The following is a 57,671-nucleotide window of genomic DNA, read 5'->3' as shown; positions in this document are numbered from 1 at the left end:
TTGTACGATGGGAGGAATTCAGCTATGAACATAAAGTTGATTACAGAAAAAGATACAGATCGGTCAGGATGACGACAGACAGAAAGCTAAGACGTATGATAATAAAAGGAACAGGCTTTGGGGATTAAGGAGAAATTTGGCTAAATCTGCTAAAATTTTATTGCTATTTTTATGCAAATTATAGATTTTTAAAAAATTGCCAAGAATTATTAATTAAACTCTTGAATTATTATATATATTGTGCTAATATTTTAATTAATATAGGTATATTAAGTGATATTTTATAATACTTAATATGATATATAAATAATTTTAATAGCTATATTGGATGGAGGTTCTATGAAAAGAAAACTTGTTTTAATTATGGCAGCTGTTATTTTAGCTTCGAATTCAACAGCCTGAAAAATTCTGAAAACACATTATCGACCGATAATGATAAAAGCCGAAGTACACAAAGCAGTATTTCCAAATCGGTATCGGAAAGTACGGAAAGCGATACTCAGAGCAAAACTGAGATTCAGTCGGAAATAAATGAGTACGACGGAACATTTAACGAGGATGTTTTTGATAAGATCGTCAGTAATGTTGTTATAGGCGATAAAACTTTTTCATTTCCATGCTCGCTGGATGATTTGGGTGATGGTTTTACTTTTAGAAAAGAAACCATGATATATGAAGAGGAAACAGAATTAAGAAGCTGTGGATTATTATATGACAAAAAATCTTTGGCTGCGGTAACAATGCATTGTGCGGTAGATGATAAAGATTATAGTGATAATAAGATAGGTTCAATAGGGTTTACATTTTTGAATGACGATTTACCAAAAGGAATAAGCTTGTCAGTTAGGCAGTATTGAAATCAATGACTGCTGGGAAGCCGATTGAAAAAGTCAATATGAATAATAAAAAGATAGAATATAAATATGAAATATCAGATACGAAACATCTGGAATTTGTAATTAATTCTGAAGGTCTGATAAAAAGAATTAGTTTTACATATTTTTAGGAGGAAAATAAAATGTCAATTAGTGTCTGTATTATTTGAATAAACCTTACATATAAAATATTAGTTAATTTATACAAATAAAATAGCAATCAGTTAGAAATATATACAAAAATGAAGAATATAGTAAAAACATATTGCATTTTGATTTATAGTAATATATAATTAACATTATATCACTAAATAATACTTTTTAGTGATATAAGATTCTAAATTGACGTTTAAGGAGGACATAATGAAGAAAATTTTTCAACGGGCGCTATCAGGCGTTCTGTCTGTGCTGTTTGTCGGACAAGTGCTTATTTACGGCGACGGCAGCTCACAGGGAATCGCTCATGCTGAAACGATTGCAGACATCAAGGAATCCCTTGAGCTTTCAGGAAACGCAGACGAACTAAAACAGGAGTATGAAAATGCGTCAGACGGATTAGGAGAAGTGGAATACTTTAACACTTCGGATGGAATTTCACTATACAGTGCAAATACAGGAAAACCGTCTGTTGCTGAATCATGCGGTTTGTCTATATCCGGATATGTAGGACAGTACGGTACATATTCAGACTTGACAAAAGTAAAAATCCTCATATTTGACGGCTGGGATTTGGTATATGAAACCACTGCAAATGAAAGCGGTTTCTTTACGGCTTATGCCGATGGTCTTGGTACTGAAACAAATGTAAAGATAGAGTGCGACGGCTATCTGCCGAGATTCTATAAAGGCATGGGCTGGGGCTCATACTGGATCGGTAGCCCTGATGAGCCTGAAATGCTGATACCGGGCGATACAACATGGAATGAAGAACAATCAAACCAGTGGAGCGATGAACAGATAAATTCTGCCGACGCAGCGTATGTGGAAGGCTGTATCGGGGCATATATCGGAGATGATAATTACAATTTATCATGCGATTGGGACGGCGACGGAACAATAACGCAGGCTGATCTGGATAATGCAAAAGCATATATAGAAGCAAATGATCAGCTCAATATTAGCGGATTAGCATGGCTTGACATTGACGGAAGTGGAATTATAGACGGCGGAGATATTGATCTTATGTACTCCTTTGCCGGATTATCAGCTGAAGGCGACTTATCTTCACTCGACTTTAATGGTGACGGATATATTGATTATGATGATGTTCAGTATTTTATTGATATTATAAGCGAAACTGATATTTCGCTGTATAACCTTGATCTTTATCCTGATAATATTCTTGATGAAAACGATATTTCATTGCTTTCTTCACAGCTCAATTTAAGAGGAAGAAGTGAGAACTATTTTGAGTATATGGACAAGGATGAAAACGGAACTATTGATCAAAGCGACTATAATTGGTTTGCTGATTATGGAAATCAGTATGCAGGCTCGAATCCGGAAAACAGCTACAAGAAAAATATCAAGCTTACGGGTTACTGCTACAATCCCGGCGTATTCAGCCTGCATGACGCTAATCTTGACCTGAACGGAAATGTTCTTGAAGTAGCGGACTGTATGTATTTTACAACAGATATTCCAGCTTTATGGTCAGGAAATAAAGGCGCTACCCTTGACTTAAACGGCGGAGAATTGTATGTGTATAACAATTTTGTATTCCGTACTGCATCGCCCGATGGATGGAGCGGTAATGCCGGAATGGATCTGCTTATGAACGGCGGATTGCTGTATATTGATCAATGCTTTGACTTTGGTCAGGCAAACTGCTATGACCGTATTATCATGAAAAATGCAATGGACGAACTGGCGGTATACGGCAACTGGCAGTACGTCACGCTTGCAGATATGGAAGGTCAGTGGACAGCCGGACACATTTATGTATGCGGACCTACATGGCAGGTAAATGAAGCCTCCGGAGATAAGGCAATATACTCAAGCGGAGAGCATGTCATTCATTTTTATTATGAAGGCGGCAAACAGACGATTCTTTGGGATAACCCCGAAACATATATAGATAACGAGGACGGTTCCTATAATACTGACAGACGTTTTAATTTTGATTATGTTGATGAAGAAACCGGAGAATGCCTTGGCGTTGATTTTCCATACGGTTATTCAGAAGATTTATACTGGTTCAGACCTTGGTGGCGTCCTTATGACGAGCCTGATTACACCCTCTACCGTAAGGGATGGGAAATGGGCGATGGAGTTCACATTGCAACAGGAAATTACACCAAAACCTTTACTGATTTAAGCGTGGAATCTCCCGGCGTGCAGTCTGATTTTGTCAGAACATACAACTCTACAAGCGATGAAGAAGGCAGCTTCGGTATCGGCTGGGACTTTAATATTGACGTAAGCAAAATGGTAATTCCTGCTGAGGGCTATTATCAGGTGGTACTTCCCGACGGCTCGAATACAACCTTCAAGGACAAAGAAGGCGGCGGTTATGAATGCCTTAACGCTCACAGTACAATGGTAAAGAACGGCAGCGAATATATTGTAACCAATTCGGCTCAGTCAAAATACTATTTTAATGCGGACGGAGAAATGTACAAGGTTGAGGACGCGGAGGGCAACAAGCTTACAATTTCCTCCATGTCCAATAATCAGAGAATTGTAACCGATTCCACAGGCAGAACCTACAAAATCACTTACAACGGTAATTCCGAGCATTCCCGTGTAACAAAAATTGAAGATACGGCTGCCGGAAGAACAGTTACCTATGAATACAATTCTGATTTTCAGCTGATTTCCGCAACAAATGTTGCTGGCGGCAAAGAAACCTATTCATACGATTCAAACGGTCATATGAATAAGATTACAAACTGCTATGGCGAAGCTACAGATCAGATTACTTATTATGACGACGGCAAGGTTGATTACCTTGTAAACGCTTCCGGTCTGAAACAGGTTTATACCTATGACAAGGCTAAGAAGCAGACAGGCACTAAGGAGTACGACGGCGACAATCTGGTAAAAACCTTTACTTACGATTACGATGAAAAGTACGCAGTAAATACAAATAAGGTGGAAACCGACGGTCAGACATACGAGGTTGACAAAATCACCTACAATATGATCGACGATGAAAACAAGTACGATGAAATTAAGGAAAGCGTTGACATCATGGGCAATACTACCAAGTATGAGCGTGATGATAACGGTAACGTTACAAAAACAACCAATCCCGACGGTACATATACTTTAGCAAATTACAACAGCAAAAACAACGTAACCGCAGAAGTTGACGAGATGGGCTATGCAGCCATCAAGGCTTACGATAAAGACGGAGTACGTTTAATTAAAGAAGCGCAGAGCCTGAATCCGCTGTCGCAGGCGGACATTGATACTGTTACCGCAAAGAACTTTGATCCGATTACATATCTTGCTTCCAACGAAAGCAGCTACGCAATTACAAGTCACGAATATTATGCCGACAGCTATGTCAGCGGAGTAATCGGACTTATAAAAAAGACAACCGATCCTGAAGGAAATATCACAGAATATGATTACTACAAATCAGGAAACGGAAAAGGTCTTGTAAGCGAAAAATGGGTTTACGGCAACGGTATTTCAAAGCCGGAGCATGGTACTCGTTATGAATACAACGCACAGCTTCAGGTTTCTAAGGAAACAAGTCCGGAGGGCTATGTTAAGGAATACGAATACGACAAATTCAATAACGTTACGGTTACAAGGGACTACGGAACAGGCTCGGAAGCGACTGTTACAATCACAGAGTATGACAAGCTGAGCCGCAAGACTGCTGAATATTCTCCAAATTACTCTGCCGATAAGAGTCACGGCGCTTTGATTTCTTATTATCCTGACGATAACAAGAAAACAGAAACAGACGCTGAGGGCAACGTTACTTCTTACAAATACGACGCATACGGAAATGTTACTGAAACAACAAATCCTGACGGTACGATAAATATTGTTGAGTATGACGGTTTACAGCGTGAAAAAGCAACGTATTTCAAGTGGAAAGCAGCCGCCGAAAAACAGATTCTGACTTCAACGGCTTATGAATTTGCAAAGAATCATGGCTTTAACGTTTATACAAGTCTTGATAATTCGTCATCTAAGTCATGCAGCGGTCTGAAAACTATTAAGACAACCTACATCACCGCTGATAAACAGGTAGTAAATGAAACGCTTGCCGACTGGAAAGAAAATACGGTTTATGAAAAGACCAACGGCGAAACCAAGCGTACAAGCGCTTACTATGCAAATGGGCAGCTCGCTCGTCAGACTGACGCGCTGAATAACACTACAAAATATGAGTACGGCTATCTGAACAAGCTTACGAAAACTTATACGCCGTTTACTTCTGAGAATGACTCCGTTACAGAAAATCAGTATGATAAAAACGGAAACGTAATCCTCACAAAACAGACAGTTCAGAAAGAAGATTCAAATACTCCGAAGTACAGCATTACGCAGAATGAATACAACGGTCTGGGACTGCTTTCAAAGGTCACATTAAGCGGAACAGGCTCAAATGAAAAGAATATCACGCAGTATTTCTATAACCATGACGGTATCGAAACAGAAATGCGCACAGGTCTGTCATCTGACAGCGATACTTCATACCTGAAAACAGAGTATGTGTATGATTCACGTAATCATCTGGTACGCACGACCGACAGCACAGGCTACAATTCCGGTACGATCACATATGACCTGAACGGCAACGTACTCACAAGCACAGACGCAAACGGCAATATTACAACAAATACCTATGATGCGCTGAACCGTGTGCTTACTTCAAATACTGTAAATTCCAATGATTCTTCCAAGAATGTCAGCAAGTCGTATACTTATGACAGCATGGGAAGAATTACAAAAACCGTAAGCAATGGACTTACAACAAATACCGTTTACGATGATCTGGGCAGAAAATATACGGAAACAGAGTCTGACGGTAATGGCTATGTATCATTCAGAGGTTATTTCTACGAGGGCGTTTCGCAGTATATGAGGCAGCAGATTGTAGGAATCAACAATCTTCTGATGTATTCGTATACAAGCTATGAATACGACGGTGAAATGCGCGTAGTCAAGGTTAAGGAATCTGGAAATGAAACTGTTTCCTATACCTATGACGCAAACGGCAACAAGAAGTCTGAAACCCTTGCAAACGGCGTAGTTTCCACCTACACCTACAACAAGAACAACAAGGTAACAGGCATTACCAACAAAAAGGGAAATTCCACAATTTCCGAATATGAATATTCCTATTATTTAGACGGTTCTGACGCTTGCAAAGTACGCAGCGAAAGTGGTATAATAGAAACAACATCATATGAGTATGACGGTCTGAAAAGACTGACGGAGGAAGCTGTTAAGGTTGGAAACAACACGACAGATACCTACACATACGAATATGACGATTACGGCAACCGTTCCAAGATGATGGCAGAAGGTACTGAGGATTATGTAACCGAGTACAGCTATGTTGATTCCAACGGCAAATACACTGCGCTGCTTCAGAAGGAAGTAAAGACTGTTGAAAATGAAGCTGATGAAAATCTGATTAACTTAAATCCGGCTTCAAACATAAAGCAGACGGTTTACACATATGACGCTAACGGAAATCAGATCACAAAGACTGCTGACGACAAAACTGAAACCAACACTTATGACGGTCTGAATCAGCTGATTGGATTTACGGATGGCGAAACTGTTGCAAGCTATGCTTACAATGTGGACGGTCTTAGATATGAGAAAACGGTTGACGGTCAGAGAATTAACCATGTCTGGGACGGTAACAAGCAGATTGTTGCAGACATTATTGACAACCAATTCTATGAGGCTGACTGCTACATCAGAGGAACAAATCTTGTTGCTAAGTATAACTACTGGAACGGCAATAAGTCTGAGTATACCTACTATACGCAGAATGCGCATGGGGACGTTGTAAATCTTACGGATTCAACTGGTGCGGTTGTAAAGTCTTATACCTATGACGCATTCGGTGTTGAGAAGAATATTGATGATTCTGATACTAATGCGTTCCGTTATTGCGGTGAGTATTACGACGCTGAAACGGGTACGGTTTATCTCAGAGCGAGATACTATGATCCTGAGATTGGAAGATTTATTTCGAGGGATAGCTTTGCCGGTAAAAATGAAGATCCGCTTAGCTTGAATCTTTATACTTATTGCGAAAATAATCCGATACTTTATTTAGATGAAAGCGGAAACTGGCCTAAATTAAGTCAGATACTAACAGCAGTGGCAGTTGTAGCAACAGTAGTAGCAGTAACAGCCGTAGTAGTTGCAACTGCAGGAGCAGCAGCACCTGCAGCAGCGCTTGTTGGCGGAAGTATGGTATCATCCGGTGCTTTTGTTACAGGTGCTACCACGGTTGCATTTGCATCAGCTAAAGTAGCGGCTGTTTCAGCAGGAGCGGCAGCAGTTTCTTATGGAGCAGAAACGGCTATTTCTTATGCAAAGGAAAGATCAAAGTATCCTATTGGAAGAAGAAAGCATTATACATCTAGAAAAGACGCTAAAGAAGCTGCAAAAAAAGCGGGAAATGGAAAACCTCCTGTTCATCATCCTGATGGTAATAAACCCCATTATCATCCAGACGTACCTAACTCTCAAAGGGATACTCCGCATAGACCTTCCTCACATGATCATTATTATTATCCGAAAGGAAAGTGATGTATATTGAGCAGTATTAAAGAATTATATAATTCTTTATTAAATAATGATTATAGCAATATAAAAGTAAATGAAAAATACAAAAGAGATAAAGATGGAAATACATTATTACACTATGCAGTTAAAGATGCAAATTTTGAAATGGTTCAAGACTTAATTAAATTAGGATGTTGTCCAATTATACCTAATTTTAATATGGAAACGCCCTTGATTCTATCTGCACTATCAGAGAACTTTAACATCTTTAAATTTTTAATAAAAGAATTTAATGATATATTGCTAAAAGAAGAAAAAAATGAAATCCTTGCTATTTCAGTCTCATCCGGAAATATTTATCATGTTCGTTTATTGCTAGAAATGAATTATGATCCTAATGTATTTTATAGGAATACTCCTATAATTTTATGGGGAGTGGAATCCGAAAGCACAGATATAATTAAAATATTATGTGATAAAAATACTAATCTTAACTTGGCAGACGAAGACGGAATGTCAGCATTATATGAGGCTTCTGCTAAAGGATTGGTTGATATTGTTTCATTGTTATTAAAACATGGAGCTAACAAAGATATAGCTTCTAATGATGGAACGACACCTTTAATTATAGCCAGTTGCTATAACCAATCTGATGTTGTTAATTTACTTTTACATCATAATGCTAATATAGAAGCTAAAACAAAAAAAGGAATGACAGCATTACTTTATGCCGTTTCCTATGGGAATATTGAAATAGTAAAAGCATTATTAGATGCAGGAGCAAATATAAAAGTAAAGGATTATAAAGAAAGGGGAATAGATTTTTATGCAATGAAAATTAAAAATAAAAAAATAAAATCAAATTTATTAAAGCTACTTAATATAAAAGATTTTTTATAAGATAAAGATGAAATGAACCTATAAGTTTTACAATAAACAACGCAGATGGGCTTCTACGTTGTTTATTGTTTTTTTATCATTGATGCTTAAAGGTAGTCGAATAAATAATATTAGATTTACAAGTGCAGTGAGGCCGAGAACTGGAGAAGTGGTGCCAGCCTGTAAAAATTGTACAAGTATATTTAAGGAAGCTTTTCGATAATATTAAATAAAATATTTAGTGGTAATTAAGTGAAAATTAATAAAGAAGATCTTCCATTTCTTGATTTAATATGGTTTGCAGTTGATAGATTCAATAAGGTTATTGAATTGACATCCGGCGGTAATGCAATACTTCCTGATTTTATTATTAAATCTGTTGAGGATGTTGAATTTCTTGAAAAGTATTTTTTTGATGAATTTAAGTCATTCACAAAAATACAGTATTACTATGATTATGGCGGAGGATCTCATAGAAAAAATCAAAAAATAGACAAATATGGCGAACCTCAGGAAATTCAACACATAAAAAAGAAACGATATGAACAGCTATTGAAAATACCGATTTTTAATGAAAGCGTTGATTTAACTTCAAAAGGAATATACTGTTTTGATACCTGTCCACGTGATCCGAATGGACCTCTTATAAATTCATATCGTATAGTTGCCGAACCTAAAGTACCACTAATTTTGTCTGATTTAAAAGATGATAATGTAAAAAGAATTTTGAGCAATCAAAGATTGAATGTTGATGTTACGACACAAAATATAATTTTTATATAAATTCATGTTAATTTGACATTTCTAACAGAACAAAACTCGCTTATAAAGCTTGCTTTGCTCCGCTTTTCTTTATCGATAAATCAAATTACAACATTTCAATAAGGCAACTAAAAAGATTCCACTTGCAACCCGCAGGTGGAATCTTTCCCTTATTTCAAAACCCTCAAATTTGTCATGGGGGCAAGACCTTTGCTGATAAGAATTTCATTGCATTTAGAATTGGAATAATAAAAGAAATGTAAGTAAAATATATCCTAATGGATATACCCCAGGTGGAGGGACAGGATTCCTACCAGGAGAGACTTTCCCAGGTAGTAGGCCAAGGAGGTGATTTTTTATAAGTGTTATATATGACCTTCCATTGAACGATGCTTTTATTAATAAAGTAGAAATAATGGAAGATTACATTATTATTTATATAGAGCTTTACAATGCAAAAGTCATCAAAATAAAATTTATTAATTATTATAAAATAATTGATAATTGTTCAATTGGTAAAGAAATTGGTGACTTTACAATCAAGAAATCATCTAATTTAGTGAAACAAACAATATATGAGGAAATTGAAAGTGGTGCTTCAAAAAAGTATATGGATGAAATAGAAATAAATCATTTTATTCTTTTTGAGGCATGGGAAAGAAAAAAAATAATGGAAATCGTATACGAAAAAATGGAAATAGAATATTTATAAAAATAATCTTAGATGTTCCATAGGACTTAAGGAATCTAGTATGTATTCCTTGAAGTTCTCTCTAAAATGAGCTTGCTTTGCTCCGCTTTTCTTTACCAATAAATCAAATTACAACATTTCAATAGGGCAACTAAAAAAGATTCCACTTGCAACCCGCAGGTGGAATCTTTCCCTTATTTCAAAGCCCTCAAATTTGTCATGGGTGCAAGACCTTTGCTGATAAGAATTTCATTGCATTTAGAAACCGTAATTTGCTTATTGAAAGCACAGGAATCCAGAAAAAGCTGATAGAGCCAATTCTCCTGCATACAGGGCGAAGATATGTTAGAGAATGGGATTATTTAAGTGGGAAAACAAGAGGCTGGCATGAAACCTTGGACCATTTTGGAAACGTAAGACAGGTTAGACCTGATACATCTATTACTGGTGGTCAAAAAGTCCATTATTGTTTTAATAAACAAGGAAAATACACTGGTAAATGGTGAACGGAAGGAGTCAATATGAATGAACCCGATTACAATTATGTGTACAATCAATTATGCAAAGTTAAAAATGATATATCATTTAGGGAAGAAGTCGCTGATTGGGCGCAACAATTTTTGGTTGATGATGATTTGATTTTCAAAAACGAACGATCATGGGATTTGATAATGATTTTATCTGGAATAGATATTAAAGTAAGTCCGAGTGAATATTTATATGGTAATGAGGATTTTGAAAAATGGTTAAAAGAATTCGGTTAAAACATTAAAGATTTTCATGTGTTTCTAAAGGAAGCATATACATTGTTATTGTAAAAATGGAAACAATTTTTAATAGAGTAAAACTTGTATTGATTTTTCAAGTTTTACTCCGCTTTTTCTTTACAAAAGCATTAGAATAATGCAAGAGTAAAACAAACCTTATTGTTTGTTTTACTCTTATTTTTTTGACACACCCCCCTTGTCACCATAACACGGGAAAGTTAATAAGAAAAAGGAATATATATAAATACAAAGAGAAGTGTATAGATTAATATTCAAAACGGAACGTGTAAAAGCGTTCCGCTTTTTTTGTCTGCAAATTTGTTAATTGTTTCATAAATATCAACTGCCAAACTACGCCATAGCGTAACTTCAGGCTGGCATATTAATGTTTAATAAATAATTTATACTATTTAAGCACACTTTTCGAAATTTATATAAAAACATAGATAATTTAGTGATATAATAAAAATTAGAAAAAGCAACCAATAAAACCAAAGAGTAAACAAGCTTTTAAGGCGTGTTTAGCTCAAACTCTGTTGTGCTTTAAAGGCAGAACGGAGTTTTTTTATGCTCATTTTTAAGTGGCAGATCTTTGTCGCCGGATATCCTTATACTTTCGTTTTTAAAACAGGGGTCTTAAAACACCCCTCCCACTCCCTTATAAGTAGAGGTGGAAAAAAGCCTCCTGGATGATAATGAACTTCTATTTAGCAAAATATGCCAGCGGCATATTTCGGGCGCCCCTTGACCGGGGAATCAAGCAATGAGGGCGGCTCTGTGAGAACCACAGAGGGATGAGATTTCCATGAGATCGATAAGCTGTCGATCGTTTCCGGTATTCCGAACAAAGTGAAACGAAAACACTACTGGTTTCGGTATATGCGTATGTACCCTTCTGCCAAAGAAACGAGAAACAGAAAAAAGCCTTTTTCCGCCTTTTTTTAAATTAATTTGCATAGAAATGTGAAATACAAAATTACTGAAATTTAATTTATAACCATATAATTTGTTATTTATTGACAAAAATAGAGCCTTTTATTGTTGGGAATGCTAATTGAATTATCACTGTTTATATGTTATAATTTTAATATAAATAATAAAGGAGCAAATTAAAAATGTTTTTAAAAAAGAAAAAAAGATTGTTAGAATGGCAAAACACATTATTAGATAAGCCATGCTCAAAATTAATTACCACTGAAATGGACCTAATAATTATAACCGAAGCAATAATCAAAAACTATTTTAAAATAACCGAAGATAGCTTAGATTTATTAACAACCACAATCAATCCGGATATATTTTTCAAAAGACTTGATTTATTTTATAAAGAGTTAGAATTTATTTCACGAATAGAACTTTATGTAAATTCACAAAAAATATCTCCCGATTTTTTAACTCTTGCATATAATAAAAAGCAGAGCTTGATTTTTAATTTTTTAAAAGGATACTTTTCTTCCGTTCTTGAAAAAATATCAATATTAAAAACAAATAAATCCAAAGCCTGTAGCCTGCAAAGCTTTTACTACTCATTAGAAAATTATAAATCCTGTATGAATGAAGAAAACATAAATTATTATACTAATTTGTATAATACAAGTATAAAAAATTATTTAGAAATTGCGGTCTATTGATATAATTACTGCATTAAAATAAAAACATCTTTACTTTTACGTTGTGGTGTGCTAAAATATAAACATGAATTAAAATAAAACGGAGGTTTATCTGTGAACAATAAATTAAAGGATAAAGCTATGGACGACCTGTTCGACGCCGTTCTATGTCTTGAAAGCCGCGAGGAATGCTACGATTTTTTTGAGGATCTGTGTACTGTTTTAGAACTCAAAGCATTGTCGCAGAGACTACAAGTTGCAAAAATGCTCAGCGAACATCATGTTTATAATGACATAGTATCAGCAACCGGAGCCAGTACGGCTACCATAAGCAGGGTAAACAGATCCTTAAACTATGGCTGCGACGGCTATGATATTGTTTTTAAGCGTATGAAGGAAAAGAAATCAGATGAGTAATGGATACGAGGTTTTTGCACAGTATTACGATACGCTTACACAAAACATAGACTACAGAAAAAGGGCGTTATACTTTGATTTCCTTTTACAGAAGTACGGCGTCAAGCCGAACGGTTTGGTTCTGGATTTAGCATGCGGAACAGGCAGTTTATCTGAGGAATTAGATTCATTAGGATATGACGTTATTGGCGTAGATAATTCCCCGGATATGCTAAGCATTGCGATGAATAAGAAATTTGAAAGCGGAAAAAATATACTTTATATATGTCAGGACATGAGGAGCCTTAATTTATATGGAAATGTAGACGCGGCAATATGCGCTCTTGACAGCATTAATCATCTTGAAAGCATTGACGATGTTAAAAAGGTTTTTAAAAGAGTTCATCTTTTCTGTGAACCAAAAGGACTTTTTATTTTTGATATCAATACAGAATTTAAGCATAAATCAATACTCGGCGAGCATACATTTATATATGACGCAGAGGATGTTTACTGTGTTTGGAAAAATAGCTGTGAAAACAGCCGTGTTTTGATAGAATTGGATTTTTTTGTTCCGGATAAAAACGGACGTTACAGCAGATATGAAGAAAGCTTTTACGAAAATTCTTATCCGCTTGAGCTGATTGAATCCGCACTTAAAGAAACAGGATTTGAAATATTGCTGATCCGCGACGGCGAAAAAGATTCCTCTGTAAGCGAAACTACGCAGAGAGCAGTTTTTGTTGCTCGCAGGATTTAAATCAATAAATAAACAGGAGTAAAAACTCATGGGAATATTAAAAAGAGCAATTTCAAAGGACGCGTCTGTTGTTTCAATGGCAATCGACGCTACCGATATCATAAACGAGGCTGAAAAAATACATAAGACCAGCGCAGTAGTAACAGCCGCATTAGGACGCCTGACTATCGCCGCTTCAATGATGGGATACGGTCTTAAGGGAAAAGATGATTCTGTAAGCATTAAAATGGACGGAAACGGTCCTGCGGGTATTCTGATAGCTGTTTCAGACGGCATGGGAAATGTAAAAAGCTACGTTCAGAATCCTGTTGTTGAAATTCCTCTGAATGATATCGGAAAGCTTGACGTTGCCGGAGCTGTGGGAAAAGAAGGAACTCTTACCGTTTCAAAAGACCTGGGACTTAAAGAACCCTATTACGGTATGGTACCGATAGTTTCAGGTGAAATAGGCGAGGATATTGCAAACTATTTTGTATCAAGCGAACAGGTTCCCACCGTCTGCGGATTAGGAGTTCTTGTAAATCCGGATTTATCAGTTAAATGTGCCGGCGGCTTTTTGGTTCAGCTTCTTCCCTTCGCCGACGAAAACTGCATAGATACAATTGAAAAAAATATTTCTGAAATCAGTTCTGTAACGGATTTGTTTGAAAAATATACTCCCGAAAAAATTGCTCTGAAGCTGCTTGAAGGTCTTGAGCCAAATATTCTTGATGAAGCTAATCCAATTTATAAATGCGGGTGTTCAAGACAACGCACTGAAAGATTACTTGCTTCGCTTGGTAATGAGGAGCTTGATAAGCTTGCTGAAGAGATGGAAAATATTGATGTCGACTGTCATTTCTGCGGTATAAAATATAGATTCAGTCCGGAAGAAATTAAAGGATTGAAAAAAACATGAAAAATTTTCAAAAAGGTATTGACAAATTAAAGCTGATGTAGTATAATAATTAAGTCGTTTGAAATGAATGAAAGCGATTTGATTATGTGGGAGCATAGCTCAGCTGGGAGAGCATCTGCCTTACAAGCAGAGGGTCATAGGTTCGAGCCCTATTGTTCCCACCATCATGGCCTGGTAGTTCAGTTGGTTAGAACGCTAGCCTGTCACGCTAGAGGTCGTGGGTTCGACTCCCATCCAGGTCGCCATTAGATATGCGGATTTAGCTCATCTGGTAGAGCGCCACCTTGCCAAGGTGGAGGTAGCGAGTTCGAGCCTCGTAATCCGCTCCAGTATGGCGCTATAGCCAAGTGGTAAGGCATGGGTCTGCAACACCCTGATCCCCAGTTCAAATCTGGGTGGCGCCTCCATACTGATGCTGATTTATCGTCAGCTAAAAGATCCGTTTTTAAACGGATCTTTTTTTATGCTCTGAATTATAATTATTGCAGCGGATCAAGATTTTTTAAATCTTGATCCGCTTAGTCTAAATTACACTTTTATACTACATATACAATTTCTGCGCTTTTAAATCTATTCTTAATTTCTTTTCTCAAAAAAGCTTCTGCCTCGTCCCTGTATTCTTGTCTGTAATAATATTTTCCACGGCCGCGGCCTGTCATTAACTCCCTATTATATAAGCGCAAAGCGCCGGGAAACGCCTGATTATTAATTGCATTCTGAACATAGCTGTATGTCATAAAAATCACTTCTAAAAACATTTCGTTTTTAACCTTATCAGAAAGTCTTTCAAAAAGCGTATTCAAAAGCTCAACATATAGTTCCTTCCAACTGTCAATTAATATTACAGGAGCAATAAGCAAGCCTACCCTATACCCTGCCTCGCACATTTTATTTACCGCTTCAATTCTTTTATTAAGAGATGAAGTTCCAATCTCAACTTTTTTTATTATCATCTCGGGATTAACGCTCATTCTGAATATAACTTTACCATTATGATTTAAATTAATAAGCTTATCCACCATATTAAATTTAGTAGGAAATGTAATAAATCCTCTGCCCTTGTTTCCAAATTCCTCAATAGTCCTTATAAGATTTCCTGTAATTTCATTTTCCAAAATCAAATCGCTGTTGCTTCCTATTTCAAAAGTACATATTTTTTCAGTTTTGCGGGACTTATTAATCAAATTATCAAGCATCTGGTCAATATTTACATAAATCCGCAGATAAGAGCATTTGTTATAATTACAAACGAGATAACAGTAAAGACACATAGCGCTGCAGCCGGAAGAGGAATAAGGTACAAGATAATCGGAAATCTTTTTGTTTTCATTATATTTATGGGTTTTTCGTATACCGACTATAAGATACTTTTTTAACTCAGTAAAATCATAATTACTTCTTGTTCGCAGCTCTTCAATATTATTATGGCTTTTTATAGGAATCCATTCCACATCGGTATACATATTTTTTAGCTTTTTTCCCAGCTCATATTCAAGAGCCTCAGGCTCATAATAAATTTTTTTAGGATACATATCGGCTCCTTGCTTTAACTTTTTTATTATACTCTGCATTTATAAGTATTATATTCATTTTAAAACATAAGCCTGATATTTTCAGTAATTTTTCTTTATAACATAATCGGCTCCTTTGATTCTTCAATATCGTCCTCGCTTTCAGGAATCCATGCTTTACTGAACTTTACGTCCTTAAACAAAGCGGCAAGACCTGTAATCTGCTTTAATCGTAAAATTTCATCCTTTTCCATTCCCAAATGCTTTGAAATCCACGAATCAGATCTTCCCAACTCATGCAGTTCTTTAACTATGTTACTCATAAGATCCACATCATGTGCTCCTCTTGCCCTGTTATGGCGTATCGTACTCGCCATTCTCTGATCAAGCGGTTTATTTATTACAGAAACAGGCAGTAATCCCTTTTCCCGCCTGTATATATCCTCATGCTCAAGCATAATGCGATACCTATGAAAACCGTCAACAATAACATATAAATCCTGCTTTTTGGAATAATAGCACACCACCGGCATTGTATATCCATCCTCCTTTATGCTATCATAAAGCAACTTCAGTTCCGGCGGTGCAACGGCATTTGGGTTATATGTATTCGGAATAATCTTGCTGATCGGTACAGCGATAACATTATAGACCGGACTTTTAAATTCCATTATAATAATTCCTCCAGACTTTTATACTTTCTCTTTATTCTGTCTATCCTTTCCCTTTGTTTTTTGGTTTCGCCAAAGCCCATTGTTTTACAATTATGGTCATTTTTAAGTATACATGCGCACATTCTCTTCCAGCTTGGGACAGATCTGGAAGTCATAATATCATCAGTATCGTCAGGTATATTTCCTATAAATACAATTCTCGATTTTTTATCAAGAGTATAATTTGAAATACCGTTTCTTTTTATATTATACCCATTCTCCAATAATTCTCTTATAGTCTCTTCAGACAGTCCGCCTCCTGTTTCATGCCAGAATTTAATTGAGGTTTTGAATTTTTCTTCATACCCCCTGCGTAAACGAGCAGGAAGCGTGTCCAGCAAAAACATTGTGTACGATTTCCAAGTATGCCCTTCCGGCAGCTTGATATTTCTATAACCCAAAGCCTTGGTTCTGCCGTAAATAGCAGTAAAATTCACTCCCTTGACTCGCCCCAGCAGTCTGCACCAAACTTCCGGCTCAAGTACTCTGTATAAATGCAGACTATCCTTTGCATAATCGTTGAACGGCGATGCAACCCGCATTTGATCCGGTTTTAATCCGGCTTTATAATACAAATCATAAAGCGGATTATAATCATAGCCGAATTTATAATTTGCAGCCCATACATCGTTTACAGACCAATCGTACATCGGAGATCCGCACCAGACATTACTGAACATTTTTGAAATAAAGCACATTCCGTAATAGCCGTACTTTTTATTTATAATTGAATTATATCGCTGAAGAGATTCCGAAGCTCTTATTCCTAACAGACATATAGTCTTTCCGCCGCCGTGAATCTCATGATACCATCTCCCGAATTGTTTTGCCAGTTTTTCCTGATGCATTTTATATTTATAATAATAAAACGGATTATTTTCAATATTTATAACATATGGCTTTTTAGGCATATCCCTTATCCAGATATCTTTTTTGGTGTCATCCCACGGATACCAGTACATCTCATAGCTGCTTAAAGCAGTTCTGGTTGCCATAGGAAGACATACCCAATAAGGCTCTATTTTATCAAGGTTTTTTTCAAAAGTATTTAATATATATTCTGTCGTAACTGAATATTGAGCCTCAAAGTCCTGATGGAATACTCCGATCTTTTTTTTAATATTGTTTTTTTTCGCATAATCAAGAACTAAATTAAGTAAAAGACCGCTATCCTTTCCTCCGCTGAAGGAAACATATATATTATCAAACTCCTGAAATATATACTCCATACGATTCTGAAAAGCCTCATATACATTAATATCCAAATTTTTTTTAATCATATTACCCACTCTTTAAAAATTAATGAAATAAGCTGATCCTGAAATATACAATGCACATTAAAATTTATAATATGATTATACACCTAATTTATACCAATTTCAACACTTTTTAATATATAATTTAAAAATAAAATGAATAATAACATTTATACAGGTGATTTTTTTGTATACAGGCAATTTGTTTATATGATAATAAAATATAAAACAGAAAAAAATAATACCGCCGAAAAGCTTTACCCGGCGGTATAAATTCTTATTATTCTATTTTTTATTTTTATATTTTTCACCGAAAATCTTTGGTTTGAGATATTTTATGTAAAGCTCAACGCATCCTGTAAGCGCATAATCATATATAAAGAAAACAAAGTTACAGAAAATCCAGAATATATAAATTCCATATTTTCCAAATGTCGCAAAATCATCAGCCATATCCGAAACTCCGAGTATATAAAGCGTTATCTGATAGTCTATTACAGCAATAATATTAAATAAAATAAATTTTATCAGAACTCTAATCAGCCTGAATCTGAGCTTCTCTATCGAATCCTTTATAATGGGATAATAGCCGAAAAGGAGAATAAATATTATAGCCGCTTCTTTATTCGGCGAAACAAAAATTGAAAGCAGACTAACTGCGGCATAAGTCAGAAAAGCCCATGATTTATTTACTTCAACTACAATTATCGTCATTAAAGCTCCGGCTATCATGGGAAGCGTCAGATAAAGAAAGGGCATAACGCCTGTCAAAAACATGGAAAAAATACAAAGGGAGGAAACAACGCCTCCCAATGCCACTCTATAGCTTACCTTATTCATATGCAATCGCACAGGCAATCTGCACAGATTAAAAACTGGCAGGCATTACACAGACAATTTGCCGTATTAGCGTTATTCTGTCCCGTATTATAAGGATTTCCATACATCTGACCGTTTCTTTTATTTTTCATCTGATTAAATGCAGCCTGATACTCCCTGTTAGAAGGCTCTATTCTTACCGCCTTTTCATAATAGCTATAAGCGTCGTTGAGCCAGCCTCTCGACAGGCAAACAGTGCCCTTCAAAAAGTTCCATTCAGCATTTGAGTCCTGACGGCTTCTTTCAAGCATATTATCAGCGTCAGTATAATTCCCTCTCTCAATCATGCTTCTGATCTCAATATAAGGATTTGCGTTTCCCGTATTGCTTCTTCTCTGATTCATTATCTCGTCATATGCGGCGTTTATATCCGCCATCTTTTCGTTAGCAATATCCTCCATAACACTGTTCCCAGACTGCATATCCGGATGATATTGCTGCGAAAGCTTTCTGTAAGCCTCTTTAACCTCCTCGTCGGAAGCGGAAGGCGAAATGCCTAAAACCTGATATGGATCTGTCATTTTTTAACTCCATTCTGCCGCTGTGCTAATATTTTTATAACCATGAAAATCTAAAAAACGGCAAATAAATATTTTCTGTCTTAATATAATTAACTTTTAACGTTCAAGTCCCGAACATCTTATCTCATCAGGATTATATGTGCAAGGAAGCAAATTGTTGTCATGAAGGCAATAGGCGCAATAAAATACAGGAATAACATATTTAACGCAGCAACCAACGCAACAACCGCAGGAAACAAGACCGCAGCACACACACCCTATATTCCTGATATGTTTTTTATCAAAGCAATGGTAACGCATTTTAAATATATCAACATAGGCCTTATGATAAACTCGGTTATTCGGTTCAAGCTTGTATGCTCTTTTATAATGTCCATACGCGTCGTTCATCCAGCCTTGTTCATGTCTAAACAACGCATATACATAATTCCATAACGCATAATCCTTCAGATTATAATTATCAAGAATTATCTGAACCTGATTAAACTCTTCTTTGTTTATCAAATCAATAATTTTCAAATATTCTTTATCAAATCTCTCTCTGTCCCCAATATTATTTTCATTAATCAAAATATTATACCCTACAAAACTATTTCACTGTTTTCTTGTTTTCTTAATCTTCGTTTTTTAGGCAAACTAAAGCTTTTTAAACCAAGATAAATAACGTTATCTATAATATCCTTGAATCTCTGTATTTTCATTTTACTATAATATTCTGCTATCATACACAGACTCATATTTATATTTTCATCAGCAAGCTTCTTAGCGTCGGAAACCCTGCTATGATACTTGAGAAGAACATTATAATTATTATGCTTTAAATCGTCTTCTGCGTCGTCATATGCGTCAGCAAGATAAACAAAACGTCCTAAATGATAACCTAATCCTTTAAGCTGTTCTGACTGTGTTGAATCTGACGATATTTGAGCGGCAAGCTCTGACATAATAACTGCCGTAGGCTCGCATGCCTGATCTATTGATTTACAGCTTTCGCTTTCAAGCTGAAGCTGTCTGTTCATTTCTATCTGAATTTTCTCAGCAGTTTCAGGATATTTCATAGCGGCCTTATTATATCCCTTAACCGATAATTTTCTGATAATTCTATATGGTATTGATTTTATAAACGAACAGTCTGATATGCTGTCACAGAGCTTCTGATATACAGAAATAACGGCAGCGGCCGCCGTAAAATCAAGCGCTTCCGTATTTTTTAGGCAAAGCCTTTTTTTTAAAGGATGAACTATACAGCGCTGAGGTTCAAAATACAGAGGATCAGTGTTATAAGAATTTGAAAGTATACCCAGAAAAGCGAAATCATAGCTTAGCATCATTCTGTATAGCTGGCCGTAATTCTCGCCGAGATTTTTACAAAGACCGCAGTAAAATCCTCCGTAGACCTGATACTCGCTGTATCTCATATACGGCTTGAAGGGACGGATATATCCAAACAAATTAATCATCCTTTAAGTTTTTATATAATTCATTTTAACAGAACTGCTGCGCATTGTCAATATAACCACAAAATTTTCATATTTTATTTATCTTATTTTCAGAATTTCTTCCGGAAGATTTATTATTATATATGAACATCAGTATTGCCGCCGTTATTATTACCGCATAACCGACAAAACTTAATTTATCCGGAATTTGACCGAATAAAACATATCCTATTGCCGCTGCAAATATTATCTGGGAATAATCATAAACGGATATTTCCTTTGCCGGAGCATAGCAATAAGCCGCCGTTATTGAAAACTGCCCTCCGGCGGCAGAAAGTCCTGCGCATAACAGATAAATCAACTGCCGAATCTCCATCTGCTGATAATTGAAAATAATATAGGGTAAGGTTACAAGACACGAAAATGCTGAAAAGAATAAAACAATAAACGGTCCTTTTTCTCCTTTACTTCCCAGATGCCTTACGGCTGTATATGCCGCGCCGGCTCCCATACCTCCGAGAAAACCAATAAAACCCGGTAGGAAGTCTATTCCCGTAAAGCTCGGCTTTATAATAAACAGGCTTCCGATAAATGCAGCGGCTACAGCTAAAGTCTGAAAAACCGATATTTTTTCCTTTAAAAATATAAACGAAAAAATAATAGCAAAAAAAGGCGACATTTTGTTAAGCATCGAAGCGTCGGAAAGTACAAGATGATCAATCGCATAAAAGTTACATAGTATACCGAGAGTTCCCGCTGCCGAACGTAATAAATGAAATTTAAGATTTCCCTTTCCCCATCTTATAGGAATATGATTTTTCTTTAAAACAATAATTGCAAAAATGACAGCGACAAAATTTCTGAAAAAGCTTTTCTGTATTGTAGGAAGATCTCCGGAAAGTCTTACAAACGTATTCATAAGCGCAAAACAGAACGCCGAAACAATTATATATAATACTCCTAAATGCTTTTTATTCATAATATCCCCTCCCCTGTAAAATGCACGTTCAATTTAAGAACAGGCATTTTTTCATCTGATTATGTATGAATCGTAATCCATACGTTTAAAAGCTTCCGCCGCTTCCCTTTTATCTGAAGAAGTCAATGATTTTCCGGTAAGCTCAGGAATGAAGGAAGTTTTATAAATATAAGTTTCCGCAATATCGCATACCTTTTCCGCCTTCTCTCCGGCGCTCATTGATGAAAAATCAATATTTTCATCTCCGCATTTTACAACCGATTTAAAATCCTCAACGTTTATTTCCAGAACTATTTTTTCAGTATCAAGTAAAATCGGCTGAAAAACCTCGCATGTCCCGTCAAACATTTCGGCAGCAGAAATCTCTATCCACATTTCACTGTTATTTGAATCGGCGGCAGCGGCGGTTTTATTCACAATATCTATTAAATCAAGATACCTGTTTTCATTTGTAACAGATTCCCCGATAGCGTCCAGACCAATTCGGCTGAACTGCGGAAATTCTACGTCTGCGGCAATTATGAATTCGAAGCCTGCCCCGGCAATTTCAGCGGTCAGAGATGAAAGATAATTACCTGAGGATGAAGCCGACGGCGAAAGCCACGGCTTTCCGCCCTTATTTTCATCCGCGTCATACCAAAGCTTACCGCTTTTTTTATCAATAAAGCCCGCCGACTTATCAGCTCTGGGATACATATTATCATTAAGCAGACTTAAAGAAGCGGCAGGCTTAAACCCGCGCGACTTTATTTTACTTACAATATCGTCCAGTTCAGGCTCAGATGTAACCTCCGCCATAATAGCGCCCTCGTTGGAGGAATTATAATTGAGCATTCCTCCTTTAATTTTTAGAGGAATAACTACCGTATTGTATGAATCGTCGATTCTGTCAAGCATACGCTCAAGCGTATCCATATCTTTAATTTCAGCCTCCGCCAGCCAGTAAGCTACGGTATCGTTATCGCCCGGAGCAGTATACGTTTCTGTCACCGGAACGGTTTCCGTTTCTGCTCCGGAAACGCTTTTTTCCTTTTCCGCTTCTCCGACCTTTGCAAACGGTTTTGCTACGCTGTAACCAATTAATGTAAAAAAGGATACGAGCGCCAGTGAAAACAAAATTGTAAACATATTATTTACAATATTAAAATTTCTTTTTGGCTTATAGACGTTTTGTTTTTTTCTCATTTTGTGCTCCAATAAACATACACCAATTTTTTACATTCTGTATATACTGTTATTATCGAACATGATTTTTATATTCAGTCTGTTTCAGACAGACGAATTTTTTACTGAAAAAGTGAAACGATAAATTAAAAAGGAGGAACGGGATTTAATGAAAATAGAAAAATTAAGCGATTGCTCCGTGAAAATTGTTTTATCCCAAATAGACCTTTACAATTACGACATACAATACGACGACTGGGACAGCGACAAAGCCACCGAATTCATACTATCCGTTGCTGATGAAATAACAGAAAAGCTTGGAGTCGATATAACTCGTGAAAAGCTATATGTCGAAATATTTTCAAGGATAAACGGATGTCTTATTTTTATATCGTTTCCGCCTAAAACTACGGCGTCAAAGCGCAGAAAATGCCGTCTTGTCTGTACATTTGATGATTTCGAAGCCCTTCAGGAATTTTGCCGTTTTATTAATGAAAAAATACCGGATATTATAAAATCCAGTATGCTTTTTTACAGCTCAAATTCATTAAGACTTATTATAGAAACATCCGAATCATATAAAAGTTTTATTTCAAATTCGATAAAGGGCCTTGGATCGGCTCAGGAAAGCGACGATTTCACAGATTCTGCCATGCAGGAATATTATGTTTGCGCAGAATGTAAGGACGCCGTTAAAAAAATAGCGTCCGTATAAATTATCGTATAGATTCAACCGCTTTTTTCATATTTTCCGATCTGAACAGATAATTTCCGGCCACAAGTATATCCGCTCCGGCTTCGGAAGCGGCTTTTGCGGTATTTTGATTAATACCGCCGTCAACCTGAATTTTTACATCCAGATTATTTGCTTTTATATATCTGTAAGCTTTTTTGATTTTATCAGTCATTTTATCAATATACGCCTGTCCTCCGAATCCCGGTTCCACAGTCATTATCAAAAGAAGATCTATATTGCTAATAAAAGGAATAACTTTTTCAAATTCTGTATTAGGTTTAATCGAGAGTCCCGCTCTGATTCCGCATTTTTTTATCGTCTCAATGGTTTTCTCCGTACTGCTTTCGCTTTCCAGATGGAATGTAATAATATCGGCCCCGGCTTTTGCAAACCTTTCTATATACTTAATAGGCTCAGAAATCATCAAATGAACGTCAAGACATATGTCGGTGCATTTTTTTACTGCCTCAAGCATAGGAAAGCCGAAGGAAATATTATTGACAAAAACGCCGTCCATAACGTCGAAATGCAGCATATCCGAACCGCTTTCCACCACTTTTCCGATTTCATTTTTCAAATCCAAAAGATCCGCGCTCAATATAGATGCAGACACCAAATTTTTCATTTTATACTCCATATACTGCTGAATATTCAGCTCCGCTCATTATGGCCGGCGGCTGACCTGACTTGAAATAATTTACTATCATACATTATATAATATTATTCATAAGCCGTCAACCTCTGCGGCGTCATTTAACCTATAAATTCGCGGATAAGCGAAGTTTCCGGTACATTTTTTTCGCTCATCGGCAATATGAATCTAAAAAATTCAACAATATTTTTATAGTAATCATTATTGATTAATCTGTCCCGAACCTGTGTCAGCTTATTTTCCAAACAATTTTTATATACCGGCACCTCATAAGGCATAAACGTATCTATCTGAAAATCAGCTCTGCTCTTAAAAGGCAGAATATACTTATTTTCACCCTCGGAAACGCTTTCAAAATAGCTGAAAACCGATTCAATATCCCGCCCTCTGAACAGGCAGTCTCGGCATAATCTTCTCATTAACCTTATCATTCTGGGATGCAGAGTTCTGTTATTATCTGATTTAAGCCTTGTGCGAACACTGATATACGCGCATACCGCAAAATCGCCGCAATCTCCTGTAACCAGCGGATTCAATGCGTGTATACCTTCCAATATAGCTATACTGCCCTTATTTCTTTTATATGGTATATAACCGCTTCTTTCCTGAGATTTGAAATCAAATACAGGCATCATAAATTCTCTTCCGTTTTTCAAAGCGTTAAGATGCTCCTTCAAAAGATCAAGATCGGTACAATATGGCGATTCAAGATCTACGTTGCCATATTTATCTTTAGGCATATCGGGCGAATTATTTGAACGAAAATAATTATCAAGAGATATAACGCTGCTTTCGCAATTGAATTCCCTGAATAATAAATTCGATATTTCATTGGCGGTAGAAGTTTTTCCGGAACCGGACGGTCCTGATATAAGCAATACCGGATGAGTATCCTTTTTTTTCGTTACATTACTGCAAAGATTCAAAATTTGATTCTGGTAATTTATCTCCGATTCACGGACTAGCCTTTCGGCGTCCTCATATATTATTTTATTAATAAAATTAATATTCAAACATTTCATAATTTAAGCGGCCTTTCTATATTAATGGTTTTATTATACAATAAATTTTCAGTTTTATCAACATAAATCTAAAAATTCATTTATCTTAAATTAAGTAATAATGTACAAATCAATACTTCAAAAATCTACAAAAAGTTACAAAATAACTTGTTAAAATCAGAAAACTATATACTTTTTTATAAAAGAATGATATAATTAGATGATAATCAATGCTTATGCATTTTTACATCAAACGGAAAGAGGAAAGTAAAACAATGTTTTTTCAAAAGGACATCGAAACAATGCCGCGAAAATCAATCGAAAAAATACAGCTTGAAAGATTAAAGTGGCTTGTCGATTATTGCAGCAGAAATGTGAAATTTTATCATGACAGACTTGAAAGAGCCGGCGTTACGGCGGATAAAATCAAGTCTCTTGAAGATATACAGTACATACCGTATACCACAAAGGAAGATATCCGCGACAACTACCCTTTCGGTCTTTTCGGACAGCCTGTTAATAAAATTATAAGAATTCACGCCTCAAGCGGCACTACCGGAAAACCGACCGTCGTAGGGTACACTAAAAACGATATTGAAAACTGGAGCGACTGCATGGCAAGACTCTGTATGGCGGCAGGAGCGTCTGAAGACGACATAATTCAGATAGCCTTCGGATACGGTCTTTTTACCGGAGCGCTTGGACTTCATTACGGTCTGGAAAAAATAGGCGCGACGGTTGTGCCGACCTCAAGCGGAAACACGGAAAAGCAAATAATGCTTATGCAGGATTTTAAGACATCGGGACTCGTATCCACTCCGTCCTATGCGCAGTACATAGGAGAAACCGCAAAGGAAATGGGAGTTATAGATAAAATAAATCTGCGTCTGGGCCTTTTCGGCTCTGAGGGCTGCACAGAAGAAATGAGAAGTCAGATCGAAAAAACGCTCGGTCTTTTTGCGACTGATAATTACGGCATGAGCGAGCTTATGGGTCCGGGTGTTTCGGGAGAATGCGAGCTAAGATGCGGAATGCATATCAACGAGGATCATTTCCTTGCCGAAGTTATTGATCCGCATACTCTTCAGGTTCTTCCCAAAGGAGCTCAGGGAGAGCTTGTTGTAACCACGCTCTCTAAGGAAGGTATTCCTATGCTCAGGTACAGGACAAAGGACATTACCAAAATAGACTATGAGCCTTGCAAATGCGGCAGAACCTTTGCAAGAATGGCTAAAATTATGGGAAGAACGGACGATATGCTTAAAATCAGAGGCGTTAACGTATTTCCGTCTCAGATTGAAAGCGTTCTTATGGGCTTTGAGCAGATTGCTCCGCACTATCAGCTTGTTATAACAAGATCGAATTTTTCTGATCATTTAGAGGTAAAGGTCGAGCTTGCCGATAGCTCTCTGCTTGAAAACTATGCCGCTCTTGAATCGCTGAGATGTTCGATTCATCATAATCTAAAAACAGTTCTGGGCATCGAAACAAAGGTATCTCTTGTTGAGCATAAATCCCTTGAAAGATTTCAGGGTAAAGCCAAAAGAATACTTGATTTGAGAAGCCAATGACCAAGACTCTATTTGTTTCTGATCTTGACGGTACGCTTCTCAACGAAAAAGCAGATATCAGCGATAAAGCCGCGGACATACTCAACGATTTAATTGAAAATGGACTCAATTTCACTTTTGCTACGGCAAGAACCGCAGCTTCCGCTTTGAAAATAACCGAAAAGCTGAATTTAAAGCTTCCCTGTATTCTGATGAACGGAGTAAGCATATACGATACCGTTACCGGCAGATATATGAAAAATGCATACATAAAACCAGAAAATGCGCTGGCTGTGTCAGAAATATTCAAAAGGCATAATCTGCATCCCTTTATGTATAAAATTGAAAGAGATATGCTGTATGCCGTATATTCTGATTTTTCAAACAGGGCTATGAAAGATTTTTATGCTGTCAGAAGGGATAAATATGACAAACCTTTTATCAAATGCAGCGATCTTTCTGAAGCGGCAGACTCCGGTACCGTATATTTCACCATTTTAGACAGCTACGAAAAACTGCTTCCGGTTAAATGTGAAATAGAAAAAAACAAAGGCGTAAAGCTCGCCTTTTACAGAGACGTTTATCATAAGGAATACTGGTTTCTGGAGGTATTCGGCTCCGCAGCCTCAAAATATAATGCCGTGGTTTTCCTGAAAAATTACGGGGCATACGAAAGTATAACGGGCTTTGGAGATAACTTAAACGACATTCCTCTGTTTAATGCCTGCGACAGAAAAATTGCCGTAGGAAACGCAAAAAATGAACTGAAAGATATTGCCGACTATGTAATCGGAGATAATAATTCCGATTCGGTCGCTTTATGGATAAAAGATAATTATCTGAAAGAAAGGATTTGAATTAATGAAAAGATTAATGCTTGGCAATGAAGCCTTTGCAAGAGGTTTATATGAAAGCGGATGCCGGCTTATTTCAAGCTATCCGGGCACTCCATCCACAGAAATTACAGAATACGGCGCCAAATACGAGGAAATGTATGCAGAGTGGGCGCCTAATGAAAAGGTGGCTATGGAAACCGCTATAGGAGCGTCAATTGCGGGAGCAAGAAGCTTTTGCGGAATGAAGCACGTCGGTCTAAACGTTGCCGCCGATCCGCTTTATACCGCCGCATACACGGGAGTTACCGGCGGACTGGTTATTGCCGTTGCAGATGATCCGGGTATGCACTCTTCGCAGAATGAACAGGACAGCCGTCACCATGCGATAGCTTCTAAGGTACTTATGCTGGAACCCTCCGATTCTTCAGAATGCAAGGACTTTGTAAAGGCCGGCTTCGAGCTTTCTGAACAGTTTGATACTCCCGTTATTGTCAGACTTTCAACCAGAGTATCACATTCACAGAGCATAGTAGAGCTTTGCGAAAGAAAAAATGTTCCGGTCAAGCCCTATGTTAAAAATCCTCAGAAATATGTAATGATGCCCGCGTTTGCAAAGGGACGTCATGCGGTCGTTGAAGAGAGAACAAAAAAGTTGATTGAATACGCTGAAACCTCTCCTCTTAACAGCACGGAAATTAACGATGGCGGCATAGGCGTTATAACAAGCGGCGTCGCTTATCAATATGCAAAGGAGGCTCTAGGCGACAGTGCGTCTTACCTGAAATTAGGTATAGTAAATCCCCTGCCTGCCGATTTAATAAAGAATTTTGCGAAAAAATTTAAAACAATATACGTTATAGAAGAGCTCGACGATATTATAGAAACGCATTGTAAAAAGCTTGGAATAAATGTTATCGGAAAAGAGCTTTTCGGATTTATAGGGGAGCTTTCCCAGTCCATTATCAAAGAAAAGCTTTTAGGCATAAAAAACGAATTTACAGAATTTTCAGCGAACGTTCCGGTAAGACCTCCGGTTATGTGCGCAGGATGTCCGCACAGAGGCTTATTCTATTCTTTGGCTAAGAATAATATCACAGTTTCAGGAGATATAGGCTGTTATACGCTCGGAGCCGCGGCTCCCCTTAATTCTATGGATTCAACAATTTGTATGGGCGCTTCCATTTCCGCTCTCCACGGCATGAATAAAATAATGGGTAAAGACGGAGAAAACAAAAACGTTGCAGTTATAGGCGATTCTACCTTTATCCACAGCGGCATTACAGGACTTATCAATATTGCGTATAATGCGACAAATTCAACAGTTATAATACTTGACAACTCCATTACCGGAATGACCGGTCATCAGCAGAACCCGACAACAGGCTATAACCTTAAGGGCGATCCGGCTTCAAAGGTATCGCTTGAAGCGTTATGTAAAGCTGTCGGAATCGAAAGAGTAAGAGTTGTTGATCCGTATAATATGAAGGAAACTGAAGCCGCGGTGCTTGAAGAGCTTGAAATTGAAGAACCTTCCGTTATTATATCAAGACGTCCCTGCGCGCTTCTTAAATATGTTAAGCATAAGCCGGCTCTTAACGTAAACAAGGATAAATGCAGAACATGTAAACTATGTCTGAAAATCGGATGTCCGGCTATTTCAATCAAGGACGGCAAGGCTGATATAGACAAAACCTTGTGCGTAGGCTGCGGAATCTGTACTGAAATGTGCAGGTTTGACGCTATTACTGAATAAGACGGAGGTTTTAAAGAATATGGAAACTAAATCAATTATGATAGTCGGCGTCGGCGGTCAGGGCAGTCTGCTGGCATCCAGAATAATCGGAAACGTTCTGCTTTCTCAGGGCTATGACGTAAAAGTAAGCGAGGTTCACGGTATGTCTCAGAGAGGCGGCTCCGTTGTAACTTATGTAAAATACGGCGACAAGGTTTATTCTCCCGTAATCGAAAAGGGTGAAGCAGATATCATCGTTTCATTCGAGTTGCTCGAAGCCGCAAGGTGGGTTTCTTATCTGAAAAAAAACGGTCATCTTATAACATCAACACAGACGCTTGATCCTATGCCTGTAATTACCGGTAATGCCGAATATCCGGCTGATATAGCGGAAAAAATCGAAGCGCTTGGTATAGATATAATAGCTGCCGACGCTCTTTCACTCGCTGAGAAAGCAGGTAACGCAAAGGCTTCAAACGTTGTTTTAATGGGCGTTATAGCTTCAAAAATGAGCTTTGATGAAAACGTCTGGAAAGACGCTATAAGAACCTGCGTACCTGAAAAATTCCTTGAGCTTAATCTTAAAGCCTTTGATCTGGGAAAAAATTTCAAATAAGGGAGCGGCGGATTTATGAAAAATTATTGGAATAAAAGTATGGAGTGCGCAACTCATGATGAAATGCGCGCTCTTCAGAGCTTCAGGCTTTCTCAGACAGTAAGACGCGTATATGAAAATGTTCCTTATTACCGCGAAAGAATGGAACAGGCCGGTGTTTCTCCAAAAGATATACATGGAATAGACGATTTGAAAAAGCTGCCGTTTACCATGAAACAGGATCTCAGGGATACATATCCGTACGGATTGTTTGCCGTTCCTATGGAAGACGTCGTAAGGCTTCATGCCTCCAGCGGTACGACGGGAAAGCAAATTGTCGTCGGCTATACGGAAAACGATCTCGACATATGGGCGGAATGCTGCGCCAGAGCTCTTACTGCCGCCGGAGCTACAAATAAAGACTTTATGCATGTATCATACGGATACGGTTTGTTTACCGGCGGTTTAGGACTGCACGGCGGAGCTGAAAAGGTGGGTATGACGGTTATTCCGGTATCAACAGGAAATACTAAACGTCAGATTAATATAATCAAGGATTTCGGCTCTACTTTTATCTGCTGTACGCCGTCTTATGCCCTGTTTCTCGCAGAAACTATGGAAGAAATGGGTATATCAAAGGATCAGATAAAGCTTAAAGCAGGACTGTTCGGAGCCGAACCTTGGACAGAGGAAATGCGTACGGAAATTGAACGGAAGCTCGGATTAAAGGCTCATGATATTTACGGTCTTACAGAAATAATAGGTCCCGGAGTAGCTTTTGAATGCAGCGAACAAACCGGTATGCATATTAATGAGGATCATTTTATCGCTGAAACCATTGATCCCGATACAGGAGAAACGCTTCCTGAGGGAGAACAGGGAGAAATAGTGTTCACCTGTATTACAAAGGAGGCCTTTCCCCTGCTGAGATACAGAACAAGAGACATCGGAATACTCAAACGCGAAAAATGCTCGTGCGGCAGAACCTTGATCAAAATGATGAAGCCAGCCGGCCGTTCAGACGATATGCTTATAATCAGAGGTGTTAACGTATTTCCGTCTCAGGTCGAAAGCGTATTGCTTCAGCTTGGAAATACTGCTCCTTATTATCAGCTTATCGTGGACAGAATCGACAATACCGACACTCTTGAAATACAGGTTGAAATATCCCCGGAAATGTTCTCGGATACTGTAAAAAGCCTTGAGGATCAGGAAAAAATAATCAAAAACGCAATAGATTCTACGCTTGGCATTTCTGCAAAAATACGTCTTGTAGAGCCCAAAACCATTCAGAGAACTGAAGGTAAAGCGGTAAGAGTAATCGACAGACGCAAATAAAGGAGGATATCTTATGATTAAACAAATTTCTATTTTCGTTGAAAATAAACCCGGTAGGCTTAAGGCTATGACTAATATACTCAAAGACAACAAGATTGATATCCGCGCTCTTTCAATTGCGGATACCAAGGACTTCGGAATTTTGAGACTTATTGTAAACGATCCTGAAAAAGCATGCGGCGCTCTAAAGGACGCCGACTGTACCGTTACTATTACCGATGTGCTTGCAGTCGGCGTTGAAGACAATCCAGGCGGACTTGCCAAAGTTATGGATACGCTTTATGCAAATAAAATAAGCGTGGAATATATGTATGCGTTTGTAAGCAAATCCGAAAATATCGCCTATGTTATATTAAGAGTCGCCGATAACGAAGCGGCTGCCGAGGTTTTAAGCAGCGCAGGTATTAAGCTTTTAACAAGTCAGGAAATTTATGATATGTAATATTAAGGGAGGACTTTATGGGAATTTTTAATAAGATCGGCGACGCTGTTAGCGACGCCAGCCGAAATATGAATGAAAAAACAAAAAACCTGTCAGATACAGGAAATCTGAAAAGAAAAATTATTTACGAGGAAGAAAGAATCCTTGAAATATTTTCAGACATCGGAAGAACTTATTATAAAACGCCTGAAAATATTGATGAATTGAAGGCTTACTGTGAAGATATTGATACGCGTAAACGCAGAATCAAAAAAATGAAATTTGAGCTGCAAAGCCTTAAAGGCGTTAAGGTCTGCCCGAAATGCCAGTCGGAGGTAATGGACAAATTCCAGTTCTGCGGCGTTTGCGGCGCAAAGCTTCCCGTATCCGAAGAGGATTTCGATTAATATTCAATAAAAATATCCCTTTTGCCAAAAAAGCTGATTTATAAATAAACAGCGACAGCAAAAAGGGATATTTTTATTTATTCAAAGGAGAAAGAACTGTTTTTCCGCGAGTCAGCGATTCCTTTACAAGTATAATTCTCTGATTCTCAGAGCCTCTGAATTTAAGGCATAAATTTCTTTGAGCAAGAATAAATTCACCGTCAACCAAAACGTCAATCATAGAAATAAACTCGTCCGTAACCTCGCAGTGCGCCTTTCCTTTTTTATTCAATATATCGGTTTCAAAAGTATAACCACTATAGCACCATATATTTTTTTCAGGATAAAGTCCTTTTATTTTTCTTAAAAGATCTATAAGACATCTCTGATTACAAACCTCAAGAGGCTCGCCTCCTATTAAAGTCAATCCGGAAATATAAACCGGTTCGACTGCTTTTATTATTTCACTGCATGTATCCTCTGTAAAAGGTAAACCATAATTAAAATCCCATGTTTTCTCATTAAAGCAGCCCCTGCAACGATGTGTGCAGCCGGAAACGAATAAAGATACTCTGACTCCCGTTCCGTTAGCAATATCTGTTTTTTTAATTTCGGCGTAATTCATAATTAATTCTCCGTAAATAAAAGACTGCCGCCTATTAAGCGGCAGAGCTTTTCTTATAAATGCATTACTCTTTCTTTTATTTCCTGAGTACGTCCCTGATTCCAGAACTGAGTACCTATATAACCGCAGGTTCTTCTGGCAACATTCATTCTGTCCTGATCTGTATTGCCGCAGTTTGGGCATTGCCACACAAGCTTTCCATGTATATCAGTTATTATCTGTATTTCACCGTCGAATCCGCATTCGCGGCAATAATCGCTTTTCGTATTAAGCTCGGCATACATTATATTATCATAAATATGCTGCATTACCGCCAGAACGGCTTCTATATTATTCTGCATATTAGGAACCTCAACATAACTCACCGCTCCACCCGGCGACAGTTTCTGAAACTGAGCCTCAAAGGTAAGCTTACTGAAAGCGTCAATATCCTCGGTCACATGAATATGATAGCTGTTAGTTATATAATTCCTGTCTGTAACTCCGGGTATTATTCCGAAACGTTTCTGAAGACATTTTGAAAATTTATATGTGGTAGATTCCAAAGGCGTTCCGTAAAGACTGAAGGCGATATTAGTTTCCTCAGCCCACCGGCTGCAAGCCTCGTTTAAATGCTTCATAACAGAAAGCGCAAAAGGAGTAGCCTCCGGATCCGTATGTGATTTTCCCGTCATATATCTTGTACATTCGCAAAGTCCGGCATATCCCAAGGAAATAGTCGAATAGCCATTATAAAGAAGCTTATCAATAGTTTCACCCTTTTTAAGACGCGCAAGAGCTCCATACTGCCACAAAATGGGAGCAACATCCGAAGGTGTTCCAAGCAGCCTTTCATGTCTGCACATCAGAGCCTCCCTGCAAAGCTCAAGACGTTCATCAAATATTTTCCAGAATCTTTCTTCGTCTCCGTTCGACGAGCACGCTATATCCACAAGGTTAAGAGTAACGACTCCCTGATTAAATCTTCCGTAATATTTAGGAGCGGCGTTTTCATCAACATAAGGAGTCAGAAAGCTCCGACAGCCCATACATGGATAGCAATTACCGTTGCCGTTTGCGTCTATCTTAAGCTCCAGCATCTTTTTCTCTGATATATAATCCGGAACCATTCTCTTTGCCGTGCATTCAGCAGCCAATTTAGTAATATCCCAGTATTTTGTTCCTTCGCGTATATTGTCCTCTTCCAGAACATAAATCAGTTTAGGAAAAGCAGGAGTTATATAAACGCCGCTTTCATTTTTTACGCCCAGTATACGCTGACGCAGCATTTCCTCTATCACAAGCGCAAGATCATCTCTGAGCCTACCCTCTTCTACCTCGTTCAGATACATAAAAACAGTTACAAAAGGCGCTTGTCCGTTGGTAGTCATCAAAGTAATAACCTGATATTGAATCATCTGTACTCCGCGTTTAATTTCTTCCTTTACACGCATTTCGGCTATTTCATTTATTTTATCTTCATTGAGAGGTATTCCGGCTTCTTTAAATTCATTATATACTATTTTTCTCAGCTTTTGTCTGCTTACGTCGACAAACGGAGCAAGATGCGATAAGGTAATGCTCTGTCCTCCGTACTGCGAGCTGGCTATCTGAGCGATACTCTGGGTTGCGATATTACATGCAGTCGAAAAGCTCTTAGGTCTTTCTATCATTACTTCGCTTATAACAGTGCCGTTCTGAAGCATATCGTCAAGGTTTACCAAACAGCAGTTGTGCATATGCTGAGCAAAATAATCGGCGTCATGAAAATGTATAATTCCCTCTTCATGCGCCTTCACAATCTCCTCCGGCAAAAGAAAACGCCTTGTTATATCCTTACTGACCTCTCCCGCCATATAATCGCGCTGCACGCTGTTAATAACCGGATTTTTATTGGAATTTTCCTGCTTTACTTCCTCATTATTGCATTCTATCAGACTAAGTATCTGCTCGTCTGTTGAATTAGATTTTCTTACCAGACTTCTTTTATATCTATATGTAATATATTTTCTGGCAACCTCGAAGGCCTGATATTCCATGATCTTATTTTCCACAAGATCCTGAATTTCTTCAACGTTTAAAGTTCTTCCGATATTCTCACATAAATTCTTAATATATTTTGAAATATCTTTTATTTGTTCAACGGTCAGCCTTGCATTTTCGGCCGCTTCCCTGTTTGCCTTAGATACGGCGGAATCAATTTTTGAGGCGTCAAAATCCACCTCAATACCGCTCCTCTTTATAATTTTCATATAAACCTCCCTCAAGCCAAAACACAATATGTAGTGTTTTAAGTTTCTGTAAAACACTACATATTGTATTATACCATATAAACGTTAAAAGTCAAGGCTAATTGGAAAGAAAATATGCACATATAATATATATAAATTTCTTACACTTTCCATAATGGCTCACAGCAAATATAACGACCGTTATTATATTTATTAATTCAGAATCTTATTTGGGTCAGCTTCCTGCCGTTTCCGCATCTTTGACCAATTCACAAAACCGTAAATATCGTTTACAAAAAACATAATAAAACATATAACAACAGATAAATAAGATATATCGGTAAGCGCCGCCAATATCCATAAAATTATCAACACTATATCGTTGGCCGCATAGGCGGCCGCATAAAACGCGCTTCTTCTGAAGGTCAGATAAACCGCAAGAAAACTGGTAGTCACGGATACAGCGCTTGGTACTAAATTGGCCGTATGAAAAAATAACAGAATATAATAAAATATAAAAGTAACAGCCGCTGCCAGAATTATCATAAAAGCAATTTCCTTTGGTTTTAACCTATTTACCTTGACTTCCTTCTTGTTTCCGTTATAAGGATTTTTTAACCATGAGATAAGTGCAAAAACCGCCATCGGCGCAGTCATTCCCAGATAAGTTATCATTTCTCCGTAATAAGCGAAGGTAAAGGATATAAAACCGTATAGGGCGCTGAAAATAATCATCAAAAATTGACCGACCGGATTCCCCTTTGCATTGTAAATCAATGATGTAACTCCTATCAGCGAAGCTATGAGGATCAATATGTTTTCCCTGTCAAATGCAAGGAAAGAAACTACAATAAGTACGGAAGATGTAAACCAAAGCATGAGTTCCTTTTTGGTAAAATAAAAAAGATGCGATTTAAATTTTTCAAATATCATATATTTAACCTCCAAACCAAAATAAGCGCCCGTTACACATCTTCCAAGACCTAACGATGTGTAACGGACGCTTCCGCTTTTCTACCCGGTGGCAGAAAATATTTTTTTATATTATATCAAATTGAAAGGTTAAAGTCAATAGTTGTTTTAAAAAATTTCTTCCGTTTTTAAATATCCAATTCCGATATAACCTTTTTAAGGGTTTTAACAGAATTTATAAGTCTTTCGTTTTCCTCTTCGTTCAACGGTATGTCCAAAACCTTTTCAATTCCATTGCTTCCGACAATAGACGGAACTCCTATACATAGATCAGAAAGTCCGTAATGTCCGTCAACATAGCCCGAAACAGGAAGAACTGAATGCTCGTCTCTTATTATCGCAAGCACTATTTTTGTCACAGCCATTGCTATACCATAGTAGGTGGCGCCCTTTCTTTCAATTACCTCGTAGGCGCTGTCCCTGACATTTTCATAGGTCTGATTAAACGATACCTCACGACAGCTTGAGCATAATCCATGAAAGTCCTCCAGATCTATACCGGAAACATTTGCACTGCTCCAGACAGCAAGCTCGCTGTCCCCATGCTCGCCTATAATAAATGCGTGTATGCTTCGGCTGTCAACGCAAAGCTGCTGTCCAAGATGATATTTCAGACGCGCCGTATCTAAAACGGTGCCGGAACCCAAAACTCTTCCCGCAGGAAATCCGGAAAGCTTTATTGTACAGTAGGTCAGAATATCGACCGGATTTGAAACAACAAGTAATATTGCGCTGTTATTATACTTTGTGATATTAGGAATTATACTCTTGAAAATCTCCACATTTTTGTGCACCATGTCAAGACGAGTTTCATTGGGCCTCTGGGCTGTTCCGGCCGTTATAATTATAAGGTAGCAATCCGCAATATCCTTATAATCGCCCGCATAAACTTTCATTGGATGTGCAAAAGGAAGACCATGACTAAGATCCATAGCTTCACCCTCTGCCTTAGCATGATTTGAATCAATCAATACAAGCTCTGAAAAAAGACTTTTCTGAGTCAGCGCAAACGCTATAGTCGCGCCAACGAAACCGCAACCGATTATTGCGCATTTTTGTTTATTCATATCATATTCTCCTTAATATTCATTTAATGCCCAATTAATATTTCAATATAATATATTATTATCATCTTTTTACATTCAATTCACGCAAATTTTGAAAAAAAGACTTGATTAAGAAAGGAAAATGTTATATAATAAGTACATATGCTGTATTAAGACTGTTTGAGGTCTTAAACGAAAGGAGTAATTATATGATTTATTCTCATGAAGTAGAAAACATGTGCACTGTTAGACAGGGCGTTGCTCACGGCGCTGCTCCAATTCCGGAGGAAGCAAAATGGGTAAAGGCAACTCAGATAACCGATATATCAGGACTTACTCACGGCGTAGGCTGGTGTGCTCCGCAGCAGGGCGCCTGCAAGCTGACGCTTAATGTAAAGGAAGGTATAATTCAGGAGGCGCTGGTTGAAACAATCGGTTGTTCCGGTATGACGCATTCCGCAGCTATGGCTGCTGAAATTCTTCCCGGCAGAACTCTGCTTGAAGCTCTTAACACCGACTTGGTCTGTGACGCTATCAACACTGCTATGAGAGAACTTTTTCTCCAGATCGTTTACGGCAGAACACAAAGCGCATTCTCAGAGGACGGTCTTCCTATCGGCGCCGGTCTTGAGGATCTTGGCAAGGGACTTCGTTCACAGGTAGGAACAATGTACGGTACGCTTAAAAAGGGTGTTCGTTACCTCGAAATGGCTGAAGGCTACGTAACCGGCATTGCGCTTGACGATGAAGATCATGTTATAGGATATCAGTTTGTAAGCCTCGGAAAATTCACAGACTTTATTAAAAAAGGCGACGATCCTAATACTGCCTGGGAAAAGGCAAAGGGTCAGTACGGCCGTGTTGAAGACGCTGTTAAGATCATCGATCCCAGAGCAGAATAAGGAGGTAAATTATAATGGCTTTATTTGAATCATATGAAAGAAGAATTGATAAAATCAATTCCGTTTTAAACAGCTATGGAATTTCATCTATTGAAGAGGCTGAGAAAATTACTAAGGATAAAGGTCTTGATATATACGAACAGGTAAAGAAAATTCAGCCTATATGCTTTGAAAACGCTTGCTGGGCTTATATCGTAGGCGTAGCAATCGCAATAAAGAAGGGCTGCACAAGAGCGGCAGACGCTGCCGCTGCAATCGGAGAAGGTCTTCAGGCTTTCTGTATACCAGGCTCTGTAGCCGATCAGCGTAAGGTAGGTCTTGGTCATGGTAATCTAGGCAAAATGCTTCTTGAAGAAGAAACGGAGTGCTTCTGTTTCCTTGCAGGTCATGAATCCTTTGCCGCCGCAGAAGGCGCTATCGGTATTGCCGAAAAAGCAAACAAGGTAAGAAAAAAGCCCCTGAGAGTTATCCTTAACGGACTTGGTAAGGACGCTGCTCAGGTAATCTCAAGAATTAACGGATTTACTTTTGTTGAAACCGAAATGGATTATTCAACCGGCGAGGTCAAGGAAGTTTTCAGAAAATCCTATTCTGACGGTCTGAGAGCCAAGGTTAATTGCTACGGCGCTAACGATGTTACGGAAGGCGTTGCTATAATGTGGAAGGAAGGCGTTGATGTTTCTATCACAGGAAATTCAACTAACCCCACAAGATTCCAGCACCCTGTTGCAGGTACATATAAAAAGGAATGTATCGAAAAAGGTAAGAAATATTTCTCTGTTGCATCAGGCGGCGGTACCGGACGTACTCTTCACCCTGATAATATGGCGGCAGGACCAGCTTCTTACGGCATGACCGACACTCTCGGCAGAATGCATTCTGACGCACAGTTCGCAGGTTCATCGTCTGTTCCGGCTCATGTTGAAATGATGGGACTTATCGGCATGGGCAACAACCCTATGGTTGGAGCTACAGTTGCCTGCGCAGTTGCTGTTGAGGAATCGTGGAAACGCTAATCACGAAGGACTTGCATTTACCGAAGGCTCGTTTAATTTATCGTTAACTGATGTATTCCGGCAAAAAGGATTGAAGTTATTATATTATAATTGTACAATCTTAATTGGATAATACACTCCCCCAGGCAACGATGACGAACTCGGAATATCATATCCACGTTTACAAAACGGTTCAACCTATAATATAATGGTACAAGCAGAAACTATCAATATTATATAGGGATTTTATTAACCGAAATAATTTAAAGCCTGTAAAGATTTAAGAGTCTTTACAGGCTTTTTGTTTACGTTCTGGATGTTAACAGCAATTAACGCAATGCGTCAACGCTGGAAGTTTCAGCAAATTTTGCAGTAGATGTCCGGCTGTTTGCGGTAATAATTAACTGCTCCTAATCCACATTATCATCTTCCTTTATATCAAGGTTTAAACTGTCGATCCACTTTGTCACATCTAACTTCGATGCATTTCCCGAAAAGCGCATACCGTCAAGCCATGTCGTACCGCCCGAAGCGAGTGAATGCAGATTTGACGCGCTTGAACCTATAGGACTGCTTCCCGACGTGCAGAACGGAACAATAATTTTATCCGAAAAATCATAGCTTTCAATAAATGTATAAATTATTTTCGGCGCTTGTCCGTGCCATATAGGATAACCGATAAATACAATTTCATAATCATCCATATTTTTCACACTGCCTGAAATTTCAGGGCGTGCTGTCGGGTCGTTCTGTTCTCTGTCCGCACGGCAATCGGTGTAATATTTTAAATCGTCTTCAGTGTATGGAATTTCGGGAACTATCTCATAGATGTCTGCATTCAGATAAGAGGCGGTATATTCCGCAATTTTTTCCGTATTGCCCGTACATGAAAAATACGTCACAAGAATATCCATATCGTTTGCAGTCATATTTTTCATAACCTCACGCTTTAATAAACACAGGTCAAAAACATTCCATACTCCGTCCTTGCATAAATCAAAATCCTTGCCGTTACCTACAGTTCGTCTGCCGAGGAGAAAATCCTGTAAAACACGGACATCTTCAATTGCGTAGGTTTCATCAGCCAGTCCGGAAATCTGTGAAGCATTAATCTGAACAGCAGCTTTTGAATTTACAAAAGCTTTTGCACCGGAGCAGCCACATAGAATCACTATCAAAACTGTGAAAACAGATAATATTTGTTTCATATTGTACCTCCGATTTCTTTGATTATTCTTGCCGGATTGCCTGCAACAACCGTCATTGGCGGAACATCTTTCGTGACAACCGATCCTGCGCCAACGACTGCATTTTCGCCTATTGTAATTCCCGGCAAAACGGTAGAATTTGAACCTATCCAAACATTTTTACCTATATGTACAGGTTTTGCAAACATATTTCTCCGCTTTTCGGGAATAAAATTATGATTTAGTGTAGCAATTACCACGTTATGTCCTATCTGCGCGCCGTCATCAATGGTAATTCCTCCGTGATCCTGAAAACGGCAGCCCGAATTGATAAACACGTTCTTTCCTACAATAATATTTTTGCCGAAATCCGTTGTAAATGGTGGAAACAAGCTGAATGTTTCGTCCACGTCCTTTCCGATCAGCTTGGAAAAAAGCTGCCGTATTTCTTCAGGGGTGTGATAGCTGTTATTCAGGCAGCAGGTAATCTTCATATCTTCACTGCTCATAATCCCCATGAATTTATGAATGTCGGAATCTACTGTTATCTCCTGACCGCTGCGGATAAATTCGAGAAATTTTTCAATTGTCATTCCAATTACCTCATCATCAATTTAAAGCGTAGTTAAAACGGGATTGTTCAGATAATTATACAAACGATCAATTTCACTTGGTTCTGAGCAATCAAGCATAGACGGACAATTTTTATCAAGTGCGTTGATTTTCCGCATATCTTCATCAGACAGTTCAAAATCCCATATTGAGATATTTTCCTCCATGCGGTTTTTGTGAACCGATTTCGGAATAATAATAACACCTTGCTGTATCTCCCAACGAAGTATTACCTGTGCAGGCGTTTTGCCGTATTGACCAGCAATTTCAGCCAAAACAGGCTCCTGAAACATTCCTTTCATACCCTCGGCAAACGGCGCCCACCCCTCTGGCTGAACTCCAAGTTTTCTCATTAGTCCCAATTCATCATGCCGTTGGTAATGAGGATGACGTTCAATCTGATTTACCATTGGCTTTATTGTTGCATTGTAACACAAATCCATAAGCCTTGCAGAGTCAAAATTGCATACGCCTATACTTCTTATCCTGCCTTGTTCATATAGTTCTTCCATAGCTCTCCACGCTCCGTAGTAATCCCCGAGCGGCATATGAATAAGATACAAATCAAGATATTCGAGACCAAGATTTTTCAGGGAACGCTCAAAGGCCCATTTGAGATTATCATATCCCATTTCCTGAATATAAGCCTTTGTAGTAATAAAAAGCTCATCGCGGCTTACGATACACTCATCAATCGCCTGCTTTACAGCATCGCCGACAGCCTGTTCGTTTTTGTATGAACTTGCGGTATCTATCAGACGATAACCGATGTGTATCGCGTCAAGAACTATATTTTTACATTCCGTTTCGGATATTTGAAATACGCCGAATCCCTCCGTCGGCATTTCAACACCATTGAAAAGTTTTATAGCGGGAATATTAATCATGAGAGCATTGCCTCCTTTATTTAAGGTTATTCCTGAAAAATGTTTCTATCTTATCAAACGGAATTTTGGTTATATTGTCATAAAGGTCAACATGATTGCAGTTAGGAATAACAAGCAGTTCCTTAGGATCATTTGCATTGTCATATGCCGTATCGCTGAAAAAACGACTTTCAGCCTGTTCACCGACTATAAAAAGTATCGGACGAGGAGAAATTTCATCAATGTGCGCAAGCAACGGATAATTTATAAACGCAAGGTCGCTTGTCGTGGTAAATCCGCCGCGAGCATTGCGATGATGACCGCGATTTGTTGCATAAAACTCAAAAAACTCTCTCCATATGCCCTGCATTTCGTCAGGAATTTCCATTACTGCTTCTTCGGGAAAAGTCGGGATATATTCAGGATAGTTGTTTTCTGCATCTTTCCAACGCTGTAAGGAAAGCTTTTTCTTTGTTTCCGATATCTGTTCGGGAGACTGTCCTGCACGGGCGGCAAAACTCATATCGTACATACTTGCAGTAACAACAGCCTTGATGCGCATATCAACGGCAGCCGCAGAAAGAGCAAATCCACCGCTTCCACAGATGCCCAAAGCGCCTATCATTTCACGGTCAACATAGCTTTGAAGTCCGAGAAAATCCACACCTGCACTGATATTCTCACTGAACATATCGGGCGATGATACATGACGAGGTTCCCCTCCTGATTCACCCATATAGCATGGGTCGAATGTAAGAACTACAAATCCACGATTGGCAAGTTCATTTGCATACACACTCGGTCCTTGCTCCTTTACCCCGCCATATGGAGCGCCGACCACAATTGCAGGATATTTTTTTGATTTATCCATGTCTTTTGCAGCATAAAGATCGCCTGCAAGCGCAAGCCCATAACGATTGTTGTAGCGGACATGGGTTCTTTCAACATTTTCATTAAGTTCACAAATATAATTATTCATAAATCATTCTCCTTTTTATTTGGTTTTGCAGATAAAGCAACCGCAGGCATTCATTTTTTCAGCATCTGCAAGGCTGATATAATTTTGCAAGGTTGATATAATAATGTTCTCTGCCGTTCTTGAAACCCGCAGTCTGCAAGAAAATATTCAATTTTTTTATAATATTATTCCTTTGACTTTATTGTATATCATATTTCTGAAAATTGCAAATAGTTATTAGCAATGGTTTATCATCGTTAACAGGAATGATAAAACCGTGCATATTATTATCAATGGGACGGTCATTATGATTGAAATAAGCCTTTTACACTTTTTTCTTTTCATTGTAACGTTAACAATTGAGTAACTGAATAGTATCCCTCTGATACTTTCCGAGCAGACATTTTCGCCTTCGGTAAAGGTATTTTATGGGATAATTTGCAAAAACAGCGTTATAAATATTGATTATAATTTATAATTAAATAAAAAAACCGCGCTCATAAAGAGTACGGATTTTTATATATATATCTTATTTTATAATTAATAATTACAAAAATTATACTGTCATTTATTCTGCAATTTTAAAAACAGCTCTTACAAAATTATACATATGAGGCCGAATCGTATAACCGCCGTGATCGCCTCCTGAAACATAGTGCCATATATGATTTGTATCATTCTTAAGCATTGCTTCGTGGTATTCTACAGGTGTCGACCAAACAATCTGGTCATTCGATCCCGCGCTTACCATAAGTAGATAAGGCTTTATTTCGTCGAATTTTAGTTCGGAATCTGAAAGTAAATCTGTTGTAAGACCGGGTGCAGGGCACATAGCGCCTACATAGCCAAACAAATCGGGACGAGAAAATCCGATGTAAAGCGATTCTCTTCCACCCATTGAAAATCCTGTTATTGCAGTGTTTTCCCTGCCGACTTTAACGGAATAATTCTGTTCCATATACGGCATGATTTCTTTGATAAGAAGATTTATAAAGTTATCGTATGCAGCGTTGTTTTTTGCATCAAGCCCATCGCATTTATCCTGTGTTTCGCTTGCATAAATGTCGGGAAAAACTACTATCATATCCTCAGCTTCACCGTCTGAGATAGCATTTCCGATAATCTGTCTAAGCCTAAGCGACACGTCTCCTGCATCAAGCAACGAGTCCTCATTTCCCCAGTACCCGTGAAGAACATACATAACGGGATACTTTTTTGACGAAGTGTAGCTTGCCGGAAGCAGAACATTAAAGCTTTTGTTACGTTTACATACATTGGAATAAATAGTTTTCTTTTCGTATGTGCCGTATTCTGTCCCTGATTTTTCAATAATTGCTTCACTTGGTTCGTTTTCTAAAATATTTTCTCTTATTTGATTCATATAATTATCAGGTGTTATTGTTATCTCTGATAACGTAAATTCTTTTCTTTTACCGAGAATAAAATCCTGAAGCTGTTTCAAATCGTCCTCGTCAACTTGGCCGTTTAAGTTAACGTCGGCTGCATCAACTGACAAATCATTTTCGAATCCACTAATAAGACCTCTTCTTACAGCAACTATGTCAAAGCTGTTAATTACTCCGTCAAAATTCACATCGCCTTTTATTATGTTCTGCTGATTTATGGCTAACACCACGTAGTTTACAGAGTTACCGTTTCCGCCGTTAGTACCGAGAGTAACAATCTCTCCAGCGCCGACATTTTTCTTAAAAAGCTCCAGAGTGAGGTCATTTGATGTTTTCATGGTAAAGTTAGTTTTTGTCCAGCTATTCAGCCACAAAGGCAAAATTTCTGTGACTCGAGAGTCCATAGCAACGTAAACAGTAATATTATCGCCTGCTGTAAATGAACCTAAATCAGTTGTCACAAGCTTAGAATCGCAGGCTGTCTTAATAACCTCTGCACTAATTAAATTTGACGGTAAAGCCGTTACCGTAAAATCACGATCGCCAAATAATGTTGAACCTATATTAAAATCCCCGTTATCATTAATTGACCAATTACCAGCATTCAATGTATCAGTGACAGTAAGATTTTTTATAAGCGTCCCATTCAGTATTTGTGGTTCTGTATCTCCAAAATCTCCGTTTAATGTAAAGCAATCAATATAAAGCGTACTTGGAAGAGCAGCATTAGCTTTTAGTTCAATTTTATTATCGCCTTTATTAAGAGTAATCTGCTGAGATATTGTTTTCCAATCGCTGAGTGACGAACCCTTTGACAATGAAAGAGTATTTACCTTAGAACCGTTAACATACAAGTCAACATTATTGGTATCAGATGTCACTGAATATCTAAGAGTCATATTAAATGTTCCTGATTTTTCGGTAGAAACAGTATCTTTTACAGCAGCATTCGAATTAACGCCAAACTTCATAAAGCCCTGTCCCCAAAAATTATCTGTACCGCTTCCGCAGCCGTTTGTCACATTGCCCTCAATATTTTTATAATCGAAGAATTCGCCTTCGTACTGACGTTCCCCTTCATAAAAATCGGGAAATAAGGGTTCAACAAGCTTTGCTGTCTGATAGAAGGTTTGTCTGCCGATTTCATTTCCGCAACAGCTTACGGACAAATCTACAGGACCGTTATGTTTGACTGTAATTGTATAGGTATCGTTTGAGTAAGAAGATGATATATCGCTTAACGTCTGATTGAAGCCTCTATCCTTATGAATTTTTATATTCGGCTCAGACGAACAGCCTGAAATTTTAATCGTAGTAGTTTTCAGTGTAGTTTTTGCGTCCTCGTCATAATTATTAAGGTAGAAGTCGATGTGATCCGAGTATTCATTCATAATACCGGAACCGTATGCTGTAAATGACATGTCTACCTCTTTACAGGTGTTGTATTTCAGCAACATAACGCCTCCTGCCGCAGTTCCGTCCTTGTAAGGATTATAAGCAATCCATGTGTTTTCATTTCTTCCAACATAGCAGTTGCCCCAGTATTCGGAAGCGTAAAGCTTATTGAATTCGTCCTGTTTTGCGGCAATAGTACTCCATCTTGACGCAATTTCCGACTGCTTAACCTGAACGGGAATTGACTTTGCAAGGTCGTCCTTTAGCGCATAAACAGTAGGAATTGTTTGATAACGTCCGGTACTCTTATAAAGGTTATGGTTATCTTTTAAATTTCCATCTCCGGGCATACGATAAAGCCCTTCAAAAAGTGACGGATATGTACTGTATTTATCATCATTGCTTCCCGAATTGACATCTTGAATTATAACAACCTTTGTACGTTCAATAACCTCTTTACGATCAGGAATACGAATTGTACCATCCTGAACTTTACGGAACATATCAATTACCGTATTTTGATATTGGTCATACATATCCCACTTACGAGTTGTATAGCCCTCGCTATCAGCAGACGGCCATAATTCCTTAAAATCATCTGCCCATACAAGCTCGGGACCGTCTATAACAGTAGCGCCATTTAGAGCCATACGCTCAAGATGAATAGGCAGTCCGGTAGAAAGACGATACTGATCTTTAGAAGAAACGCCTGTACCCGACCACGTTGAATCAGTCCAGCCCGTTTCGTCATAACGAATTCCAAAGTTTCCGCAGTAACCTGAAATATATGCGCCGTATACAGTACTTTCTACATCGGCAATATAGCTCGCCTGTGTATATTTTTCTTCAAGAATAAGGTTATCGGAATAAAGACGGCAAGATTCTTCCCATGAAGGAACACGCTTCAGCATTGCAATCGGATTTATATTAGGGCTCCACTGGTTTGCACACCAGCTTATATCAAGATAACCGCCATACTTATTACAAAGCTTTAAAAGTTGTGCAAAATGTTCATAGCGCTGAACTGGTGTAATCGGGAAATCCCCCTGCTGTTCAAAACCCCAGAACTGTTCGCAATAATTATAACCGATAAAATTGGGGTAATCACGGAAAAATTCACCGTAAATAGTATTATCGAGGTCTCCGCCGCTACTGGAAACAAATTGATCCTTATTTATAAAATCAACAATGTTTCCCGACTTATCATAATCAGGAAAATGGCTTTGACCACCACTTGAAGGCTGAATCATTGTCCAGACGCCCCTGTCGGCGCAGGTTTTCAACCACGATTTAGCGCACTCATAACCGTTCTGAATCATCAGCCATTTATTTGTTTCATGATTCCAGTTAATAGAAAGTGATATGTTAAATACAACATACGGCAGTACATCATCAGGAATTAAGTCGATAATTTTTTCTGGATCAGCGTAATTCCACGAATCAATATGAACAATCCACATGGGCGATTCTGCCGAACATGGCCGGCGCATAGTACCGGCCGCATTTACCGAATAAGGCGTTACCTCAAACAGCCCGCTCAAGGCTGAAAGCGGATTTTCCGAGGTTGCTTTTGACGCTGGCAGGGAAATTATCATACCTAACATCATCACAACCGTCGTTAATACTGAAACAAATTTTTTTAACTTCAATATAAACTCCTCCTTAAAATTATTGCTTTATTCATTTTGATTCAAACTAAGCCCTATAATTAATATTAAATGTTTTATGTAACATTTTTGAAATAATTTTATAATCCTATACTATCATATTATCACTAAAACTACAACTCACATAATGTACTAATAGTGGATATTATGTATAAACTCGTTGACTTTTTTCTACTATTATGATACAATATCATAAAATACGCAGGTGATGGTATGAAATATAAAAATAATAAAAGACCAATATTTGGGGTTATTGCCGCACAAGCCGCCGATATGGAACAGCATCAGATTTTAAATGGAATTATCGAACAAGCACAGAATTTTAACATTGATATTGCTGTATTCACAAATATCTATAATCCTAATGAGCCTAATCCCTCTTTATACAGTGAAAATGAGATTTACGATCTAATTCTTTCGCCGGAACTCGATGGAATTATTTTGATTTCAGAAGCAATCATTAATACTGACCTCCAAAAACGAATTAAGCATAATCTCGAATCAAGGAATCCTATTCCGGTAATATTAATCGGCACACCGCTTAATAGCTTTGATTTATCTGATTTGACAGTAGTTAATACAGATGATGAAAATGATATAGAAGATATAACAAACCATCTAATTGAAGCTCATGGATTCACTGATATTCATATCCTTACAGGACATAATTTTCTTGAAGCCTCGAATTTAAGAGTCAACGGATATAAAAAATCTTTAGAAAAGCATGGAATTCCATTCGATTCAAACAAGGTTTTTTACGGAGACTTCTGGATGAACTCCGGAACTGCGCTTGCTTGCAGATATATAAATGGAGAACTAAAGTTTCCGGAAGCTATTTTATGTACGAACGATTATATGGCTTACGGTCTTTTGGACAAGTTTATGGAATGCGGTATAGACATTCCTGATAAAGTTACTGTAATCGGATACGAATATGTCCGTGAACGGTTATACCATTATCCGATTCTTACCACTTACCAAAGAAACAGAAAAGCATTAGGAATAAAAGCAATTAATATACTTTTAAAAAAAATAAATATGTCCGCTGATACTGATATTTTATTAAAAGGTGAAATTATATATGGAAAAAGCTGTTCCTGCGGCATTAAACAAGATCAATTTTTTAAAGAACTTCAATCAGCGCGCACAAAAAAAACTTATGATTTTCTAAACCTGTTCAGCCAGATGGATCATCGTCTTACAGAATGTAAATCAATATCGGATTTTGTAAACGTACTTCATGACTTTATTTTTCTTATCCGAGACGTAAATGAAGTTTATCTTTGTCTTTCAAAAAATTGGTACGACGACAATCCCGGCAGCAGTGTTATGGAATGTTATAAAATAATATCGAATAAAGATAAAGAAACGCTATCAAAGATTGATAAATATAGTTTTACAGATATTTTCTCACGCGTTCCCTATTCTGCGGCATATTTTTTTAATCCTCTTTTCTTCGCAGATAAAATGATGGGATATGTGATTCTGAGATATGATTATCCTGACACCTATGATCATATTTTCAGAAACTGGCTCAAATCCGTATCTAACGCACTCGAATTTCTACGAATGAAAAATGATATTCGCTACCTATTGCAATGTCAGAATATCTCCGAGCATTATGATTCTTCAACGGGACTTTATAATCTGACCGGATTTGAAAATGCAGTTAATTTCGCTGCCTTAGCTGCACCAAAGAAATCGCTTTTTTTATTGATTTTAAAAACTGAAATTTTCTCCTCAGAAATTCGGTTCGAAAAGCAAGATATTATAGTTTCAATAACTAATGAAATTGCCGACGCATTAAAATCTCTTTCAATAAATAAAAATGACTTATTTGGAAGAATTAACCGCAACACTTATGCCTGCGCTTTAATAGGTTATTTCGCCGACGATTATGCAGACTTAATTACTGATAAACTGAAAACGCTTATTTTGCACAAAACACACTATACAAATGAATTTGGAATGGATTCGTTTATATGTTGCTGTAGAATTTTTAATAAGATGCAATATTTTAGTTTAAAAGATGCGCTCTCTGAAACAAATAATATAATAAATGAAAATATATTAGAACGTTCTAAAAAACATTCAATGTTTCAATATAAAGAGTTCCAAGAGCTCAGAGACAGTATTTATCTTAATCCTGCCGAAAAAGTTAATCCTGAAGTTTTATGCCGAGAGCTTAATATCGGAATCGCTCATTTCAGACATGTTTATAAGAATTTCTTTGGAATAAGCTTTAATCAGGACTGTATTGCAAGTAGAATGTCGCTTGCTAAATTTCTGCTGTTTACTACGTCGTTTGATGTAAATACTATCGCCGCAAAATGCGGTTACAGCGATGAAAAATATTTTATGCGGTTATTTCAGAAAAATACTTCATTTACACCAAGTCAGTATCGTAAACTCTTTTACTTAAATGTATAAACGTTATCTTACTCGACTTAAAACACACTAATTTAAGTTGACGGCTTTATAATAAAATATTTTCAGCCCACATTAAAAAAGCCGTTTAATGCAGTAAATATAAGAATAAAAAAATAAGACCGGATTTTATCCGCCCTTATTTTTTATTAATTTCCTCGCATTTTGTAAACCTTATTTGAATTTCGCTACCGAAGCCGTATGCCTGCAATTATCATCTGATGGTATAACGGCTTTAAATAAATTATGACAAGCGACCTTTAAAATCCTCGTATCCGAACTGTCTTATGATTTCAATTCCTCCGTCTGTTCTCAAAACTGCAATAGACGGTAAAGGCATTCCGTTAAAAGTATTGTTTTTAACCATACTGTATATTGCCATATCCTCAAAAACAAGAATATCACCCGCTGAAAGAGGAGAATCAAACGAATATTCTCCAATCATATCCCCTGCAAGGCAGGTCTGCGATCCAAGACGATAGGTGTAGCTTTTTTCTCCGGGAATTCCTGAACCGTAAAGAGGAGGACGATAGGGCATTTCAAGAACATCCGGCATATGACATGCAGCAGAAGAATCTATAATTGCCGTCGGCATATCGCATTCAGTAATATCCAAAACCTTTGTTGCAAGATATCCTGCGTTTAAAGCTACCGCTTCGCCCGGCTCAAGGTAAACTTCGACTCCGTATTTCTGACGTATTCTTTTAATACAGCGTATTAGTCTCGGTATATCGTAATCGGAGCGCGTAATATGATGACCTCCGCCGAAATTCAGCCATTCCATATCGCCGATATACTGTCCGAATTTCTCTTCAACAGCATTCAGCGTTGCTTCAAGAGCGTCTGAATTCTGCTCGCACAGCGTATGAAAATGAAGTCCTGAAACGCCCTTTAGATTATTCGGCTGAAAGCTTTTAATCCTTATTCCGAGACGTGATTTCGGCGAGCATGGATCGTAAATTTCATGTCCTTTCTGCGTAGACAGTTCAGGATTTATACGCAGTCCTATTTTTTTCCCCGCTTTCAATACTTTTTCACGGTAAAGTTCCAACTGGGAAAACGAATTAAAAATAATATGTCCGCAATAAGAAATAATTTCATCAATTTCTTCAGCTCGATATGCCGCAGAAAAAACATGATTTTCTTTACCCATGCATTCATAGCCAAGGCGCGCCTCGTAAAGACCACTGCATGCAGTTCCGCTTATATACTTACCGATAAGCGGATAAAGTGAAAAAGCTGAAAAGGCCTTTTGTGCAAGCAGTATTTTACAGCCGGAGGCGTTTTGAACATATTTAAGTATTTCAAGATTTGATATAAGCCGTTTCTCATCAATTATATAACACGGCGTTTCAATATTTTTTATATCAAGCATTTCAATTCACAAATCTAACCGCAGTACCGTAAGCCATAACCTCCGCGGCGCCCTGCATAACCTCTGCCGAAGCATAACGGATATTGACAATTGCGTCTGCGCCGAGGGCTTCCGCCTCCTGCGCCATTCTTTTTGTAGCAAGCTCGCGGGCTTCCATCATCATAATGTTATAATCCTTAAGCTCTCCTCCTACAATGGTCTTTAGGCTCTGCATAATATCCTTTCCTATATGCTTTGACTGTATTGTCGAACCCTTTACAAGTCCGAGCATTTCAAAATCTTTGCCGGAAATATAATCTGTGTTTACTAAAATCATCTTTTCATCTCACCTTTATTAGTTTTCAGTCTACCAAAACCGGATCAAAGTTTTCTTTCCAAGGAAGCCCCCATTTATTCAAAGCCTCCATAAAAGGATCCGGATCAAATTCTTCGACATTGTAAACTCCGGCTTTTTTCCATTTTCCAGTAAGCACCATCATCGCGCCGATCATAGCCGGAACGCCTGTTGTGTATGAAACAGCCTGTGATCCGACCTCTTTATAGCATTCCTGATGATCGCATACATTGTAAACATAGTATTTAACAGGCTTGCCGTCCTTTTGCCCCTGATAAATACATCCTATATTTGTTTTTCCCACAGTTCTCGGACCAAGTGAAGCCGGATCAGGCAGAACCGCCTTTAAAAACTGAAGCGGTACAATCTCTCTGCCTTCGTACATGATAGGCTCTATTGAAGTCATTCCAACATTTTCAAGGCACTTCAGATGCGTAAGATAGCTCTGACCGAAAGTCATAAAAAATCTGATTCTTTTTATTCCCTTTATATTTAAAGCAAGAGATTCAAGCTCTTCGTGGTGAAGCAGATACATATCCTTTTCGCCTACCTGATCGAAGTTATATACCCTTTTTATTTCCATAGGCTCCGTTTCAATCCACTTTCCGTCCTCAATATAGCTTCCCTTTGCGGAAACCTCTCTTATATTTATTTCAGGATTGAAATTTGTTGCAAAAGGATAGCCGTGATCTCCCCCGTTACAGTCAAGAATATCAATATAATTTATTTCGTCAAAGTAGTGCTTCTGAGCATAGGCTGAGAAAACTCCCGTAACTCCCGGATCAAAGCCGCAGCCAAGAACGGCGGTAATACCCGCCTTTTCAAAGCGTTCCTTATAAGCCCACTGCCATTTGTATTCAAACTTAGCAGTATCCTCCGGCTCATAGTTTGCAGTGTCAAGATAGTCTGTTTTGGTTTCAAGGCAGGCGTCCATAATAGTAAGATCCTGATAAGGAAGCGCAACATTGATTACTATATCCGGCTTTTCTCTATTAATCAGTGCGACAAGCTCGCTTACACTGTCCGCATCGACCTGTGCAGTAGATATTTTTGTCTCCGTTTTTTCTTCAAGCTCTTCCTTGAATTTATCGCACTTTGATTTAGTCCTGCTTGCAATGCATATTTCAGAAAAAACCTCGCTGTTCTGACAGCATTTATGAATAACCACACCAGCTACTCCCCCGGCGCCTATAATTAAAGCTTTAGACATTTTTATCAAACCCTTTCAAAATAATATTTATCAATAGCAATCCCAGTTATACATAACTTCGCTGAAATCGAGACTTTTAAGCTTTTCTCTGTTTATAAAGAAATTGCAGATTCCCGCGTCTCCCCACATAATTTTATCTTCGCCTTCTCCAAATTCGCTGTCAAGCTGAAGCAAAAGAAAATCACAGGGGGAGTATTCGTCTCTGGGATCTTCCTGAGTAAATCCCGGATACCCTCCGATTTTATGACCGAATGCAGTTTCTCCGAGCTTTTCAAAGCTTTCCAGCTCACCAATATCAGTATTAAGGTCGTATGGCGATTCTATTGTTTTAGGCGGATTAAATGAATTATATGCATCGCAGAATTTAAGTCTGAATCTACAATCGTTATCGCTCAAGGATTCCTTTGAGTATTCAAACTGCAATCCGTACTCGCCGTTTACAGGCATATAATTTTCTCCGCTGTCAGCTTCATATTCATTGGGAATAATTTTAGATTTTATTTCTTCCTCGGTAACGCTTTTATCCGTATCGGGATAGTAAATTACACGGTGACAGTCATGAACGGTACTGTTTTCAAATTCAAGTCCCCAAGCATCGTCGTCTGAAATCCAGAACTGCAAAAGTCCCCGCTTTGGAAATTCCTCAAGCTTTACTTGCGAACAGTCAAGCTGTGCTAAAAGTCTCAGTTGATTACCCTTGCTGTCAGCAGGAAAATTGCCGTCATGGGGAATATATCCCAAACCGCCGACCTTACTTTCAAAAACAGTCGGCTTTGTTTTAGTCAGGGTAAGGCGAACGCATGGGGTTTCCGTATCTGAAGCAATGATTTTGAGAGCTTTTTCAGCCAAGTCTTTTTCAACTTCATCGGATTTTAGGGTTTTATGATTTACCAGCTCTTCTGATAGCTCGTCGCTTTTTTTCTTTTTAAAGATATCAAAAAATCCCATTTTAGTCCTCCTTATAAAAATACAGCAGAATTTCTCTTAAAAGCTTGCAGGCAAGCGCAGTCGACGCCCCGCTTTGGTCGAGCGTCGGAGAAAGCTCGTTTATATCAAGTCCTATAACATTAAGCTCCGATACCTTCTCAATAGCCTTTATAAGCTCATTATAGCTCACGCCACCGGCCTCGGGAGTACCCGTTCCGCAGAAGCATGACGGGTCAAGAACGTCAAGGTCAAGTGTAAAATAAACAGGTCTGTCCCCTGTTTTCTCCTTAATTCTTTCTATACCACTGAAATCAAACCTATTTGTATATACATGCTCCCTACCCCATAAAAATTCCTCTCTGTCGCCGCTTCTAATACCAAACTGAAATATTTTTCCGTCGCCTAAAAGCTCATGGCATCTTCTCATAACGCAGGCATGGGAAAGCTTCTGACCGAGGTAATCGTCTCTTAAATCCGCATGCGCGTCAAAATGAACTATACGAAGATCAGGATATTTTTTAACCGCCGCCCTGACTGCGCCGAGCGTTACAAGGTGTTCGCCTCCGATCATAATAGGCAGCTTACCGTCAGATATAATATTTTCAGTCATTTTTTCTATATCGTTAAGCGCGCTTTCAGGACTCCCGAAACAAAGCTCAAGATCGCCGCAATCAAAAATTTCAGCATCAAGTAAATCCTTATCCTGATATGGACTGTAGGTTTCAATTCCATAGCTTTCATTTCTCATAGCCGAGCTTGCAAAGCGTGCTCCAGGTCTATATGATGTAGTACTGTCAAAGGGCGCTCCGAAAATAGCGATTCGGCTTTCCGCATAATCGCTGTCGCAGCCGATAAATGTATGTATATTTTTACTTATATTCATTTATGCTCTCCAGATTCACGAAGCTGATCCCTTACATTGTTGGGAATTGCGAAACAGCCTGTGTGAAGTATTGTATTATAGTATTTTGTTTTTATTCCAAGAGAATTCCACCATTCTGATTTCAGGTCGCTTCTCGGATCATATTTTTTCGAGGCGAAGCCGAAAAGCCAATGTCCGGACGGATAGGTTGGAATATGAGCCTGATAGACCAGAGCGATTGGAAACGTCGATTTGATCCGGCTGTGAGCTCGTTTCATGGAATTAGAATAAGAGGCGTAAAAGGTGCTTTCGTGCTGGTTCACCAGGATACCGTCGTCTTTTAATGCCTTATAGCAATTGCCGTAAAACTCCTTTGTAAAAAGACCTTCTCCTACGCCGAAAGGATCGGTTGAATCCACTATGATTAAGTCGTATTCATTTTCCTTACTTCTGACAAAACGCAGTCCGTCCTGATAAAAAATATGAACTCTTGGGTCGGAAAGCCTTGAAGCGGTCTGCGGAAGATACTCCCTGCAAATTTCCACTACCATTTCATCTATTTCAACCATATCTATGTTTTCAACATGGTTGTAGCGGGTAAGCTCTCTTACGGTCCCGCCGTCCCCAGCTCCGATAACAAGTATATTTTTTATATCAGGATTTACCGCCATAGGTATATGCGTTATCATTTCATGATATATATACTCGTCCTTTTCGGTAACCATCAGATATCCGTCAAGAGTCAGTATTTTTCCGAATTCCTTGGATTCAAATATATCTATACGCTGATACTCGCTTTCAGCGCTTTTTAAATGTTTGTCTACCCTTATAGAAAATTTAACATTATCAGTATGGTTTTCAGTATACCAAAGCTCCATGAAATCCTCCTATTCTACAACCACATTGATATTTTCAATGTTTATGTCCTGTGTACCCGTCATCATACAGCCCTTTTCTTTAGCATAGAGGATATAATTTATTATATCGCCCGTTATTTTTTCACCAGGAGCAAGAATAGGAATACCCGGAGGATAACACATGACAAACTCACCGCATATATAACCTCCGCTTTCTGTTATCGGAACAGACTTTTTATCTCCGTAAAAAGCGGACTGCGGCGGCATAATAACCTGAGGATCTATATATTCATGGTCAAACATTCCGGCCTTGTCCTTGGAATAAAGTCGTTTTATTTCATAGAGCGAGGATATTAGCCGTTCAATTTCAAGAGCCCTGTCTCCGGCGGAAATGATCGCCAGAACATTTCCAATATCCCCGAATTCAATCTGTATATTGTATTCATCGCGCAGAATATCGTAAACCTCTATTCCCGCAAGACCTATATCCCTTGTGTGTATAGAAAGCTTGGTAGGATCGAAGCTGAAAAATGAATCGCTTCCGCAAAGCTCACTCCCGAATGCATAGTAGCCTCCGAGCTTATTGATTTCAGATCTTGCATACTCAGCATATTGCACTGTTTTCCTGAAAATTTCCCTTCCGTTGAGCGCCAAATTTTTTCTTGCTATATCCAAGGACACTATAAGAAGATAAGAGCCGCTTGTAGTCTGCGTAAGATTGATAATCTGTCTGATATAACCGGCGCTGACATTTTTTCCGCATAATAGCAAAGAGCTTTGCGTAAGAGAACCGCCGGTCTTATGCATGCTGACGGCTGCCATATCGGCTCCGGCAGCCATACCCGAAACAGGCATATTCTCCCCGAAATAGAAATGAGTGCCGTGAGCCTCGTCGACTAACGCAAGCATGCCGTTTTCATGCGCAAGCTTTACTATTTCCCGCAGATCGGAGCATACTCCGTAGTAGGTTGGATTGTTAATAAGCACAGCCTTTGCGTCCGGATTTTCTCTTATTGCTTTTCTTACGTTTTCTACCGACATTCCAAGCGGTATTCCAAGTCTTTTATTTGTACCGGGATTAACGTAAACGGGTATCGCGCCGTTGACGACTAAAGCGTTTATCGCACTCCTGTGAACGTTTCTAGGCATTATAATTTTTTCTCCCGCCTTGCAGGCGGCCATTATCATTGCCTGAACAGATCCGGTTGTACCGTTGACAACAAAAAACGCATTTTCAGCGCCGAAAGCCTCCGCCGCGAGCTCCTGAGCATTTTTTATGACGGAAACCGGATGACATAGGTTGTCAAGGGGTTTCATTGAATTTACATCGGCTTTTAAGCATGACAAACCCAAAAAATCAGTCAGTTCCCTTGTGCCGCGTCCTCCCTTATGACCAGGAACATCGAAGGGAACGACCCTGTTCTGAAGATGCTGTTTCATAGCCTCTAAAACAGGAGCCTCACTCTGTGAAAAAATCATTTTCCAAGCCTCCCTCATAAATATCAGTAAATATTCATTCCACTGAAAATCTCGATCATTTCCCTTCGTATGCTGTTTGTAATGTCCAGTCTCTCTTTGGGATGAAGCTCGTAGACGTCAGTATTAAAAAGATAATTCTGAAGCTGTATTTCCTTTATAAGCATTTTTGTATGGAATATATTCGACTGATAGACGTTAACGTCTATGGCGTCGTATTTTGTAAGAGTTCTTTCATCTATATAATCCTGTATCGAAGTAATATCGTGATCAATGAAATATTTTTTGCCGCACATATCTCGGGTAAAGCCTCTTACCCTGTAATCTATTGTTATTATATCTGAATCAAAGCTGCTTATGAGATAATCAAGCGTATTAAGAGGCGATATTTCTCCGCAGGTTGAAACGTCTATGTCAACTCTAAAGGTACATACAGCGTTTTCGGGATGAGACTCTGGAAAGGTGTGAACAGTCACATGGCTTTTGTCAAGATGGGCATGGACAGTTTCACTCTGAGGCATACTTCCCTGATTACAGGATTTATCTATATTTTCCGGTGAAACATGCCCTTCGGCAATCAGAATATTTACCGAAGCGCCCTGCGGTTCGTAATCCTGCTTGGAAATATTAAGTATCGTAGCCCCTATCATTTTTGTCACGTCGCAGAGTATTTTGGTCAGTCTTTCCGAATTATACTGTTCGTCTATATATTGTATATAATCTTCCTGTTCGCGTTTTGTTTTAGCATAGCATACGTCATATATGTTAAAGCTTAAAGTCTTTGTAAGATTATTAAATCCATATAAAGCAAGCTTTTTTTCCAACCCTAACATCACGGCCTTTCAAATAAATATTATACAAGCTTTATTCTATCACATTTAAAGGGGAAATGCAACGATTATCAGGAATATTTATCTTATTTTTCAGCGAATTGTAATTTATATTGACATTACAATCAACGAGTGGTAAAATAAATTTAAAAATTAAGGAGAGAGATGCTATGAAGCTCATAAAGAACTTTTTAAGTTTTATTACGGCAGCGGCATGCTGCGCCGCAATATCAGGCATTATGCCGTTTTCCTCATCGGCGGAAGCTTCCGCAACCTACGGCGATTTAAGCTATACTACGGTTGATTCAGACGGCGACGGAACAGACGATTATGTGGAAATAACCGACTGTTACGAATCGGTAACAGAAATTGAGATTCCGGCAGAAATTGAGGGACTGCCGGTAAAATCATTAAATAGTAATATTTTATCTTATTGTAAAAAACTTAAAAGCATTCACGTTTCAGAAA

At 38.2% G+C, this 57,671-nt stretch carries 52 protein-coding genes and 4 tRNA genes (2 of these 56 only partly in view); 28 read left to right on the top strand and 28 right to left on the bottom strand.

Annotated features, from left to right (window positions below; genetic code table 11):
- From ACYQ0N_RS06225 to ACYQ0N_RS06150, 16 genes are all read left to right on the top strand, one after another.
- Positions 1–28, top strand: the 3' portion of a protein-coding gene (locus tag ACYQ0N_RS06225; RefSeq protein ID WP_177532727.1) for a hypothetical protein. 281 nt of this gene lie to the left of the window's left edge; 28 of the gene's 309 nt are visible here — the last part of the coding sequence; its start codon lies off the left edge, out of view; its stop codon occupies positions 26–28.
- Between the two features lie 604 nt (positions 29–632).
- A complete protein-coding gene (locus tag ACYQ0N_RS06220) occupies positions 633–857 on the top strand; it encodes a hypothetical protein (RefSeq protein WP_460162140.1) in 225 nt (74 codons plus the stop codon).
- Positions 858–862: 5 nt separating this feature from the next.
- The gene (locus tag ACYQ0N_RS06215; RefSeq protein WP_460162139.1) at positions 863–1,006 is read left to right on the top strand and encodes a hypothetical protein; all 144 of its coding nucleotides are present in this window, start codon (positions 863–865) and stop codon (positions 1,004–1,006) included.
- A 232-nt stretch (positions 1,007–1,238) separates the two neighbouring features.
- A complete protein-coding gene (locus ACYQ0N_RS06210; protein WP_460162138.1) occupies positions 1,239–7,616 on the top strand; it encodes an RHS repeat-associated core domain-containing protein in 6,378 nt (2,125 codons plus the stop codon).
- A 6-nt stretch (positions 7,617–7,622) separates the two neighbouring features.
- A complete protein-coding gene (locus tag ACYQ0N_RS06205) occupies positions 7,623–8,492 on the top strand; it encodes an ankyrin repeat domain-containing protein (protein ID WP_460162137.1) in 870 nt (289 codons plus the stop codon).
- Positions 8,493–8,723: 231 nt separating this feature from the next.
- A complete protein-coding gene (locus ACYQ0N_RS06200; protein ID WP_460162136.1) occupies positions 8,724–9,254 on the top strand; it encodes a hypothetical protein in 531 nt (176 codons plus the stop codon).
- 361 nt (positions 9,255–9,615) lie between these two features.
- The gene (locus ACYQ0N_RS06195; RefSeq protein WP_460162135.1) at positions 9,616–9,945 is read left to right on the top strand and encodes a hypothetical protein; all 330 of its coding nucleotides are present in this window, start codon (positions 9,616–9,618) and stop codon (positions 9,943–9,945) included.
- 500 nt (positions 9,946–10,445) lie between these two features.
- Positions 10,446–10,688: a hypothetical protein gene (locus ACYQ0N_RS06190; protein ID WP_460162134.1), complete on the top strand. Its 243-nt coding sequence runs from the start codon at positions 10,446–10,448 to the stop codon at positions 10,686–10,688.
- Between the two features lie 1,118 nt (positions 10,689–11,806).
- The gene (locus ACYQ0N_RS06185) at positions 11,807–12,322 is read left to right on the top strand and encodes a hypothetical protein (protein WP_460162133.1); all 516 of its coding nucleotides are present in this window, start codon (positions 11,807–11,809) and stop codon (positions 12,320–12,322) included.
- Positions 12,323–12,415: 93 nt separating this feature from the next.
- Positions 12,416–12,718, top strand: coding sequence for a YerC/YecD family TrpR-related protein (locus ACYQ0N_RS06180; protein WP_177531527.1), 303 nt, complete (start codon positions 12,416–12,418; stop codon positions 12,716–12,718).
- A complete protein-coding gene (locus ACYQ0N_RS06175; RefSeq protein ID WP_460162132.1) occupies positions 12,711–13,457 on the top strand; it encodes a class I SAM-dependent DNA methyltransferase in 747 nt (248 codons plus the stop codon). Before ACYQ0N_RS06180 ends, ACYQ0N_RS06175 begins: the two co-directional genes overlap by 8 nt.
- 28 nt (positions 13,458–13,485) lie before the next feature.
- Positions 13,486–14,355: an Hsp33 family molecular chaperone HslO gene (gene hslO / locus ACYQ0N_RS06170; protein WP_460162131.1), complete on the top strand. Its 870-nt coding sequence runs from the start codon at positions 13,486–13,488 to the stop codon at positions 14,353–14,355.
- Between the two features lie 88 nt (positions 14,356–14,443).
- Positions 14,444–14,519: transfer RNA gene (locus ACYQ0N_RS06165), tRNA-Val, on the top strand.
- Positions 14,520–14,523: 4 nt separating this feature from the next.
- Positions 14,524–14,600: transfer RNA gene (locus ACYQ0N_RS06160), tRNA-Asp, on the top strand.
- Positions 14,601–14,608: 8 nt separating this feature from the next.
- Positions 14,609–14,684, top strand: a tRNA-Gly gene (locus ACYQ0N_RS06155).
- 4 nt (positions 14,685–14,688) lie between these two features.
- Positions 14,689–14,762: transfer RNA gene (locus ACYQ0N_RS06150), tRNA-Cys, on the top strand.
- A 129-nt stretch (positions 14,763–14,891) separates the two neighbouring features.
- On the opposite strand, the gene ACYQ0N_RS06145 is transcribed toward ACYQ0N_RS06150, so the two are convergent.
- The 9 genes from ACYQ0N_RS06145 to ACYQ0N_RS06105 form a co-directional block, all read right to left on the bottom strand.
- The gene (locus tag ACYQ0N_RS06145) at positions 14,892–15,887 is read right to left on the bottom strand and encodes an SPL family radical SAM protein (RefSeq protein WP_177531524.1); all 996 of its coding nucleotides are present in this window, start codon (positions 15,885–15,887) and stop codon (positions 14,892–14,894) included.
- A 95-nt stretch (positions 15,888–15,982) separates the two neighbouring features.
- A complete protein-coding gene (locus ACYQ0N_RS06140; RefSeq protein WP_177531523.1) occupies positions 15,983–16,537 on the bottom strand; it encodes an IbrB-like domain-containing protein in 555 nt (184 codons plus the stop codon).
- A complete protein-coding gene (locus ACYQ0N_RS06135) occupies positions 16,537–17,859 on the bottom strand; it encodes a phosphoadenosine phosphosulfate reductase (RefSeq protein WP_460162130.1) in 1,323 nt (440 codons plus the stop codon). The genes ACYQ0N_RS06140 and ACYQ0N_RS06135 overlap by 1 nt, the downstream gene beginning before the upstream one ends.
- Before the next feature lie 261 nt (positions 17,860–18,120).
- On the bottom strand, positions 18,121–18,675 hold the full coding sequence (locus ACYQ0N_RS06130; RefSeq protein WP_177531521.1) for a hypothetical protein: 555 nt from the start codon (positions 18,673–18,675) through the stop codon (positions 18,121–18,123).
- Positions 18,672–19,235, bottom strand: a complete 564-nt coding sequence (locus tag ACYQ0N_RS06125; RefSeq protein ID WP_177531520.1) for a J domain-containing protein — start codon at positions 19,233–19,235, stop codon at positions 18,672–18,674. Before ACYQ0N_RS06125 ends, ACYQ0N_RS06130 begins: the two co-directional genes overlap by 4 nt.
- A 96-nt stretch (positions 19,236–19,331) precedes the next feature.
- Positions 19,332–19,805, bottom strand: coding sequence for a hypothetical protein (locus tag ACYQ0N_RS06120; protein WP_460162129.1), 474 nt, complete (start codon positions 19,803–19,805; stop codon positions 19,332–19,334).
- A gap of 11 nt (positions 19,806–19,816) precedes the next feature.
- Positions 19,817–20,686, bottom strand: a complete 870-nt coding sequence (locus ACYQ0N_RS06115) for a DUF5685 family protein (RefSeq protein ID WP_460162128.1) — start codon at positions 20,684–20,686, stop codon at positions 19,817–19,819.
- Positions 20,687–20,762: 76 nt separating this feature from the next.
- Positions 20,763–21,653, bottom strand: a complete 891-nt coding sequence (locus tag ACYQ0N_RS06110; RefSeq protein ID WP_460162127.1) for a DMT family transporter — start codon at positions 21,651–21,653, stop codon at positions 20,763–20,765.
- Between the two features lie 51 nt (positions 21,654–21,704).
- Positions 21,705–22,838, bottom strand: coding sequence for a putative glycoside hydrolase (locus ACYQ0N_RS06105; RefSeq protein WP_460162126.1), 1,134 nt, complete (start codon positions 22,836–22,838; stop codon positions 21,705–21,707).
- A 148-nt stretch (positions 22,839–22,986) separates the two neighbouring features.
- Between ACYQ0N_RS06105 and ACYQ0N_RS06100 the strand changes: the two genes are divergently transcribed.
- On the top strand, positions 22,987–23,532 hold the full coding sequence (locus ACYQ0N_RS06100) for an adaptor protein MecA (RefSeq protein WP_177531515.1): 546 nt from the start codon (positions 22,987–22,989) through the stop codon (positions 23,530–23,532).
- Between the two features lies 1 nt (position 23,533).
- Here ACYQ0N_RS06100 and rpe read toward each other — a convergent pair whose 3' ends face one another.
- Both rpe and ACYQ0N_RS06090 read right to left on the bottom strand, forming a co-directional pair.
- Positions 23,534–24,178 carry a ribulose-phosphate 3-epimerase gene (rpe, locus tag ACYQ0N_RS06095; protein WP_177531514.1) on the bottom strand — a complete coding sequence of 215 codons (645 nt, stop codon included), beginning with the start codon at positions 24,176–24,178 and terminating at the stop codon, positions 23,534–23,536.
- 128 nt (positions 24,179–24,306) lie between these two features.
- Positions 24,307–25,227 (bottom strand): uridine kinase family protein, encoded by a 921-nt coding sequence (locus tag ACYQ0N_RS06090; RefSeq protein ID WP_177531513.1) that lies wholly within the window; start codon positions 25,225–25,227, stop codon positions 24,307–24,309.
- A 254-nt stretch (positions 25,228–25,481) separates the two neighbouring features.
- Between ACYQ0N_RS06090 and ACYQ0N_RS06085 the strand changes: the two genes are divergently transcribed.
- Genes ACYQ0N_RS06085 through ACYQ0N_RS06055 form a run of 7 tightly spaced genes read left to right on the top strand, consistent with a single transcriptional unit; the run spans position 25,482 to position 32,085 of the window.
- On the top strand, positions 25,482–26,777 hold the full coding sequence (locus tag ACYQ0N_RS06085; protein ID WP_177531512.1) for a phenylacetate--CoA ligase family protein: 1,296 nt from the start codon (positions 25,482–25,484) through the stop codon (positions 26,775–26,777).
- Entirely contained in the window at positions 26,774–27,613 is an 840-nt protein-coding gene (locus ACYQ0N_RS06080; RefSeq protein ID WP_460162125.1) for an HAD-IIB family hydrolase, read from the top strand. The genes ACYQ0N_RS06085 and ACYQ0N_RS06080 overlap by 4 nt, the downstream gene beginning before the upstream one ends.
- 4 nt (positions 27,614–27,617) lie before the next feature.
- On the top strand, positions 27,618–29,345 hold the full coding sequence (gene iorA / locus ACYQ0N_RS06075) for an indolepyruvate ferredoxin oxidoreductase subunit alpha (protein WP_460162124.1): 1,728 nt from the start codon (positions 27,618–27,620) through the stop codon (positions 29,343–29,345).
- Positions 29,346–29,364: 19 nt separating this feature from the next.
- Positions 29,365–29,940 carry an indolepyruvate oxidoreductase subunit beta gene (locus ACYQ0N_RS06070; protein WP_177531509.1) on the top strand — a complete coding sequence of 192 codons (576 nt, stop codon included), beginning with the start codon at positions 29,365–29,367 and terminating at the stop codon, positions 29,938–29,940.
- A 15-nt stretch (positions 29,941–29,955) separates the two neighbouring features.
- Entirely contained in the window at positions 29,956–31,257 is a 1,302-nt protein-coding gene (locus tag ACYQ0N_RS06065) for a phenylacetate--CoA ligase family protein (RefSeq protein WP_177531508.1), read from the top strand.
- 13 nt (positions 31,258–31,270) lie between these two features.
- On the top strand, positions 31,271–31,699 hold the full coding sequence (locus ACYQ0N_RS06060; protein WP_177531507.1) for an ACT domain-containing protein: 429 nt from the start codon (positions 31,271–31,273) through the stop codon (positions 31,697–31,699).
- A 17-nt stretch (positions 31,700–31,716) separates the two neighbouring features.
- Entirely contained in the window at positions 31,717–32,085 is a 369-nt protein-coding gene (locus ACYQ0N_RS06055) for a zinc-ribbon domain-containing protein (RefSeq protein ID WP_177531506.1), read from the top strand.
- Between the two features lie 73 nt (positions 32,086–32,158).
- On the opposite strand, the gene nrdG is transcribed toward ACYQ0N_RS06055, so the two are convergent.
- The 4 genes from nrdG to ACYQ0N_RS06035 all read right to left on the bottom strand — a co-directional run bounded on the left by nrdG (position 32,159) and on the right by ACYQ0N_RS06035 (position 36,938).
- Positions 32,159–32,689 (bottom strand): anaerobic ribonucleoside-triphosphate reductase activating protein, encoded by a 531-nt coding sequence (gene nrdG / locus ACYQ0N_RS06050; protein ID WP_460162123.1) that lies wholly within the window; start codon positions 32,687–32,689, stop codon positions 32,159–32,161.
- Between the two features lie 53 nt (positions 32,690–32,742).
- Complete coding sequence (nrdD, locus tag ACYQ0N_RS06045; protein WP_460162122.1) at positions 32,743–34,920, bottom strand: anaerobic ribonucleoside-triphosphate reductase; 2,178 nt, start codon at positions 34,918–34,920, stop codon at positions 32,743–32,745.
- Positions 34,921–35,112: 192 nt separating this feature from the next.
- Entirely contained in the window at positions 35,113–35,832 is a 720-nt protein-coding gene (gene pnuC / locus ACYQ0N_RS06040; RefSeq protein ID WP_460162121.1) for a nicotinamide riboside transporter PnuC, read from the bottom strand.
- A 167-nt stretch (positions 35,833–35,999) separates the two neighbouring features.
- Positions 36,000–36,938, bottom strand: coding sequence for an L-lactate dehydrogenase (locus ACYQ0N_RS06035; RefSeq protein ID WP_177531502.1), 939 nt, complete (start codon positions 36,936–36,938; stop codon positions 36,000–36,002).
- A gap of 188 nt (positions 36,939–37,126) precedes the next feature.
- On the opposite strand from ACYQ0N_RS06035, the gene ACYQ0N_RS06030 reads away from it, so the two are divergent.
- Positions 37,127–37,819 carry an iron-sulfur cluster assembly scaffold protein gene (locus ACYQ0N_RS06030; RefSeq protein ID WP_177531501.1) on the top strand — a complete coding sequence of 231 codons (693 nt, stop codon included), beginning with the start codon at positions 37,127–37,129 and terminating at the stop codon, positions 37,817–37,819.
- Positions 37,820–37,833: 14 nt separating this feature from the next.
- Complete coding sequence (locus ACYQ0N_RS06025) at positions 37,834–38,835, top strand: GGGtGRT protein (protein ID WP_177531500.1); 1,002 nt, start codon at positions 37,834–37,836, stop codon at positions 38,833–38,835.
- 389 nt (positions 38,836–39,224) lie between these two features.
- Here ACYQ0N_RS06025 and ACYQ0N_RS06020 read toward each other — a convergent pair whose 3' ends face one another.
- The 5 genes from ACYQ0N_RS06020 to ACYQ0N_RS06000 all read right to left on the bottom strand — a co-directional run bounded on the left by ACYQ0N_RS06020 (position 39,225) and on the right by ACYQ0N_RS06000 (position 46,887).
- Positions 39,225–40,022, bottom strand: coding sequence for a flavodoxin (locus ACYQ0N_RS06020; RefSeq protein WP_460162120.1), 798 nt, complete (start codon positions 40,020–40,022; stop codon positions 39,225–39,227).
- Positions 40,019–40,594, bottom strand: a complete 576-nt coding sequence (locus ACYQ0N_RS06015; protein ID WP_177531499.1) for a sugar O-acetyltransferase — start codon at positions 40,592–40,594, stop codon at positions 40,019–40,021. The genes ACYQ0N_RS06020 and ACYQ0N_RS06015 overlap by 4 nt, the downstream gene beginning before the upstream one ends.
- Before the next feature lie 21 nt (positions 40,595–40,615).
- The gene (locus tag ACYQ0N_RS06010; RefSeq protein ID WP_460162119.1) at positions 40,616–41,500 is read right to left on the bottom strand and encodes an aldo/keto reductase; all 885 of its coding nucleotides are present in this window, start codon (positions 41,498–41,500) and stop codon (positions 40,616–40,618) included.
- Between the two features lie 16 nt (positions 41,501–41,516).
- Positions 41,517–42,458, bottom strand: a complete 942-nt coding sequence (locus ACYQ0N_RS06005; protein WP_460162118.1) for an alpha/beta hydrolase — start codon at positions 42,456–42,458, stop codon at positions 41,517–41,519.
- 547 nt (positions 42,459–43,005) lie between these two features.
- Positions 43,006–46,887, bottom strand: coding sequence for a glycoside hydrolase family 98 domain-containing protein (locus tag ACYQ0N_RS06000; protein ID WP_460162117.1), 3,882 nt, complete (start codon positions 46,885–46,887; stop codon positions 43,006–43,008).
- Positions 46,888–47,118: 231 nt separating this feature from the next.
- On the opposite strand from ACYQ0N_RS06000, the gene ACYQ0N_RS05995 reads away from it, so the two are divergent.
- Positions 47,119–49,335, top strand: coding sequence for a substrate-binding domain-containing protein (locus ACYQ0N_RS05995; RefSeq protein ID WP_177531495.1), 2,217 nt, complete (start codon positions 47,119–47,121; stop codon positions 49,333–49,335).
- A 241-nt stretch (positions 49,336–49,576) separates the two neighbouring features.
- Here the strand turns inward: ACYQ0N_RS05995 and nspC are convergent, their stop codons facing one another.
- Genes nspC through speD form a run of 8 tightly spaced genes read right to left on the bottom strand, consistent with a single transcriptional unit; the run spans position 49,577 to position 57,209 of the window.
- Complete coding sequence (nspC, locus tag ACYQ0N_RS05990) at positions 49,577–50,707, bottom strand: carboxynorspermidine decarboxylase (protein WP_177531494.1); 1,131 nt, start codon at positions 50,705–50,707, stop codon at positions 49,577–49,579.
- Position 50,708: 1 nt separating this feature from the next.
- A complete protein-coding gene (locus ACYQ0N_RS05985; RefSeq protein ID WP_177531493.1) occupies positions 50,709–51,023 on the bottom strand; it encodes a YbjQ family protein in 315 nt (104 codons plus the stop codon).
- Between the two features lie 25 nt (positions 51,024–51,048).
- Positions 51,049–52,251, bottom strand: coding sequence for a saccharopine dehydrogenase family protein (locus tag ACYQ0N_RS05980; RefSeq protein WP_460162116.1), 1,203 nt, complete (start codon positions 52,249–52,251; stop codon positions 51,049–51,051).
- A gap of 30 nt (positions 52,252–52,281) precedes the next feature.
- Entirely contained in the window at positions 52,282–53,199 is a 918-nt protein-coding gene (locus tag ACYQ0N_RS05975) for a YwqG family protein (RefSeq protein WP_460162115.1), read from the bottom strand.
- Between the two features lies 1 nt (position 53,200).
- A complete protein-coding gene (gene speB, locus ACYQ0N_RS05970) occupies positions 53,201–54,055 on the bottom strand; it encodes an agmatinase (RefSeq protein ID WP_177531536.1) in 855 nt (284 codons plus the stop codon).
- A gap of 2 nt (positions 54,056–54,057) precedes the next feature.
- On the bottom strand, positions 54,058–54,918 hold the full coding sequence (gene speE, locus ACYQ0N_RS05965) for a polyamine aminopropyltransferase (protein ID WP_177531490.1): 861 nt from the start codon (positions 54,916–54,918) through the stop codon (positions 54,058–54,060).
- Between the two features lie 9 nt (positions 54,919–54,927).
- Positions 54,928–56,376: an aminotransferase class I/II-fold pyridoxal phosphate-dependent enzyme gene (locus tag ACYQ0N_RS05960; protein ID WP_460162114.1), complete on the bottom strand. Its 1,449-nt coding sequence runs from the start codon at positions 56,374–56,376 to the stop codon at positions 54,928–54,930.
- 23 nt (positions 56,377–56,399) lie between these two features.
- Entirely contained in the window at positions 56,400–57,209 is an 810-nt protein-coding gene (gene speD, locus ACYQ0N_RS05955) for an adenosylmethionine decarboxylase (RefSeq protein WP_177531488.1), read from the bottom strand.
- A 164-nt stretch (positions 57,210–57,373) separates the two neighbouring features.
- Between speD and ACYQ0N_RS05950 the strand changes: the two genes are divergently transcribed.
- On the top strand, positions 57,374–57,671 hold the 5' end (the start) of the coding sequence (locus ACYQ0N_RS05950) for a leucine-rich repeat protein (protein WP_460162113.1). Its footprint extends 950 nt past the window's final position; 298 of the gene's 1,248 nt are visible here — the first part of the coding sequence; the start codon lies at positions 57,374–57,376; its stop codon lies beyond the right edge, outside the window.

This window comes from Ruminococcus sporogenes, assembly GCF_054655175.1.
This window is presented reverse-complemented; position numbering and strand designations above follow the sequence as displayed.

What these genes read in the sequence shown, in the direction of transcription:
- nrdG (WP_460162123.1), bottom strand. Translation starts at nt 32,689, where the DNA reads ATGAATTACGCCGAAATTAAAAAAACAGATATTGCTAACGGAACGGGA.
- ACYQ0N_RS06065 (WP_177531508.1), top strand. Translation starts at nt 29,956, where the DNA reads ATGAAAAATTATTGGAATAAAAGTATGGAGTGCGCAACTCATGATGAA.
- ACYQ0N_RS06185 (WP_460162133.1), top strand. Translation starts at nt 11,807, where the DNA reads ATGTTTTTAAAAAAGAAAAAAAGATTGTTAGAATGGCAAAACACATTA.
- ACYQ0N_RS06125 (WP_177531520.1), bottom strand. Translation starts at nt 19,235, where the DNA reads ATGACAGATCCATATCAGGTTTTAGGCATTTCGCCTTCCGCTTCCGAC.
- ACYQ0N_RS06085 (WP_177531512.1), top strand. Translation starts at nt 25,482, where the DNA reads ATGTTTTTTCAAAAGGACATCGAAACAATGCCGCGAAAATCAATCGAA.
- ACYQ0N_RS06215 (WP_460162139.1), top strand. Translation starts at nt 863, where the DNA reads ATGACTGCTGGGAAGCCGATTGAAAAAGTCAATATGAATAATAAAAAG.
- ACYQ0N_RS06140 (WP_177531523.1), bottom strand. Translation starts at nt 16,537, where the DNA reads ATGGAATTTAAAAGTCCGGTCTATAATGTTATCGCTGTACCGATCAGC.
- ACYQ0N_RS06145 (WP_177531524.1), bottom strand. Translation starts at nt 15,887, where the DNA reads ATGTATCCTAAAAAAATTTATTATGAGCCTGAGGCTCTTGAATATGAG.
- ACYQ0N_RS06070 (WP_177531509.1), top strand. Translation starts at nt 29,365, where the DNA reads ATGGAAACTAAATCAATTATGATAGTCGGCGTCGGCGGTCAGGGCAGT.
- ACYQ0N_RS06005 (WP_460162118.1), bottom strand. Translation starts at nt 42,458, where the DNA reads ATGAATAATTATATTTGTGAACTTAATGAAAATGTTGAAAGAACCCAT.
- nspC (WP_177531494.1), bottom strand. Translation starts at nt 50,707, where the DNA reads ATGCTTGATATAAAAAATATTGAAACGCCGTGTTATATAATTGATGAG.
- ACYQ0N_RS06025 (WP_177531500.1), top strand. Translation starts at nt 37,834, where the DNA reads ATGGCTTTATTTGAATCATATGAAAGAAGAATTGATAAAATCAATTCC.
- ACYQ0N_RS05985 (WP_177531493.1), bottom strand. Translation starts at nt 51,023, where the DNA reads ATGATTTTAGTAAACACAGATTATATTTCCGGCAAAGATTTTGAAATG.
- ACYQ0N_RS06010 (WP_460162119.1), bottom strand. Translation starts at nt 41,500, where the DNA reads ATGATTAATATTCCCGCTATAAAACTTTTCAATGGTGTTGAAATGCCG.
- ACYQ0N_RS05995 (WP_177531495.1), top strand. Translation starts at nt 47,119, where the DNA reads ATGAAATATAAAAATAATAAAAGACCAATATTTGGGGTTATTGCCGCA.
- hslO (WP_460162131.1), top strand. Translation starts at nt 13,486, where the DNA reads ATGGGAATATTAAAAAGAGCAATTTCAAAGGACGCGTCTGTTGTTTCA.
- speE (WP_177531490.1), bottom strand. Translation starts at nt 54,918, where the DNA reads ATGGAGCTTTGGTATACTGAAAACCATACTGATAATGTTAAATTTTCT.
- ACYQ0N_RS05980 (WP_460162116.1), bottom strand. Translation starts at nt 52,251, where the DNA reads ATGTCTAAAGCTTTAATTATAGGCGCCGGGGGAGTAGCTGGTGTGGTT.
- ACYQ0N_RS06055 (WP_177531506.1), top strand. Translation starts at nt 31,717, where the DNA reads ATGGGAATTTTTAATAAGATCGGCGACGCTGTTAGCGACGCCAGCCGA.
- nrdD (WP_460162122.1), bottom strand. Translation starts at nt 34,920, where the DNA reads ATGAAAATTATAAAGAGGAGCGGTATTGAGGTGGATTTTGACGCCTCA.
- ACYQ0N_RS06100 (WP_177531515.1), top strand. Translation starts at nt 22,987, where the DNA reads ATGAAAATAGAAAAATTAAGCGATTGCTCCGTGAAAATTGTTTTATCC.
- ACYQ0N_RS06130 (WP_177531521.1), bottom strand. Translation starts at nt 18,675, where the DNA reads ATGAATAAGGTAAGCTATAGAGTGGCATTGGGAGGCGTTGTTTCCTCC.
- ACYQ0N_RS06060 (WP_177531507.1), top strand. Translation starts at nt 31,271, where the DNA reads ATGATTAAACAAATTTCTATTTTCGTTGAAAATAAACCCGGTAGGCTT.
- ACYQ0N_RS06080 (WP_460162125.1), top strand. Translation starts at nt 26,774, where the DNA reads ATGACCAAGACTCTATTTGTTTCTGATCTTGACGGTACGCTTCTCAAC.
- ACYQ0N_RS06105 (WP_460162126.1), bottom strand. Translation starts at nt 22,838, where the DNA reads ATGAGAAAAAAACAAAACGTCTATAAGCCAAAAAGAAATTTTAATATT.
- ACYQ0N_RS05960 (WP_460162114.1), bottom strand. Translation starts at nt 56,376, where the DNA reads ATGATTTTTTCACAGAGTGAGGCTCCTGTTTTAGAGGCTATGAAACAG.
- ACYQ0N_RS06190 (WP_460162134.1), top strand. Translation starts at nt 10,446, where the DNA reads ATGAATGAACCCGATTACAATTATGTGTACAATCAATTATGCAAAGTT.
- ACYQ0N_RS06015 (WP_177531499.1), bottom strand. Translation starts at nt 40,594, where the DNA reads ATGACAATTGAAAAATTTCTCGAATTTATCCGCAGCGGTCAGGAGATA.
- ACYQ0N_RS06135 (WP_460162130.1), bottom strand. Translation starts at nt 17,859, where the DNA reads ATGATTAAAAAAAATTTGGATATTAATGTATATGAGGCTTTTCAGAAT.
- ACYQ0N_RS06030 (WP_177531501.1), top strand. Translation starts at nt 37,127, where the DNA reads ATGATTTATTCTCATGAAGTAGAAAACATGTGCACTGTTAGACAGGGC.
- ACYQ0N_RS06210 (WP_460162138.1), top strand. Translation starts at nt 1,239, where the DNA reads ATGAAGAAAATTTTTCAACGGGCGCTATCAGGCGTTCTGTCTGTGCTG.
- ACYQ0N_RS06020 (WP_460162120.1), bottom strand. Translation starts at nt 40,022, where the DNA reads ATGAAACAAATATTATCTGTTTTCACAGTTTTGATAGTGATTCTATGT.
- ACYQ0N_RS06110 (WP_460162127.1), bottom strand. Translation starts at nt 21,653, where the DNA reads ATGAATAAAAAGCATTTAGGAGTATTATATATAATTGTTTCGGCGTTC.
- ACYQ0N_RS06175 (WP_460162132.1), top strand. Translation starts at nt 12,711, where the DNA reads ATGAGTAATGGATACGAGGTTTTTGCACAGTATTACGATACGCTTACA.
- rpe (WP_177531514.1), bottom strand. Translation starts at nt 24,178, where the DNA reads ATGAAAAATTTGGTGTCTGCATCTATATTGAGCGCGGATCTTTTGGAT.
- pnuC (WP_460162121.1), bottom strand. Translation starts at nt 35,832, where the DNA reads ATGATATTTGAAAAATTTAAATCGCATCTTTTTTATTTTACCAAAAAG.
- ACYQ0N_RS06090 (WP_177531513.1), bottom strand. Translation starts at nt 25,227, where the DNA reads ATGAAATGTTTGAATATTAATTTTATTAATAAAATAATATATGAGGAC.
- ACYQ0N_RS05975 (WP_460162115.1), bottom strand. Translation starts at nt 53,199, where the DNA reads ATGGGATTTTTTGATATCTTTAAAAAGAAAAAAAGCGACGAGCTATCA.
- ACYQ0N_RS06035 (WP_177531502.1), bottom strand. Translation starts at nt 36,938, where the DNA reads ATGAATAAACAAAAATGCGCAATAATCGGTTGCGGTTTCGTTGGCGCG.
- iorA (WP_460162124.1), top strand. Translation starts at nt 27,618, where the DNA reads ATGAAAAGATTAATGCTTGGCAATGAAGCCTTTGCAAGAGGTTTATAT.